Source organism: Streptomyces sp. NPDC045967, from assembly GCF_056430495.1.
The window spans coordinates 55,928-111,315 of the sequence record NZ_JBWKLE010000017.1; the positions used below are offsets into that span (position 1 = coordinate 55,928).

Here is a 55,388-nt window from a genome sequence, read left to right on the forward strand (position 1 = left end):
CGGCGGTCACGGCTGGGCCCCTGCTCCCGGGGGCGGGGCCGGGGGTCCCGGCGGGCTGCCGGGGGCGGGGCGAGCGCACCCGGCTGGGCCGCTCTCCACGGGTCGCGGCCGGGGTCCCGGCCGGGCCGCGGGAGGGCACAGTGCGCGGACCCGGCTGGACGGCGGCCGCGGGAATCGGCGGGCCGGGGCTCACGGCTGGGCCGCCGGAGGTGGGGTGGGCGGCTGTTTGGCGGGGGCGGGGGCGAGGTCGGGTTCCGCGGTTGGAGAGGGGGTGGTTGACCGCTCGGCGGCGGGTCGGGCGGGGTGGCCCGGCGGGGTGTCGCCGGGGGCGGAGGTGATGCCCGGGGCTGACGGGTGGGACGGGGTTGCGGGGCGGGATGAGGCGATTGTTGCCCACAGAATCCAGATCACGGCGAGGAGGGACCGTAGCCAGGCGGGGCTCAGCGGGGTCCACGGGATCATCAGGACGGCCTTGTCGAAGGCGTCCAGCAGGGTCAGCGCGGCGAGCAGCAGGGTCAGGCGGGCCAGCCAGGGGCGGGTCGGGCGCAGGGCCAGTCCGGCGCCCAGCCACCACAGGCCGAGGAGGAGGAGAGCCAATGCGGGGACGGGAGTGGAGACCAGCGGGGTCGTGGAGCCGGCCACGTCCAGGGCCAGGCCCGCCAGTCCCAGGAGGGAGGCCACCGTGCCCAGGTGCGAGCCGCGCAGCCGGCGCCACCACAGCACCCCGCCGACCAGGAGCAGGACGGCCGCCACGGCCAGCGCGATCTGGGTCTCGACCCGTTCCGGACCGCGTGCGCCGTACCAGTCGCAACCGGCCGGGAGTCGGCGTGCCTGGACGCTGTAATCCGCGCAGACGAGCAGCTGGACCAGCTTCACCGGTTCACCGACCAGGCGGGCCGACGCGCCGGTGACGTCGCCGCGTGCCTTCCCGCACCGGGGCACGGCACCCGGGCTGGAGCCGTCGGGCCCGTCCTGCCAGCAGTTGCCGCGGCCCTGGCCGTCCCACCAGACGTCCATGCCGTTGGGGCGGGAGGCGCCGGACTTGTCCCGGCCCAGGTGGTTGCCCGCGTACCGGTTGTGGTGGGAGGTGTCGGCCTGCTTCGACCACTGCTCCTCGCCGCGGATGAAGGCGGGGACGGCACTGAGGTAGAAGCCGGCACGCCGGTGGCCGTACACCCAGTTGTCCTCGTACAGGTTCCAGTTGCCGCCCGCGGTGATGATGCCGGTGCCCGGCGGCATGGAGATCTGCGGGCAGACGACGCCGCGCTCGTAGCCGCGCTCGGCCGGCGGCTTGGCGCAGGTGCCGTCGGCGACGTACCGGTAGTAGTCCTGGTTGTTGTCGTGGATCAGGTTGCGTTCGAACTTGGCATGGTTCTGCGGGAGTCCGGGATGCCCGGGGAAGGCGCTGTCCATCGAGGCGCCGCCCATGTTGTGGTCGAACTCGTTGTCGTGCACCCACACCGAGTCCCCCGCGGTGCCGGAGTAGCCGACCATGTTGTGGTGGCTGCGGCAGCCGGTGATCTCGATGGAGTAGCGGGGTACGTCGTAGCCCCGGCCGTCGTTGATGTCGGAGGCGCTGCCGGGGTAGATGCCGGAGTCTCCGTTGCCGTACGACTCGCAGTTCTTGTAGAGCCCGTGGTCGCTGGCGAAGGTCAGGAAGCCGTACTCGTCGTTCCACCGGGTCAGGACGTCGTCGATGACGAAGCCGTCGCCCGCCAGCACGTACAGCGAGTTGAAGGTGGTGCGCTGCGCGGTGAAGTTGCGGAAGTAGATGCCGTTGGACTTGTCGGCGCGCAGGGCGTTCAGCTTCTGGTACTTGGCGTCGATCACCACGTCGAGGCGTGAGGCCCCGGTGCCCTCGATCTGGAGGTTCGTCTTGCCGAGGATGGCGACGAGGTTCTGATTGTGGCGGCAGGCCACCTGCTGCTCGTAGCTCAGGATCTGGTAGCCGAGCGAGGAGTCGGGGGCCTTCAGGTCGGCGCACTCCCCCGTGGGCTTGCCCAGGGAGGGCTCCTCCTCGTAGAGCCCGGGGAGGATCGCGATGTTCATCCCGGGCCGGTCCACCGCGTCGACCGCCTGCTGGAGGTGGCGGTAGCCGGTCTTCTCGCAGCGCTCGTACAGGGCGAGGTTGCGCTGCTTGAGGTCCTCCGGGAAGGCGGATATCCGGCGTTCGAACTCGGGGCGGCCGGTCTTGCAGACCAGGAGGTCGGGCTCGGCGGCGCGGTATGCGGGGACGGAACCGGAGCCGTCGGGGAAGGTGACGGGGCGCTCCTCGTGCGCGCGGGCGGCGGGCGCGGCGGCGAAGAGGGTCAGGAGGGCGAGCAGGGCGGCGAGAAGCGCCGCCGGCACGGCAGGGAACCTGCGGGTCCACGACATGCGCGTGAGAGTAGAGCATTGTTCATCTTTTGTGAGCCCCCCGCGCACCGATCCGTGTCCGGGAAGGGAGCCCGGTTCCGGGGAGGGAGCCCGGTTCCGGGGACTCGGTGTCCGAGGGAGCCGGATCGGGGGGAATCGGCGTCCGGGGAATCGGTCCGCAGTCGCGCGACTCCCTGGGAGTCGGGGGTCGCGTGACCCCAGGGGGTCGGGCGGTCGCGTGACTCCCAGTCGGCCGGCGGGAAGTCGGCCGTCCGCCGCAGGGGCACCGTTGACGTGCGCGCCGCAGAATCCTACTGTCAGCCATAGGATTCCTCGACGGAGCGGGAGCAGCACATGAGCGAGCAGGCCAGGAAGACGGCGGAGGGGCTGGAGTACCTCACCGGCTTCGGCAACGAGCACAGCTCGGAGGCCGTCCCCGGCGCACTGCCCCTCGGCCGGAACTCGCCCCAGCGCGCACCCCTGGGCCTGTACGCCGAGCAGCTCAGCGGTTCCGCCTTCACCGAGCCGCGGAGCCGCAACCGCCGCTCGTGGCTCTACCGGATCCGCCCCTCGGCGGCGCACCCGGCCTTCACCCGCCTCGACAACGGAACCGTGCGTACGGGCCCCTTCACCGAGCTGCCGGCCGATCCGAACCGGCTGCGCTGGAACCCGTTGCCCGACCCGGCCCCCGGCACCGACTTCCTGGCCGGCCTGTGGACCCTCGGCGGCAACGGCGACGCCACCCAGCGCACCGGTATGGCCATCCACCTCTACGCCGCCAACGCCTCCATGACCGACCGGGTGTTCAGCAACTCCGACGGCGAGCTGCTGATCGTCCCCGAGCGCGGCGGGCTGCTGCTGCGCACCGAGTTCGGTCTGCTGGCCGCCCGGCCGGGCGAGGTCGCCCTGATCCCGCGCGGTGTCCGCTTCCGCGTGGAGCTCCTGGACGCCGACCCGGGCGCCCACACCGGCACCGCCACGGGCACGGCCCCGGCCACCGCCCGCGGGTATGTATGCGAGAACTACGGCCAGCCCTTCGAGCTGCCGGACCTCGGTCCGATCGGCGCCAACGGCCTCGCCGCGGCCCGCGACTTCCGGGCCCCGGTGGCCGCGTACGAGACCCCCGACCTGCTCGACCGCCCGACGCAGGTGGTCAACAAGTTCTGCGGCAACCTGTGGTCGGCCACCTACGACCACTCCCCGCTCGATGTCGTCGCTTGGCACGGCACCCACGTCCCGTACGTCTACGACCTGCACCGCTTCAACGTGCTGGGGTCGATCAGCTACGACCACCCCGACCCGTCCGTCTTCACGGTCCTGACCTCGCCCTCCGACACCCCGGGGCTGGCGGGCGTGGACTTCGTGGTCTTCGCGCCCCGCTGGCTGGTCGGCGAGGACACCTTCCGTCCGCCGTACTTCCACCGCAACGTGATGAGCGAGTACATGGGCCTGATCGAGGGCGCCTACGACGCCAAGGCGGAGGGCTTCGTGCCGGGCGGCGGCTCCCTGCACAACATGATGTCCGCGCACGGACCCGACCGGGAGACCTTCGACCGGGCCAGCGCCGCCGAGCTGAAGCCGCAGAAGATCGACGACGGCCTGGCCTTCATGTTCGAGACCCGCTGGCCGATCACGGCCACCGCCCAGGCGGCCGGCGCGGAGCACCTCCAGCGCGGGTACGACGACGTGTGGCAGGGGCTGCAGCGCCACTTCCGCGCCTGACCTGCCCCTGCATACCCTGCGTACGCCGCGCGCCGCGCCAGCGCGGCGCAGTGTCGCCGACCAGCCGTACGGAGAACCAGCCGTGACCGCCTTCGCCCCCGACTCCCTGGTCCTGAACCGGAAACTGCCCCTCTGGTACCAGGTGTCGCAGTCCTTGCGCGCCTCGATACTCGGGCGCACTCCGGACGCCTCGCTGCGCCTGCCCACCGAGGAGCAGCTCGCCGAGCACTACGGGGTGAGCGTGCTGACCATGCGGCAGGCGCTCAAGGAGCTGGAGGTCGAGGGCCTGATCAGCCGGCACCGGCGGCGCGGCACGTTCATCGAACCGGGCGCGCGGCGCGGCTCACCGGTGCGGCTGCTGGGCTCGGTCGACGCGATCGTGGCCCAGCAGTCGGGCGACCGTACGACGATTCTCGGCCATGCGCGCACGGCGGTGTCCGGGGAGCTGCTCGAGCACTTCCCGGACACGGCCGAGGTGGTCACCTACCGGCGGCTCCGTCGCGATCCCGAAAGCGGCGAGCCGACGAACTGGGTGGAGAACGCGGTGCTGCCGGAGTTCGCCGAGGCGGTCGAGCTCGCCGATCTGGAGCGCTGGCCGATGACCAAGGTCCTGCGGGATGTCGTGGGGGTGCGGATCAGCCGGATCACCGACACCGTGGAGGCGCGTCTCGCCGACCCGGAGACGGCCGAGCTGCTCCAGGTCCCGTTGCTCAGCCCGATCCTGCACTACACGGGCGTCACCTACGACGAGGACGGCCGTGTGGTGGACGTGGCGCGCATCCGCTACCGGGGCGACCGGTTCTCGTTCACGGTGACGGTCGACGCGCACTGACGGGACGGGATGCCGGCGCCCGAGCCGGCCCGCCCTTCACCAGTTCTCGTCGCCGCCGTCGGTTCCAGCGGCCGCCGTCGGTTCCCGTCGGTTCCCCTCGCCGTCGTCACTTCTCGTCGTCGTCGCGGCCGCGCTCGCCCTCCGCCTGCGAGGGCGTGGTCCGCATCGTCTCGGGGTGCTGCTGCCTGCGCTGGACGTCGTCCATGTCCTCGTCGAGCCGCTCGCCCTCTGCCTGCGAGGGAGTCGAGTATTCGTCGTACTGACTCATGACCGTCCTCCTCGATCGCCACGGTACGCAGATGTCCGCGTATCCGTACATATGGAGCGTAGCGCTTCGGCCTGGACAGGGCCCGGCCGCCTGAGCCGTCGCTACCATCGGCGGCGTGAGCGCTGAGACACCCATGCCGGACCCGCTGCTGGACGACCTGATGCCCTGGGCCGTGGGCGGCCTGCGCCTGGGCCGGGACTGGGTCGCCGCGCCCGACCCGGCGGTCCTGCGCACCCGGTGGGCGGCTCTGGCCGGGGCCGCAGGGGCCGAGCGGGACCGCCTGTTCCGCCCGAGCCGCAGCCGGACGCCCGCGGCGGGGGCCGCCGCGCTGCCGGGGCAGCGTGCGGCGGCGACGGCCCGCTTCGCCGATGAGCCCGGGCCGTTCCCCGACCCCCTACGGGTGCTCCGCGAGCCCTTCGACGAGCAGTGGCTGCTGCCCGACCAGCGGCTGATCGACACGGCCCGCCCGGAGCTGTGGCGGGTCCTGGACGAGCACCAGCTCTTCCTGCTGGAGACTGCGGGCCCCGGCCCGCTGGTCACCGCGCACCTCCCCGCCGGCCGGCTGGGCCGGATCCGCCCGCTGCACCGGCGCCCGGGCGGCGCCGAGCCGAACCTCGCGCCCGGCCTGCTGCCGCTGCTGGGCGAGCGGTACGGCGGCTGGGTCACCCCGGAGGACGTCCTGTGCTGGATCCTCGCGGCGGGCCGCCCCGGCCCGCGCGGGTGCGAGGTCCCGCTGGCCGCCGATCCCGCGCGCTGGCGGGCCGGACTGGAGCTGGGACACCGGCTGCTCACGGTCCAGCTGCGCGGCGCACGCGGCGGTGAGCCGCCGCGGCTGCCGGGCGGGCGCCGCCCGTACGTCCGCTCGGCCATCACGACGTGGCCGGACGAGGTCGCGTACGACGCCGAGAGCGAGACCCTGAGCCTCGGCGGCGGGACCGTCTCCCCCGTTCCACCCGGTGCGTGGGAGTACGAGGTGCAGGGCGTGCGGGTGCTGGAGGCCTGGTTCGGCGCGCGTCGCGCGCACCGCGATCCGGCCGCCGACGGGCTGGAGGCGCTCGGGCCGGCGCAGTGGCCGCAGGGCTGGACCTCGGAGCTGCTGGCCCTGGTGACCACCTTGGCGCTGCTGGCCGACCTGGCACCGCAGCGGGCGGCGTTCGACCCGGGCCCCACCCTGTCGGCGAGCGGACTGCACGCGGCCGGGGTGCTGCCGCCACCGCGCTGGAGCCGGCGCCCGGCATCGGTCCTGGACCACCAGGAGGAGGGCCCGGGCGGCCAGTTCGCCCTGCTCTGACCGGGCACCGGACCCCCGCGCCGGACCGTTCCCCGCCCTGCGCCGTGCGCCCTGCGCGTCCCGGGCCCGGAGCTCCGGGGGTGACAGGACGGGCCCGGACGGGATAGGGATCGGTGCCATGGACACCGAAAGCGCCGCGCCCGAACGCCTGCCCACGCCCGAGCACCTGCCCACGCCCGAGCACCCGGCCGCACCCGGTCCCCTGGCCGCGCCCGATCCCCTCCCCCTCGCCGGGATCACCGTCGTCGCCGTCGAGCAGGCCGTCTCGGCCCCCTTCGCCACCCGGCAGCTCGCCGACCTCGGCGCCCGGGTGATCAAGGTCGAGCGCCCCGACGGCGGTGACTTCGCGCGCGCCTACGACACCGCCGCGCACGGTCTGGCCTCGCACTTCGTATGGGCCAACCGCGGCAAGGAGTCGCTCGCGCTCGACCTGAAGGACCCGCGCGGCCGGGAGGTCCTGCACCGGCTGCTGGCCGGCGCCGACGTCTTCGTGCAGAACCTCGCGCAGGGCGCGGCGGCCCGCCTCGGGCTCGACTCGGCGGCGTTGTGCGCGCGTTATCCGCGGCTGGTCGCCGTGGACGTCTCCGGTTACGGCGCGGAGGGACCGTATGCCCACAAGCGCGCCTACGACATGCTCGTGCAGTGCGAGGCGGGCCTGGTGTCGGTGACCGGCACCCCGGAGCGGCCCGTCAAGGCGGGCATCCCGGCGGCCGACATCGCGGCGGCCATGTACGCCTTCTCGGGGGTGCTCGCGGCCCTGCTGCGCCGCGGCGTCACCGGGCGCGGAGGCCGCGTGGAGGTGTCCATGCTGGACGCGCTCGCCGAGTGGATGGGGCATCCGCTGCACCACACCATGCACGGCGGCGAGCAGCCGGTGCGGACCGGCCTCGCGCACGCGGTGATCGCGCCGTACGACGCCTACGCGACGGCCGACGGCGACCGGGTGCTGCTGTCGGTCCAGAACGACCGCGAGTGGCGGCGTCTCGTGCAGCAGGTTCTGGGGCGGCCGGAGTTGGCGCAGGACCCGCGGTACGCGACGAACGCGGCGCGCACCGCCCACCGGGAGGAGACCGACGCGGTGGTGGGGCGGGCCCTGGGCCGGCTGGACGCGGCCGAGGCGATCGGCCGGCTGGAGGCGGCGGGCATCGCGTGCGCGCGGCTGAACTCGGTGGCGCAGCTGGCCGGCCACCCGCAGCTGGCGGCGCGCGACCGATGGCGTGAGGTGGGATCACCGGTCGGCCCGCTGCGGGCCCTGCTCCCGCCGATCGGCCTGCCGGGCGGCGCGGCACCGCACATGGGTGCGGTGCCCGCCCTGGGTGAACACACCGAGACCCTGCTGGGCGCCCTGGGGATGACGGGCGCACAGATCTCGGAACTGCGCCGGGAGGGTGTCGTGGCGTAGGGCCGGGGAGCCGGAGCCGGGCCGGAGGCAGCCGCGGTGCGGGTCAGTTACGAGCGGCGGCTGCCGAAGAGCGTGCGACGCAGACGGCGCAGCGGCGCGAAGAGCGAGACGCGCGCGCTCCGGCTCCGCAGGCGGTGCGTGTGGTCGCGGGAGGTGAGCTCGCGCATCAGCAGGGTCGCCTCGGCGCTCTCCCGGTGCGGGACGGCAGGTCCGCCCAGCACGGCGAGATGACGGTCGAGGCGCAAGCTGGTCGCGCCGCTGCCGCAGTTGATGGCAGGCACGCGGGGCGGCCTGCTGCGCATTGCTATCTGTTCCATGTTCTCTCCCCACCCGTACGAGGGCACCCGGCCCGGGCAGGTTAACCCTATCGTCCCCGCGTCGCGCTCGGGTATCCCGGTGGTGTGAATTACCCCTGTGTATAAGCGGAGTTGACGGTCACTCAGCGGAGTCGGTGGTTACTCTCCGCACAGGAGCGCCGATTTCGGCGACGCCTGGTCCGGGCCATGTCTCGGCAGGGGCCGTATCGGGCACACTGCGCTCACCTGATGTGATCGCCTGGTGACCCGTGGGGGCTCGCGTGAGTCGGAATGTGGCCGGTGTGGACGGGCGGTCGAGCCCCGATCGTGTCATCGCGGGCCGGTACCGCCTGCTGGATCCGCTCGGGCGGGGCGCGATGGGCATCGTCTGGCGGGCGCGGGACGAGGTCCTGGCCCGCGAGGTCGCCGTCAAGGAGGTGCGGGCGCCCGCCGGGCTGGCGCCCGCCGAACTCCAGCGGCTGTACCGCCGCCTGGAGCGGGAGGCCTGGGCCGCGGCCCGGATCTCGCACCGCGGGGTGGTGACGGTCTACGACGTGGCCTCCGAGGACGGCCGGCCCTGGATCGTGATGGAGCTGGTGCGCGGGCTGTCGCTGGCCGACGTGCTGGAGGCCGAGGGGCGGATGACGCCGCAGCGCGCCGCACACCTCGGCGAGCAGGTGCTGGCCGCGCTGCGCTCGGCCCACGAGGCGGGGGTCCTGCACCGCGATGTGAAGCCGGCCAACGTGCTGGTCTCCAACGACGGCCGGGTGGTGCTGGGCGACTTCGGGATCGCGAGCCTGGCGGGGTCCTCGGCGATCACCATGACGGGCGAGGTGGTCGGCTCGCCCGAGTTCCTCGCCCCTGAGCGCGCGTCGGGGCGGGATCCGGGGCCCGAGTCCGATCTGTGGTCTCTCGGGATCTTGCTCTACACGGCCGTCGAAGGGGTCTCGCCGTTCCGGCGGGAGACCCCCGTGGACACCCTGCGTGCCGTCGTGGACGCACAGTTGCCGTCGCCGCGCAGGGCCGGGCAGCTGGCGCCCGTGCTGGAGGGACTGCTCCGGAAGGATCCGGCCGGGCGACTGCCCGCCGCGGAGGCGGCCCGGTTGCTGCGGGTGGTGGGCGCGGGCGGTGCCCCACGGGCCTCAGGGGGGCCGGTGTCGGGGCCGGCGCCGGACCCGGTCGCGGCGCGGCACCGGCCGCACGGGGCACGGCCCTCCCCGGACGACCGGCCGCAGAACCGGCCCCCGGACGGGCCGCACGGCCGGCCGTACGGGGCGCCCACCCTGCCCGTCGCCGCTCCCGCGCCCGGGCGGCCCCGGCGCGGCGACCGCGCCGGGGCGGCGCTCACCGCGGGGATCGTGCTGCTGCTGGTGGTGCTGGCCGTCCTGGGATGGCTGCTGTTGAAGGACCTCGGGGAAGAGGAGGGGGGTAGCGGCGGGGCCGGCCCGGCGGGTGCGGCGACCGGCGCCCGGGCCGTCCCCGCCCCGGCGACCGCCCCCTCCGCCGTCCCGTCCATCCCGTCCGCCCCCTCCGTCCCGGCTTTCGGGTCCACCGGGCCCGGGCAGCGGGTCTCGGTGTACGTGGACACCGTGCGCGCCTCGTACGGCGGAAGCTGCCCGCCGGCGGCCGGGCGGGCGCCCTCCTTCACCGCCACCGTGGAGGTGGAGCGGCTTCCGGCCCGGCTGGAGTACCGCTGGGCCACGCAAAGCGGCCGGACCTCCGGCCCGGGCTGGCAGTCCGTCACCTATGAGGAGGGCGGACCGCGGAGCCGGCGGCTGGAGCACACCGAGCTGACGCACGTGCCGGGCGCGGGGTTCGAGGACGCGGTCCGGCTGGAGGTGCGGGGACCGGCCGAGGCGGCCACCGACTGGGTCGCCACCTCCGTGACGTGCGAGGAGGAGGCCCCGGCGAGCGGGGCCCCCTCCCCTGGCGCGAGTGCGTCACCGGACCCGCGGGGCGAGCCGACCGCGGGCCCGACCGCCGAACCGGGCGGAGAGCCTGGCGCGGAGCCGTCCGGCGGTGTCCGGCCGGTCAGGCTGCGTTGGTGAAGACGGGCAGGTAGCCGCTGGACTGTCCGGCGGCGGTCGGGTGGTAGGACTCCCCGATGTTGAGCCAGTTGACGCTGTGCAGCCACGCGCTGCCGGAGCAGATCTCGTGGCCCGTGAAGGCTCCGACGACCGAGGCGAAGGCGAAACCGTGGTCGGCGGCGCGTTTGGCGATGGCGGCGTTGAGGTGGTCGGCCGCGCCGTTGATGGCGGAGCGTTCGCCCTCGGTCAGGCCGGTGGTGCAGGTGCCGTTGAGCTTGTAGAAGCGGGGGTAGCCGAGGACCACGACCCGGGCGTTCGGGGAGCGGCTCTCGATGGCGGCGTAGACCTGGTCGAGGCGGCCGGGGAGGGTCGAGGTCACGAACGCCTTGGCCTCGTTGACGCGGTTGACGCAGGTGGTCTCCGACTGGAGCACACAGGTCGTCATGACGTCGGAGAAGCCGGCGTCGTTGCCGCCGATGGTGATGCTGACCAGGTCGGTGCCGGAGTTGAGGGGGGTGAGCTGGTTGGCGAGCACATCGCCCGTGCGGGCGCCGGAGCATGCGACGAAGGAGAAGGTCTGGGGGGCGTGGGACGCGGCCCACAGGGCCGGGTAGGCGCGGGGGGTGCGCTTGCAGGCGCCGCTCCCGCTGTCGTAGGTGCCGGCGCCGACGCCGGAGGAGTACGAGTCGCCGAGGGCGACGTAGCCGAAGTCGGCCTGGGCGGCGGCCGCGGCCTGGCCCGCGCCGGACAGGGCGGCGCCGGCGGCCAGTAACAGGGTGGAGGCGAGCGCGGCGAACCGTGGCATCTTCATGCTCATGTGTGCGGCTCCTTGTGGGGGTTACTCCTGAGTCCGTGGTACAAGGAGCCGGGGCTGGCTGGAAGTGTCCATGCCAAGAATATTCGGAGCAGGTTGCTGGCCGAATCTTCACCGCCGCCGTGTTTGAAGGGGAAACCCCGCCACCCGATCCGGCGAAACACGGGTGCACGCGGGCACGGTGTGCCGGATCATGGGCGCCATGCCAGCCAACCCGCATGACGCGCTGCCGATCCGGCTCAATGTCGACGACAGCGATTCACCGTCGGACGTCGTGGATGCGCTGTTCCTCGGCCGGTTCGCGTCCGGCGAGCAGCCGTTCTCGCACAGCGTGTCGATCGACCGCGTCCGGCCGGGGGTCAGCCTGCTGCCGCCCGAGGCCACCGTGCTGCGCGCGGCGCGCGACAGCGACCGCAGCGCCACGCTCGCCGAGGGCGAGGGCTGGACCGTGCTGGTCTCCCGCTGGAGCCGGGGCGCGGACGTCACGGTGACGGCGGTCAGCGACGAACTCGCCGCAGGTGTGCTGGGGCGGGCCACCGAAGGGGCGCAGGACGAGCCCGAACCGCAGCCGGAGAACGTGACGATGGGGTTCTGGTACGTCTCCCCGCGGCGCGGCCCGTACCGGACGACCCGCCAGATCGCGGCCGGTACCTGGCCCGAGGTCCGGCCCAACTACACCGCTCCGGTCGCGGAGGCGATGGACCGGCTGATGAAGGTGACCCCGGACGACATCGCGGGCCGGCTGCTCCTGCTGCACGGCCCGCCCGGGACGGGCAAGACCTCGGCGCTGCGCACGCTGGCCCGCTCCTGGCGGGACTGGTGCCAGGTGGACTGCGTACTGGATCCGGAGCGGCTGTTCAACGACGTGGGCTACCTGATGGACATCGCGATCGGCGAGGAGGAGGGCACGGCGAAGGGTCGCTGGCGGCTGCTGCTGCTGGAGGACTGCGACGAGCTGATCCGCGGTGAGGCCCGGCACACCGCCGGCCAGGCGCTGTCGCGGCTGCTGAACCTGACGGACGGTCTGCTGGGTCAGGGCCGCAACGTCCTGGTCGGCATCACGACCAACGAGGACCTCGAACGGCTCCACCCCGCGGTGGTCCGGCCCGGGCGCTGCCTGGCCCGCATCGAGGTGGGCCGGCTGACGCACCCCGAGGCGGTGGACTGGCTGGGTACGGACGAGGGGGTGTCCCGCGAGGGCGCGAGCCTGGCCGAGCTCTTCGCCCTGCGCCGGGGCACGGGCCCGGCCGCGGTCCTCCCGCTCCAACCCCACCACTCCGAGGCGGGGCTGTACCTCTGAATCCCGGCGGCTGGTGCTGTGGCCGGAAAGGTTCACCGCGTCACGGCGCCCAGCACTAGTCGGCTGCGTACCTGGCCCGCAGGGCGGTCTCGGCGGCGGCCAGTGCCTCGGCCCGGGTCAGTCCGAGCCGCCGCGCCCGGTCGGCGTACGCCTGCGCCGCGGCCGCGGCCTCCCGCGAGGGGCCCTCGCCCGCCGCCGCGACGAACGTGCCGTTCCGGCCCCGCGTCTCGATCACCCCGTCCGCCTCCAGCGCCCGGTAGGCCTTCGCGACGGTGTTGGCCGCCAGCCCCAGGTCCTGCGCCAGCCCCCGCACCGTCGGCAGTTTGAAGCCCGCCGGGAGCCTGCCCGAGCGGGCCCGCTCGGCGATCTGCGCGCGCAGCTGTTCGTACGGCGCGGCCGAGCCGGCCGCCGCGGTGAGGGTGATCTTCAGGTTCGTCGAGGTCACGGCCCGATTGTCCCCCATCGCCGCCCGAGCGGCGGATAATTGGGAGGCGCGGGGCGCGCGCCCGCCCGTACCGTCGGGCGCATGACCGTAACGATCAGCGATCTGCGTCCGCACGACCCCGCGGACGCGGAGGCAGTCGCCGGCGTACGTCGCGCGGTCCTGCCGTTCCTCGTCACCACCGCGCGCGGCGTCTCCTTCGAGGCCGCCTCGGCCCACCCCGACGCGCACGCGCGCCTCCTGCTCGCGCGGACGGCCGAGGGGCTCGTCATCGGGACCGCGCAGGTCGGCATCGCGCACGAGAGCCCCGAGCCGGGTCAGGCGTACGTCAACGCCTACGTCGACCCGGCGCATCGCGGCCTCGGCGCCGGCAGCCTGCTGCTCCGCACGGCCGAGGAGCATCTGGCCGCCCACGGCGCGGTCGACGCCTTCGCCTGGGTCCTCGACCACCCCGACCACCGCGCCTTCGCCGAGCGGCGCGGCTACCGCCCCAGCCGGTCGGCGCACTTCCTGCGCCTGGACCTCGCGCCGGGCTCCCTGCCCCCGCTGCCGAAGACCCTCCCGGCGGGGGTCGAGCTGCGCCCCGCCTCGGCCTTCGCCGCCGACCCGCGCCCGCTGTTCGAGGCCGACGCGGAGACGACCGCCGACGAACCCGGCGACGTGGCGGCCTCGTTCGAGGACTACGAGGAGTGGGTCGCGCGCACCTGGAACAGCCCTGACCTCGACAAGGAACTGACCACCGTCGTCCTCGTCGCCGGCGAGGTGGCGGCCTTCACCGCCGCCCGGACCGACGGCGCCACCCGCTACGCCACGGCGATGACCGGCACGCGGCGCGCCTTCCGCGGCCGGGGCCTGGCCAAGCTCGCCAAGACGGACTCCCTGCGCCGGGCGCGCGCGGCCGGCTACACCGAGGCGTTCACCGGCAACGACGCGGGCAACGCCCCGATGCTCGCCGTGAACCGGTGGTTCGGCTACGAGATCTGCGCGAGCGAGACGCGCTACACGAGGAAGCTGGTGAAGGCGTGAGCGAGCTGCTGACGGTCGTCCTGACCAAGGCCGGTCGGACCAGGATCCGCTATCCGGCGGCGCGGGTCGCCGACGACGGCGACCGGATCTCGGTGCGGGCCCCGTGGGCGGCCGAGGGGGTGCGCGATTTCGGTTTCGTGCGCTTCGAGCCGGGCGACGTGTTCGTCGAGCACTTCTGGCGCACCCGCTGGTACGCGGTGAAGGAGGTGTGGACCGGCGACGGCGTCCTGAAGGGCTGGTACTGCGACGTCACCCGCCCGGCCCTGCTCCGCAGCGGGGAGATCATCGTGGAGGACCTCGACCTCGACCTGTGGGTCTCGGCGGACGGGTCCCGCGTCCTGCGGCTGGACGAGGACGAGTTCGCCGCGAGCGGTCTCGCCGTGAGCGACCCGGAGGCCGCCGCCCAGGCCGTACGCGCCCTCGACGCCCTGGACGACCAGGCCAGGACTCCGGCGGGCCTCTCCGCGCTCCTGGTCTGAAGGGTTCGGAGACCTCGCGATGCGGGGGGGAAAGCAGCTTCTTCAGGCCCCGCTTAGCGCTTCCTTAAGCGGAGCCTAAGGATCACCGCGCGGCCGCCCATCCCGGCGGAACGGCCGGTCCGGCGGGCTAGCTTGGCAGGGCCAGGACAGGAAGGGCCGTGGCGGCGCCGCCGGGGGGCGGCGCCCCCACGCCCCGTCCCCGATTCCGCCGGCGCGCCCCAGCCCCGTGCCCGAAGGAGATCCACCATGCCCGCACCCCGCCGTACCGTCACGCTCACCCGTATCGCCGCCGCCGGCCTGGCCCCACTCGCTGTGGCCGCGTACGCCGCCGCTCCCGCGGCCGCCCACGGCTCGATGACGGACCCGGTCAGCCGGGTGGCGGCGTGCTACGCGGAGGGCCCGGAGTCGCCGCGGTCCGCGGCGTGCAAGGCGGCGGTCGGCGCGAGCGGGGCGCAGGCGTTCTACGACTGGAACGCGGTGAACATCGCGAACGCGGCCGGGAACCACCGGGCGCTGATCCCGAACGGCCGGCTCTGTTCGGCCGGCAACGACAAGTACCGGGGCCTGGACCTGGCGCGCGCCGACTGGCCCGCGAGCCGCATGACCGCGGGCGCGCACACCTTCCGGTACAAGGGGACCGCCCCCCACAGGGGTTCCTTCGAGCTCTACGTGACGAAGGACGGGTACGACCCGTCGAAGCCGCTGGCGTGGTCGGATCTGGAACCCGCCCCGTTCGCCAAGGCCACCGACCCGGGGATGCAAAACGGCGACTACGTGTTCTCCGGGACGGTCCCCGCCAAGTCCGGCCGCCATCTGATCTACAGCATCTGGCAGCGCTCGGACAGCCCGGAGGCCTTCTACACCTGCTCGGACGTGGTCTTCGGGAAGGACAACGGCGGTTCGGCCGGCGGCTCCGGCAGCACGCCGATCGGGAAGCCGAGCGCCAAGCCGAGCGCCAAGCCGAGCGGGAAGCCCGCTGCCGCCACGCCCACCCGGGCAACCTCCGACGCGCCCTCCGACGCACCCTCGGACGCACCCTCCGCCCCGACGGACCAGCAGATCGCCGACGGCGCCGGCAAGTCCAGCGTGGAGCACAACGGCCACGGCGACAACGACCCGCGGACGAACGGCAACGCGGCGGCGGCCCCGATTCCCTCGGCCTCCGCGACCCCGGCTCCCCGGGGTGCCAACCTCGCGGAGACGGGCGGCAGCAGCGCCACCCCCCTGATCGCGGTCGGTGGCGCCGGCGTCCTGGCCCTCGGTGCGGCCGTGCTGTTCACGCTGGCCCGCCGTCGGGCGACGACGGGCCGGCACGGCCGCTAGGTCCTGTCGTCACAGTGGCGCCGGTCAGGCCCGCGGCGTCCGGTGCCGTGCATCGCAAGGCGGAGGGGCGCCCGTGTACTGGACGTACTCGGGCGCCCCGACAACGCGGCGAGGTGCGGTGCCGGGCGTCGCGGGCCAGGCGGGACTTCGACGACAGGGCCTAGCCCCTGATCAGTCGGACCCGGATCGCGTGGGCGTCGGTCACTCGAAGACCGACGCGCACGTGGTCCGTTCGGCGTGCGCCGGGTCGAGGGCGTTCACCGCCTCGTGCCAGGCGATCCGGTCGGTGAGCCCGATGCCGACGTGCTCGGAGAGGTCGAGGGCGCACAGGTCCTGCAGCACGACGTTGTTGACGTCCGCCCCGTCCAGGAACCCGCTCCGGTAGGGCGTGACCACCTCGTCGTACCGGGTGGCGATCACCGTGTACTTCACTCCGGGCACGGTGTCCCCGCCCGCGTTCAGCTTCTGCAGCAGGGGGGAGCCGGCGATCTGGTCGGCGAGGCCCGGAGTCGCGGTGCTGATCAGGTCCTCGGCGCCGGGGAAGTACGGGAGGAGCTTGGTGAATCCGAGCAGGGTGGTGCCGTGGTTGTCGGGGGCGAGGCCGACCAGCGCGTTGACCTTCTCGGCGCCGCCGAGGAACTTCAGGTAGTAGCGCGGCATCATGCCGCCCTGGGAGTGCCCGATGATGTCGGTCTCGGCGGACCCGGTCGCGGCGAGCACCTTGTCGACGAAGACGTCGAGCTGCTCGGCGGACTTGTCGACCGGCCCGAGCCCGTGGAAGAAGGGCACGCCGGGCAGTTGCCCGTAGTCGAGCGAGTAGACGCAGTAGCCGCGGTGCACGAGGTACGGCGCGAGGCCGAGCCAGTTGTCGACGGAGTTGCCGAAGGTGCCGTGGACGAGGACGACGGGGCGCGGGTGCGCGGCGGACGGTTTGCAGGACCAGTTGTTCCAGCCGCTGCTGGGTGCGGACGCGGCGTGCGCGGCGCCGCTGGGGGCGACGAGTGCGGCGGCGGTGAGAGCGAGGGCGGCCAGCGGGCGGAGCAGGCGTCGCCAGGGCAGCATCGTGTGATCTCCTTGCGGTCGGCTCAAGGGGATGGAGCGGGGGGGGGTTCGTCCCGTGATCCGGATCACATGGGGGGGCTGCTGCCGCCAAATTACGGGTGAGTAGCAAGACAGGGAAGTTACGCGTCGGTAAAAACTGGCGTGTCTTCCGGCGCTCGACCGCCGCTCAGGCCGCGAGCGTGCCCCGGGCGATGGCCTGCGGGCCGAACCGGGCGCGGACGTGGTCGGTGACCGCCTCCAGACGGCGGGCCTTCTCGTCCTCCGGGTCCATGCTGAGCTGCCGCGCGGCCCCTTCCGCCGGGGTCAGCCCCTCGGCGCGCAGCGACACGGCGCGGACGCGGGCCCGTTGCAGACCGAGGCTCTCGTAGAGGGCGTAGGCCGTGGCGGTCAAGGTCGCGAAGTGCGCCGTGGGTTCGGCCAGGGTGCGGGTCCGGGTCAGCGTGCTGCGGTCGGCGCAGCGGACGGTGAGCGAGAGCGTGCGGCAGACCTGGCCCCGGCCCGCTTCCCGGCCTCGGGGCGTACGGAGCTTCGTGCCGAGTTCGTCGGCCAGCGACAGCAGGGCCCGCCGGTGCCGTACGGGATCCAGCTCGTCCCGGTCGAAGGCGCGCTCGGCGGCGAGGGCGTGGGCGGCCGCGCCCGGCCGGACGGGGGTCCGGTCGATGCCGAGGGCGCGCTCCTGCACCTCACGGCCGAGCCGGGCGCCGAGGATGCGCCGCAGCGCGGCGGGCGGCGCCGCCGCGACCCGGCCGACGGAGTCGAGGCCGTAGGAACACAGGGTGCGGGCGGCCTTGGCACCGACCCCGTCGAGGGCGGTGACGGGCTTGCCGGCCAGGAACGCGCGGACCGCGGCGGGGTCACCGGGGATCTCCAGGGTCCCCCCGGGCCGGGCATCGCGGACCGCCGCCCGGGCCAGCATCGGGTTGCCGGCCACGCCGACGGTGCAGTCCACGCCGTACAGGGCGAGGGCCCGCACCCGGATCACGGCGGCCAGCCGGCCGGCGTCACAGCCGAAGTACCGCAGCGCGGCCCGGACATCGGCGAGGGCTCCGTCGGGCGGCAGCGCCTGCACGGCCGGGGTGATGCCGCCGAGCAGGGCGAGCACCCCGGTGTACTCCGCGGCCCCGAGCGGCTCCCCGTCGGCGGGGTGCATCCGCAGGCACATCACGGCGCTCATCCCGCGCTCCCCGGGCTGGAGTGCCACAGCTTGCGGCCGGTCGCGGCGCCGGGGCCCGGCGGCTGGAGGTCGGCCCAGGGATTCATCTCGTACCCGGTGGACAGCCGGATGCGGCGGCCGGAGTCCGCGGACCCGGGCGTGGCGGGCAGCGGCTCCGCCAGCCGGGCCGCGACCGCCTCCAGGCCGCCGGCCGTACGCAGTTGCGCCAGCTCCGCCAGGTTCCACGCAGCCGCCCCGACCACGCTCAGGCTCTGCGGGCCCCGCCGCTGCACGACGCCGCGCACCAGCAGCAGGAAGGAGTGGAAGACGGTGTGCGCGCACCGCTCGTGGCTGTCGTCGAAGAAGGCCAGGTCCACCAGGCCCGTCCCGTCGTCCAGGGTCGTGAAGACGACCCGCTTCCCGGAGCGGATCGGCGGGGTCTGGGTGGCCGCCTTGGCGCCGGCCACCAGGACCGTCTGCCCGTGCTCGGCCCCGCTCAGCCGCCGGGCCGTGATCACCCCCAGTTCGGCCAGGAAGGCGTGGTGGTCCGCCATCAGGTGCCGGGAGGCGTCCATGCCGAGGACGCCCAGCTCGGCGCTGAGCCGTTCCGCGTCGGTCAGGTCCGGCAGCCCGACGGGCGCCGTGGACCTGCCTCCCTCCAGGGGGAGTTGGGCGCCCCGCGCCGGACCCCGGACACCGGCCGCGCGCTGCGCGCCGTGCAGCTCGCTCACATGGAGGAGCAGGTCGCGTCGGTTGGCGCCGAAGGCGTCCAGCGCGCCCACCTGCGCCAGCCGTTCGGCCACCGGCCGGCCCGGGTGCGCCCGGTCCCAGAAGTCGCGCAGGGAGGCGTAGGGCTGTCCGGCCTCGATGCGGCCCGCCTCGGCCTCACCGATGCCGTGGACGTCGGACAGCCCGAGGCGCAGGCCCCACACCCCGGCCGCGTCCCCGGCCGCGCCGACACCCGACCCGACGCCCGCACCCGCACCCGCACCCGCACCCGCACCCGTGTCGGACACCAGTTCGATACGGTGGGCGGCCGCCGACCGGTTCACATCCAGCGGCAGCACCGGCACCCCGCGCCGCCGCGCGTCCGCCAGCAGCAGCCGCTTCGGGTACATCCCGGGATCATGGGTCAGCAGCCCCGCGTAGAAGGCCGCCGGATGGTGCGCCTTCAGCCACGCCGACTGGTAGGTGGGCACCGCGAAGGCCACCGCGTGCGCCTTGCAGAAGCCGTACGAACCGAAGGCCGCCACGATCTCCCAGGTACGGGCGACCACGTCCGCCCCGTAGCCGCGCCCGCCCGCCTCCGTCTCGAACCAGACCTTGATCCGCTCCTGCGACCGCGGGTCGGACAGCCCGCGCCGCACCCGGTCCGCCTCGTCCCGCCCGCAGCCGGTCATGACGTGCACGATCTCGATGACCTGCTCGTGGAAGACCACCACCCCGTAGGTCTCGCGCAGCGCGTCCGCCAGGTCGGGGTGCGGGAAGCGCACCGGCGCCCGCCCGTGCCGGGCCTCGATGAACGGCCGCACCATGTCCGCGGCCACCGGCCCCGGCCGGAACAGCGAGATGTCGACGACCAGGTCCTGGAAGGTCGACGGCTGGAGCCGCCCCACCAGGTCGCGCTGGCCCGGCGACTCGATCTGGAAGCAGCCCAGCGTCTCGGCCGAGCGGATCAACTCGTAGGTGGCCCGGTCTCCCGGCGGCACCTGCGCCGGGTCGTCCAGGTCGAGCTCGCGCCCCGTGCCGCGGCGGATCTCGGCGACCGCGTGCGCCATCGCGGACTGCATCCGCACGCCGAGCACGTCGAGCTTGAGCAGGCCGAGGTCCTCCACGTCGTCCTTGTCGAACTGGGACATCGGGAACCCCTCGCCGCTGGTGGGCACCACCGGCGTACGGGCGAGCAGGGAGGCATCGGAGAGCAGCACCCCGCACGGGTGCATGGCGACCCCGCGGGGCAGCGCGTCGAGCGATTCGACGAGCTCCCACAGCCGCCCGTACGACTCCCCGCGGACGTCGCGCAGTTCCGGCAGCTCCCGCAGCGCGGCGCGGGCGTCGCGGGCCCGGATGTGCGGGAACGCCTTGGCCAGCCGGTCGGTGACGGCCGGGTCCATGGACAGGGCCGCGCCGACGTCGCGGATGGCGTGCCGGACCCGGTAGGTCTCGGGCATGGAGACGGTCGCGACGCGCTCGGAGCCGAACCGGCCGATGATCCGCCGGTAGACCTCCGGCCGGCGGGCGGACTCCACGTCGATGTCGATGTCGGGCAGGACGTGCCGGCGCTTGGACAGGAAGCGCTCCATCAGCAGGCCCTGCGCGACGGGGTCGGCGTGCGCGATGCCGAGCAGGTGGTTGACGAGGGAGCCGGCGCCGGACCCGCGGGCGGCCACGCGGACGCCCATCTCCCGTACGTCGTCGACGACCTGGGCGACCGTCAGGAAGTACGAGGCGTAGCCGTGGTGGGCGATGATGTCGAGCTCGTGGTGCATCCGCCGCCAGTACGCGGGGTCGTCCGCGTAGCCGCGCAGCACCATGCCCGCCGAGGCGCGCGAGGTGAGGACGCGCTGGGCGCTGCGGTGGGCGGCGCCGACGAGCCGGGCCTCGGGGAAGTGCACGGATCCCATGCCGAGGTCGCTCTCCGGGTCCACCGCGCAGGCTTCGGCGGTGCGCCGGGTCTCGGCGAGGAGGCGCCGCGCGTCGGCGGGGCGCAGGCCGGCGGCCCGGGTGATCCGGTCGGCGGCCTCGGCCATGGCGGCCGGGTCCTTGAGCCAGCGTTCGCCGCTGTCGAGGGGGCCGCGCGGGTCGACGGGCACCAGGCGGCGGGCCGCGTCGAGGATGTCGGCGACCGGGCCCTGGCCGGGGTCGGCGTAGCGGACGGCGTTGGTCAGCACCGCCGGGACGCCCTGGTCGGCGGCGAAGCCGACGGTACGGGCGGCCAGCCGGAGCGAGCCGGGGCCGGTGCCGGTGCGGCCGTGGTGGACGGCCTCCAGGCGCACGGCGTCGCCGAAGACCTCCCGCCAGGGTGCGAGCAGCCGGGCGGCCCGGTCGGGACGGCCCGCGGCGAGCGCCCGCCCCACCTCGGAGCCGGGGCCGAGCAGCACGAAGACGCCCTCGCCGCGCAGGGCGTGCCAGGGCAGCAGCGGCCGGCGGCCGGTCTCGTCGCCGGTGTGCGCGGCGGCGTGCGCGGTGGTGATCATCCGGCACAGTTCGGCCCAGCCGGTGGCGCCGTCGCGGGCCAGGAAGACGGCACGCGGGGCGGACTCGTCGACGAAGGCGCCGCCCTTGACGGGGTTGCGCCGGTGGTACGACGCCTCACGGGGGCCGGCCGGGCCCCCCGACCCGGCCGTTCCCGCAGGCCCTGCCGTTCCCCCGGGCCCGGCCGGGGGCGACACGGCGAGGTCCACCCCGAACAGCGGGCGGATCCCGCTCTTCGCGCAGGCCTTCGCGAACCGCACCGCACCCGCCAGGGTGTCGCGGTCGGTCAGGGCCAGCGCGTCCATGCCCCGCTCGGCGGCACGTTCCGCCAGCCGTTCCGGGTGGGAACCTCCGTAGCGCACGGAGAACCCCGAAACGGTGTGCAGATGCGTGAAACCTGGCACCCGCCGCCTCCTGCTCCGCTCGTTGCCCCCGTACTCCTTCGACCTCCCCCCGCTCTCCACCATAGAGCAATTCGAATGTCCGTGCGAAACACATGTTCGATCAGCCGAGCGGGGGTGCCGGCGCGGCGGAGGGGTCACCCGTTGGGCCCACCCCTGCTGCGTCCGGTCCCCCCTACGCCGAGCGTGGGGGCATGACCCAGCCCACCGAGAGCACCGACGCAAGCCCCTCCGGCGGCTTCCTCGCCGAGATCAAGGACGCCGTGACCACCCGGGCGGCGCTGCTGGTCCTGGGGGTGCTGGTCCTCCAGCTCGCCTTCATCACCTCGTACATCGGCGCCTTCCACCACCCGAAGCCCAGGGACATCCGGATCGCCGTGGCCGCCCCCGCGGCAGCGGCCGCCGAGCAGTCCGTACAGCGGCTCGCCGCCCTGCCCGGCACGCCGCTCGACCCCCGTACGGCGAAGGACGAGGCCGCCGCGCTGCGCATGATCCAGAACCGGGAGGTGGAGGGCGCGCTGATCGTCGACCCGGCCGGACGGACCGACCGGCTCCTGGTCGCCTCCGGCGCGGGGGCCTCCCTCTCACAGGCCCTGGAGGAGGTCATCGGTGCGGTGGAGCGGTCCCAGGGGCGGACCGTGCGGATCACGGACGCGGCCCCGGCCGCCCGGGGCGACAGCCGCGGCCTGAGCGCCTTCTACCTGGTCGTCGGCTGGTGCGTGGGCGGCTACCTGTGCGCCGCGATCCTCGCCATCAGTGCCGGCGCCCGGCCCGCGAACTCCGCCCGCGCCGTCATCCGGCTCGGCGCGCTGCTCGTGTACGCGATCGCCGCCGGGCTGCTCGGCACGGTCATCGCCGGCCCGGTCCTGGACGCGCTCCCCGGCTCCCTCTTGGCCCTGTGGGGGCTGGGCACCCTCGTGGTCTTCGCGGTGGGTGCGCTCACCCTGGCCCTCCAGGGGCTGGCGGGCGTGGTCGGCATCGGCCTCGCGATCCTGCTGGTCGTGGTGCTCGGCAACCCGAGCGCGGGCGGCGCCTACCCCTACCCGCTGCTGCCGCCGTTCTGGCAGGCGATCGGCCCGGCCCTGCCACCCGGTGCCGGTACGTACGCCGCGCGCTCCATCGCCTACTTCAGGGGCAACGGTGCGGGCGGGCCGATGCTGGTGCTGGCCGCCTGGGCGGTGGTCGGGTCGGCCGTCACGATCGCCTGCGCGCTCTCCCGCCGGGGCAGGCCGGGAGCCGCCGTGGGCAGCGGGCTCGCCGACGACGCGCCGTCGGTCCCGCGGTTCGCGGGCGGGGGCACCGAGGCCCGCTGAACACCGGTGGGGACCGCCGTCGACGGGCGGCGGGACGCCCGGCCGCCGCCCGCCGGCTCCCGTACGCCCGGGACCGGGGGGCGGGGCCTGGCCGGGGGCGGGGCCAGGGCCGGGCGGGGCGGGGCCAGGGCCGGCGATCAGGCGGCCCGGTGGGCCACCTCGCCCGCCACCACCACCGTTTCCGCGACCGTGCCCGGGATCTGCTCCGCCGGAACGCGCAGGATGTCGCGGGACAGGACCACGAAGTCCGCCGCCTTGCCCACCGTGAGCGAACCCCGCTCGTGCTCCAGGAAGTTGGCGTGGGCCGAGCCCATCGTGTAGCCGTGCACCGCGGTCTCGACGTCCACCGTCTCGGCCGGCTGCCACGGCTCGCCGCCGGCCAGCGGGCGGCGGGTCACCGCCGTGTAGATGCCGATCATCGGATCCATCTCCGCCACGTTCCAGTCGCTGGAGAACGCCAGGACCGCCCCCGCCTCGTGCAGGCTCCGCATCGGCCACGCCTTGTGCCAGCGGTCCGGGCCCACGTTCTCGGCCCAGTCCTTACCCGGGCCCGCGATCTCCGGCGCGCAGTGCCGCGGCTGCATGCAGGCCACCACGCCCAGCTCCGCGAAACGCGCCACGTCCGCCGGGTCCAGGCACTCGACGTGCACGACCTGGTGGCGGGCGTCGCGCGGGCCGTTCACCGAGCGGGCGTGCTCCACCGCGTCCAGGACGGTCCGGATGCCGCGGTCGCCCGTGGCGTGCACGAAGCACTGGAACCCGCGCGCGTCCAGCCCGGCGAGGAGCTCCGCGAACTCCTCGGCCGGGTAGAAGGTCTCGCCCCGGTGGTGCCCGCAACCGGTGTACGGCTCCAGCAGTGCGGCCGTACGCGGCTCCACCACGTCGTCGATGTACAGCTTGAGCGGCCCCACTCGCAGCCGGTCCCCGGCGAACCGGCGGGCCGCCTCCTCGAAGTCCGCCAGGTCGGCCGGACCCGTGCCGCGCGGGTGGAACAGCGCTGCCACGATCCGCGAGCGCAGCCTCCCCTCCGCCCGGGCGCGCTCGTAGAGCTCCAGGTCGTCGAGGGAGTTCTGCGGCTCCACCACCGTGGTGATGCCGAAACCGATCGCGTCGTCGAGGCTCTTGGCCAGCCGCCCGTACTGCCGGTCCGGCGACGCCCACGGCACGCCGAGGTCCCGCAGCGCCCGGTGGCCGTCCCGGGAGAGCCCCTTCACGGCGAAGTCGGTGAGGAAGCCGGTGGGTTCACCGGTCCGCGGGTCCACCGCCGCCGTCCCGAAGGGCAGGCCCGTGCGGTCCCGGGTGATGCCCAGGCGCCGCATGGCCGCCGTGTTCAGCCAGGCCGTGTGCACGTCGTAGGAGAGCACCAGCGCCGGGACGTCCCCGGTGACCGGGTCCAGGTCGGCGGCCGTCGGCATCCGCCCGCCGGGGACGGCGGAGTAGTCGAAGGCCTCGGCCTCGATCCACTCGGCGTCCGGGTCGGCCCGCCGCCGGGCCAGGATCCGTTCGTGGATGCCCTCGAGCGTCCGCACCCCGGCGAGCTGCACGCAGGCGTCGTCCGAGCCGAGCCGGACGTGGTTGTGGGCGTCGATGAAGCCGGGCAGGACCAGCTTGCCGCCCGCGTCGATGCGCTCGGTGTCCGGTCCGGCCCAGGCGGCGGCCGCGGAGTCCGGGCCGAGCCAGACGATCCGGCCGTCGTGCACGGCCAGGGCCTCGGCCTCGGGCAGCGCCGGGTCCACGGTGTGGATGCGGGCTCCGGTGAGCAGGAGGTCGGCGGGGAAGGGACGGCGGGCCATGGACGGGTGCTCCGTTGCGATGGGGGATGGGAGTTACGGAAGTGACGGGGAGTTACGTGCGGCCCGGCTGCGGGCCGGTCAGGCCACCGGGGCGGCGGGAGCGGCGGCCGGTGCGGGCGCCGGGATCCGACGGGTCAGCGCCCAGTAGGTGAGCCCGGAGACGGCCGAGCCGAGGAGGGTGAGGTCGGCGCCGCCGAGCGGGGCCACCAGCGGCCCGGTCCACAGTTCGGAATCGCAGGTCAGGGCGGCGAAGGCGGTGCCGGCGAGCAGGGCGGCCATCCCGGCCGGGTGCTAGCCGGCGCGGTACCAGTAGGCGCCCGCGCGGCCGGCGTGCAGCGCGTCGGAGTCGTAGCGGCAGCGGCGCAGCAGCATGTCGGCGAGGAAGACCCCGCCCCAGGGGGCGAAGACGATGATCAGGAGGGAGAGGAAGGAGAGCAGGGAGGTGGTGAAGTCGGTGAGGAAGAGCGCGGCGAGCGAGCCGAGGGCGGTGACGGCGGCGCTGATCACGATGGCCCGGGCGCGGCTCCACGGGATGCCGAGCACCTGGAGGTTCAGGCTGGAGGAGTAGAGCGTGATGATCGAGTTGGTGACCGAGCCGCCGAGGACGAGGGCCAGGAACAGCGGCTGGAACCAGCCGGGCAGCAGGCTCTCGGCGCCCGCGACCGCGTCGGTCATGTCGGTCTGGGTGGCGGCGGCGGCTCCCGCGACACCGAGGGCCACGGAGGAGACCAGGCCGCCGAGGGCTCCGCTCCAGGTGACCGACTTCAGAGAGGTGGTGCGGGGCAGGTAGCGGGTGTAGTCGGCGGGCATGGGCAGGTAGGAGAACGGTCCGGCGAGCATCACCACGAAGGCCAGGCTCCAACCGGACAGCCCCGGGGCGCCGGCGGGGGCGGAGGTCTCGGCGCCGGGCAGGACGAAGACCAGCAGCGCGCCGAAGCCGGCGGCGAGGAGGTAGGCCATCCAGCGCTCGGCGAACTGCACCGTGGCGTGGCCCCACAACGCGACGGCGAAGGTGAGCGCGAGGGTGGTGCCGAGCGCGAGGGCCCGCGCCGAGTCGCCCCCGCCCAGCCCGACTTCGCTGAGGAAGACCTCCAGCGCGAGCGTCCCGACGACGGTGTTGACGATGGTGTAGCCGATGCTGACCACCCAGTTGAGGACCCCGGTGGGGAAGTTGCCGCGGACCCCGAAGGCCGCGCGGGAGACGACCAGGGTGGCGGTGCCGGTACGGATGCCGCTGAGCCCGGCGGCGCTGATGGCGAAGAACGACAGGCCGCTGATCACGACGACGGCGACGGCCTGCCAGAAGGAGAGCCCGAAGGCCACGGCCAAGGCGCCGTTGATCACGTAGGTGAAGGTCAGGTTGGAGCCGAACCAGAGCCAGAAGAGGTCCTTGGCGCTGCCGTGGCGTTCCGCGTCGGGGATGGGTTCGATCCCGTGGGTCTCGACCCGGAAGACCTCGTCCACGCCGGTTGTCTCCTGCTGCCCCATGACGGACCCCTGACCTCGAGCGATCTTGAATGGCGTTCTAATTTCTTGAATGGCATTCAAGATGAGGGCTGCACCAGGACCCCGTCAAGACCCTGTCCGGGATAAGGTCTGAGCAGAGGATCCGGAGGGCGGGAGCGGTGGCGGGAGCAGCACGGCGGCGGGACGGGCAGGTCGCCCAGGAGCGCATGCTGGAAGAGGCCATGGCGGCCATCGCCGAGGACGGACTGGCCGCGCTCACCATGTCCGCGCTGGCGGAGCGCCTCGGGACCAGCGGCGGCCACATCCTGTACTACTTCGGCAGCAAGGACCGGCTCCTGCTGGAAGCCCTGCGCTGGAGCGAGGACCTGCTCACCGGGGAGCGCCGGGCCCTGCTCGGCCGCCGGGTGACCGCCGTCCGCAAACTCGACCGGTTCCTGGAGCTCTACCTCCCCCAGGGCCCGCGCGACCCGCGCTGGACGCTGTGGATCGAGCTGTGGGCCCGTACGGCTTCCAACGAACCGCTGCGGGCGGCCCAGGAGGAGATCGACGACAGCTGGCAGCGGGACCTGCGGACGTTGCTGGCCAAGGGCGTGGACCAGGGCCGCTTCGCCGCCGTGGACGTCCCCGCCCGGGCCTCGGAACTGCTCGCCCTGCTGGACGGGCTGAGCATCCGGGTGGTGCTGGGCCAGCGCGGCGCGGACCGCGCCCGAGCCCTTGACCAGGCCCGCTCGGCGGCGGCCCGGCTCATCCCGCGCACCTGAGGTCCGTACGGGGACCCCGTCCGCAGGCCGTACCCCGGACGAAGCACGTGGCACGAAGGACAAAGGACGAAAGGGCAAAGGCGAACCCCCGCCCGGCGGTCCGGGCGGGGGTTCACGGTGATGCCGCGTGCCGGGGGCGGGGCCGATGCCCGCCGGCCGGGTCAGTACACGCTGACGCCGTAGGCGTTGAGGGCCTCGACCACGGGCTGGAAGAAGGTCGTTCCGCCCGAGGAGCAGTTGCCGCTGCCGCCGGAGGTGAGACCGACCGCGCGGGTGCCGGAGTAGAGCGGGCCGCCGCTGTCACCGGGCTCGGCGCAGACGTTGGTCCGGATCATGCCGTAGACGATGTCGCCGCCGCCGTAGTTGACGGTGGCGTTGAGGCCGGTCACCTGGCCGCTGTGGGTGCCGGTGGTCGAGCCGCGCCGGGTCACCGACATGTTGACCGTGGCGTTGACGGCACTGGTGATGTCCTGGCCGCCGACGGTGCCCGGCGGGACCGGCGAGTTGCTGGCGTACTTGATCAGGCCGTAGTCGTTGGTCGGGAAGCTGGATCCGGTGGTGGAGCCGAGCACGGTGGTCCGGGCGGAGTTGGTCCACCAGGTGCCCGCACCGTCGGTGCAGTGGCCGGCGGTCAGTGCGTAGTAGTTGCTCCCGCTGCGCACGTTGAAGCCGAGGGAGCAGCGCCAGCTCGACGCGTAGATGGCGTCGCCGCCGGAGGCCAGCTTGGTCAGCTTGCCGGGGGTGCGCTCGATGCGCAGGGCGCCGGCGTCGGCTCCGGCCTCGCGCTTGATTCTCGCGAGGTCGGCGGCGGAGACGGTGGAGTCGGCGGTGACCACCAGGGTTCCGGTGGCGGGGTCGGTGTGCCAGGCGGTGCCCGCGACGTCGGCGCGCAGGACGGACGCGTTGGCCGAGGCCAGCCGCGCGGCGCTGAAGCCGCCGTCCTGTGGGTCCGCGCTGGCCACGGTGGGGGCGGCGAGTGCTGCGACGGCGGCCAGGCCGGTGGCCGCCGCGAGCAGCCTGGTACGGGTGATGCTCTTGATCCTCACTTCTCGTCCTCCGAGAGGGTCGGGGGCTCGGCTGTCGTGGGGGTGCCGGAGCCCGTGAGGCGCAGTCAGGACACGGGAAGCGCAAGCTTTTGTGCCGTGCCCCTGACAAGCACTGTCGGGAGTGTCATGGCGTCGGTTACCGGTCGGCAAGGGCGCCTTTCAGCCGCCGCTCCCCCACGGCCGTTGCGCGGGGCAGCGTGGTGCCGGGCGGCGGGAAGAGGCAGGTGAACTGGTCGGCGAAGACGGCAGGGGACGGTCGGCTCCGGTTGAAATCGACCGTTATCGCGCCCCTTCCGGACTCCGCCCCGATCGAACCCCGGCCGGGGTACCGGGCAGGGGGAAACGGAAGCGAGGGCGGGACGGCCGCCGTGGGCGCCGCCGGCGGCGGCCCGGAGACCGCCGCCCCCGGCGTCGACGGCGGTGAGGAGCACGCCGCGTGCCGCGCGCCGCACCTCCGAGAGGGAAGGCGCGGTGCTCCGCCGAGGCCGCTCCGGTGCGTCCGTCCGTCGGCACCGCCCACCTGGGCGGTCCGGCCCCGGCCGTACGGACGGAACCGTCCGGGCAGGCCGAAGGCCGGATCGTACGGGGAGCCCTCCCGGCCGGCGCGGCCCCGGCGGGCCGCCGTCCGGGGGGACGGCACCGGTCGCTCCCGGCCCCGCCCACCGCTGCGCCGCGGGCCGCCGCCCCCCGGTGAAGGACCGGGACGGCGCGGGCGGGGCCTCGTCCGCAGCGGGTACCGCCTCGCCGGCGGAGGGTTCGCCGGCGAGGTGAACGGAGTCTTCCGGAACCCCGGCCGGCGCCACGGGGGCGTCCGCGGGGCACCGGCATCCGGGAACGGCCGGAATTCGACCTTCCGGGTCGTCGGCGAACCTGGGGGTCCCGGGATCGGCGCCGGTCAGCGCGCGCGGCCCGTACGGGGCGGACACGGAGTCCGCCCGTCGCTCGTGCCGGTTCCGCCGGTCGGCGGGCGGGTCGTCTGCGTCATCGCTCATCCCGCACAGCCCTTCCACGCAGGTCCGGCCGGGAACCATGGGGTACCCCGTCCGGACGCGCACACGGTGAAAGAGCGTCAGCTCCGGGAGGACTCAGCAGCCGTCGCAGGGACAGCAGCAGCAGTCACCGCAGCCGCAGTCACAGTTGCAGTTGCCGCAGTCGCAGTTGTCGCACCAGGGCTGCTTCTTCTCCCGGGACCACGGCCCCTCGTGCTCGGTGCAGCACAGCTGGCAGGTGCAGAACAGCCCGAGGGCCACCGCGCACCCGGCGAGCAGCCCGCGTCGCGGCTTCTGCGGAGGCCGGCCGCCGCCCCCACCGCCACCGCCGGGTCCCATGGGCGGCGGGGGCATCCCCGGCCCGCCCGGCGCGGGGGGAGCGCCCGGGGCGTACGGATGGCCGCCGTAGGGGTTGCCGTTCCCGTAGGGGCTGCTGCCGTACGGGGTGCTCGCCTGCGGGCTGCTCCCGTACGGCGAGCTCGCGTGCGGGCCGCTCCCGTACGGTCCGGCCCCGTACGGCGTGCCGCCCTGCCCGGCGGACGCGGCGGCCGTGTGCCCGCAGCCGGCGGTGCCGAAGGCGCGGTCGACCGAGGTGCGCAGTTCGTGCACCAGCAGCCGGTGGGCGAGCCCGGCGTCCGCGAACTCGACCTCCCGCAGCGCGAGCCTGATGCCGTGCAGGGCGTCGTCGCACAGCCGCCGGGCCTCGGCCAGGGACGTCCCGGTGGCGGTCAGCGGGTTCCAGGCGCCGGCCGAGGCGTCCGCCGCCTGGTCCTCCACGGCGTCCAGCAGGTGCGCGAGCCGCCCGAAGTAACGGCCGGCCTCGGCGAGCGCGGGGGCGTTGCCCGGCCGCCCGGCGAGCCGCGCGGTATGCGCGAAGGCGGCGGCCGTCGCGGTCTCCGTCGGCTCGGTCACCACCAGCACCGGCGTGCCGGGCCCGGCCAGGGTCTCGATGCCGGGCTGCCGGTCCACGGCGTCGACGAGCACGGCCGTGTCGAAGCCGAGCGAGGCGCCGGTGCGGGCTCCGGCCCGGTCCCAGCCGCGGGCCACCCTGCGGGCGGCCGCGGCGATCGGGGCCCGCGCCAACAGGCCGTCCCGGTCGGCGACGTGGTCCCGCACCTTCGCGGAGGCCAGGACGAGCGAGACGGCGGCGGCGAGCCGCGCGCCCTCGCCGTTGGCCACCGGGGCCGTGCGCATCCCGCGCAGGGGGCAGGGCCCGGCCGTGCGCCGGGCACCGGGCGCGGGACCGGACTGAGCCTCCGTCAGAACGGAGACGAGCAGGCCGTCGTAGTTGGTGACGATCCTGGCGAACTGGCCGTGGTCCCCCCGAAGTGCCAGGCAGAGCCCGCACAGATGAGCCATCCACTCCGCTTTGAACCGCTCGCCCAGCCTGTGCGTGCAAGGTCTGACGATGCCGAACAACTGCTTCCCCCGTGTGTCGTACGCGTGCCTGCCGGGCATCGTATCGACCCGCCTCGCTCACCCGGACGTCCGCACCTGCCACCCGTACGGCAGCACCGGTCGTATTTTCACTCAGTCAGCAGCGGTAGCTGCCGGGAACCTTGACCGTGCAACGGATGTTCTGCACCAGTACCGTCACGAAAACCCTGCGCGGCGGCTATCCACTTGGCGCGTTGTCAGCATCATGGACGACCATAGGGGCAGCGGAGAGAAGACAGACTGACCACGGTGAAAGGAGGCGTCCATGGGTTCGGTGCGCAAGGCGAGTGCCTGGCTGGGTCTCGTGGAGGACAGCGACGACGAGCGTTACTACGACGACGACTACGCGGAGGCGGCCCAGGGTTCGGTGGCCGGTCCCGGCGAGCAGTGGGTCACCGACCCCCGCGTCCGAGTGGCCTCCGTGTCCGCCGTGGAGCAGGGCCGCCGCATCGCGACGGTCACCCCCGACGGGTTCCGTGACGCGCGGGGCATCGGCGAGCTGTTCCGCGAGGGCGTTCCCGTGATCGTCAACCTGTCGTCGATGGACCCGTCCGACGCGAAGCGCGTGGTGGACTTCGCCGCCGGCCTGACCTTCGGGCTGCGCGGATCGATCGAGCGGGTGGCGACCAGGGTCTTCCTGCTGACCCCGGCCGACACCCAGATCGTGAGCGGTGAGCCCGGCGGCCGCTCGCGCGACTTCTTCAACCAGAGCTAGGCGGTGGGGGCACCTCCCAGGGGTGGCTGGGGGACTCTCACCGGAAGGCGTCGAGCCCGGTGAGCGCCTTGCCCAGTACCAGTTGGTGCATCTCGACGGTGCCCTCGTAGGTGAGGACCGATTCGAGGTTGGTGGCGTGCCGCATGACGGGGTATTCGAGCGAGATCCCGTTGGCACCCAGGATGGTCCGCGCGGTGCGACAGATCTCGATGGCCTCGCGGACGTTGTTGAGTTTGCCGAAGCTGATCTGCTCCGGCCGCAGGGTGCCCGCGTCCATCCGCCGGCCCAGGTGGTGGGCGAGCAGGATGCCCTTGTGGAGTTCGAGGGCCATGTCCGCGAGTTTGGCCTGGGTGAGCTGGAAGCCGCCGATCGGCTTCCCGAACTGCTCCCGCGTCCTCGCGTAGTCGAGCGCCGCTTCGAAGCTGGCGCGGGCCGCGCCCATCGAGCCCCAGACGATCCCGTACCGCGCGTGGCTGAGGCAGCCGAGCGGCCCCTTCAGACCGGTGACGCCCGGCAGGACCGCGTCCTCGGGCAGCCGCACCTCGTCCATCACCAGCTCGCTGGTCACCGAAGCCCGCAGCGACCACTTGTGCTTGATCTCGGGAGCGGAGAACCCGGGCGTGTCCGTGGGGACGGCGAACCCCCTGATCCCCTCGTCCGTCTGCGCCCACACCACGGCGACCGAGGCGACGGAACCGTTGGTGATCCACATCTTGCGGCCGCTCAGCACCCAGTCGCCGCCGTCGCGCTTGGCGTGCGTCCGCATCGCGGCGGGGTCCGATCCGACGTCGGGCTCGGTCAGCCCGAAGCAGCCGATCAGCTCACCGGCCGCCATCCCGGGCAGCCAGCGCTGCTTCTGCTCCTCGGAGCCGTACTTCCAGATCGCGTACATGGCGAGCGAGCCCTGTACGGAGACCAGCGAGCGGATGCCGGAGTCGGCAGCCTCCAGCTCCAGGCAGGCCAGCCCGTACTGCACGGCGCTGGCACCCGCGCAGCCGTACCCCTCCAGGGACATGCCGAGCGCGCCGATCGACCCCAGCTCCCGGGCCAGCTCACGGATCCCGGGGAGTTCACCGCTCTCGTACCAGCCGGCGATGTGGGGCAGCACCCGGTCGGCGGCCCAGTCACGGACGGTGTCCCGGACGGCGAGGTCGTCGGGCCCGAGGAGCTCGTCGATCCCGAGCGGATCAAGGGGCAGGAACGCGGACACAGGGCCTCCCGGCGGCCGGAGAACAGAACCTAGCAGCGCAAGTTTTACGCCGCCCCGAAGCTAAACGCCGAACTCCCCCACCGTCCAGCCCCACTTCCCACCCCCCCGGCACCCCCAGCCCCGCCGACGCTTGAGCGCGGGCCCATCGGCCCGGGGGCGGAGCCCCGAACTTCAGCCCCGCCGGCGCTTGAGGCCCGGGAGCCCGGGGGCAGAGCCCCGATGTTCCAGCCCCGCCGGCGTTTGAGGCGCGGGGGTCCGGGGGCGGAGCCCCCGCAACGGCGCCGCGCCCGCGCAACCCGCGTCAGCCCGTACGCCCCGACACCCGCCCGACGGCCGGACCCGCCTCCGCACGGACCTGCGCCGGCAACCGCACCCCGTCACCCTCGCCGACCCCGTCGGCCCCGGCCCCGGCCCCGGCCCCGGCTTCGCACTCCATCCCCCGCGGCAGCTTCAGCGCCATCACCGCCCCCGCGACCAGCAACCCGGCACTGACCAGCAACGTCACGTGCAGCCCGTGCACGAACGAGTTCCGCGCCGCCGCGTGCAGCGCCTCCCCCGCCGGACCGCCCAGCCGCGCGGCGATCTGGTAGGCCTCGCCCAGCGAGTGCGCCGCGCCCGCCGAGTCCGCCGCGGACACCCCCGGCACCCCCGCCAGCCCCGGCGCGTACGCGGCGTTCATCACGCTGCCCAGCAGCGCGATCCCCATGCCCGCGCCCAGCTGGTACGAGGTCTCGCCGATGGAGGCCGCGCCTCCCGCGGTGGCCGCGGGAGCCTCGTTCAGCATCGACTCGTACGCCGCGAACAACGTGGTCTGGAGCCCGAACCCGAGCAGGATGAAGCCGACCGTCAGCAGTGCGGGCCGGTCGTGGTGGCCCATCAGCGTGAGCAGCAGCACGGCGGACGCGGTGAGCAGGAAGCCCAGCGAGACCATGGTGCGCGGGCCGATCCGGGCCAGGGTGTAGGAGCCAGTGGCCCCGGCCGCCATCGCGGCGAAGGTCAGCGGCAGCAGCCGCAAGCCGGTCTCCAGCGGGCCGAGGTGCAGCACCAGCTGGAGGTACTGGACGGCTATCAGCTCCAGGCCGACCAGGGCCAGCATGGCCAGCACGATGCAGCCGACGGAGGTCGAGAAGGCGGCACGGGAGAACATCCGGATGTCGATCAGCGGGTACGGCCGCCGCTTCTGCCGCCGTACGAACAGGACCAGCAGCGCCACCCCCAGCAGCAGCGGCGCCAGCGCCTGCGGGTCGAGCAGATGCCGCTCCGCGCCCAGCCGCTTGACCCCGAGCACGGAGCCGAGCACGCCGGCGGCGGCCATCAGCGCACCGGCCACGTCCCACGGCCCGTCCGAGGAGCCCTTCGACTCGGGGAGCAGCCAGCGGCCCAGCGGCAGGATCAGCGCCATCAGCGGGATGTTGATGAGGAAGACGGAGCCCCACCAGAAGTGCTCGACGAGGAAGCCGCCGAGCACGGGTCCGCTCGCGGCGCCGATCGCGGCGACCGCGGTCCAGATCCCGATGGCGAGGGCCCGTTCGCGCCGGTCGGGGAAGACCTGGCGCAGGATCGACAGCGTGGCGGGCATGATCATCGCCCCGCCGGTGCCGAGCAGCGCGCGGGCGGCGATCAGGACCTGGGCGTTGTCGGCGAGGGCCGCCATGGCGGAGGCCGCGCCGAAGAGCCCGTAGCCGAGCAGGAGGACGCGGCGGCGGCCGATCCGGTCGCCGAGGGTGCCGAAGAGGATCAGCAGCGCGGCGCAGACCAGCGGGTAGGCGTCGACGATCCACAGGAGCTCGATGGATCCGGGGCGCAGGTCCTCGGTGAGGGAGGGGACGGCGACGTGCAGGATGGTCGCGTCGAGGGCGACGAGGACCAGGCTGACGCAGAGCACCGCCAGGACGGCCCAGCGATTGCCCCCGTCGGAGACCTCGCGCAGCCGCTGCCAGGGCGCAGTGGTCCGGACTCCGGCCGCGTTCGTCCCCGACATGCATGTACCTCCCAGGTGATCCCTCGCGCTCGGCGGTCCAGCGTTTTGCGGAGCCGCGGGGTGTGGTGCGCTGTGCGGCGTCCAACGGGGTCCGGCATCGACACGCGGGTGGACGGTCAGCGTACGCGAGTTCGCCTGTGCCACACGTGGTCAAGCTCTCATCGCGGCGGAGGCCGCCCTGTGGTGTGCGCCACTCCCCCGGACCCTTCCTCGCCACGCGTACCCGCCCGCTCACGGCGTGTGGCTCCCGGTGGGGGCCGGGCGTCCGCCACCGATAATCATGCCCGTGGAAGATCTTGGATCGCGTCGGGCCGCACCCGCGCTCACGGCCGCCCGGCTCGCGCTCGACGCGATCCGCCCCGCGCTCACCGCCGCCGCGCCCGCGCTCGCCGTGTTCGCGGCGGTGCGCGTGCTCGGGCTGGTGGTGCTCGGCGCCTGGGGCGTGGCGGCGGGCAGCAGCCCGCACACCCTGCTGTCGGCGCGCTGGGACTCGCTCTGGTACGCCCGGATCGCCGCGGAGGGGTACGGGTACGAGGTGGTCCTGCCGAACGGGGACGTCCACTCGAACCTGGCGTTCTTCCCGCTGCTGCCCGGGCTGGAGCGGCTGGTGTCGGCGGCGACGGGACTCTCCCACGGCTCGGCGGGCCTGGTGGTCTCGGCGCTGGCGGGGCTCGCCGCGGCCTGGGGGATCTTCGCGGTGGCGGACCTGCTGTACGGCCGCCGGGCCGGGGTGTGCGCGGTCGCCGTCTGGGCCGCCCTGCCCGTCGGGATCGTGCAGTCCATGGCGTACAGCGAGTCGCTGTTCACGGCGCTCGCCGCCTGGGCGCTGTACGGGAGCCTGCGCGGCCGGTGGCTGACGGCCGGTCTGCTCGCCGCCGGGGCGGGGCTGACCCGCCCGGTCGGCGCGGCGGTGGTCGCCGCCGTGTGGGTGGCCGCCGCAGCGGCCCGGCGCGGCGGCGAGCGGTCCTGGCGGATGGCGGCCGGTGCGCTGCTGGCGCCGCTGGGGGCGGCCGCGTACGTGCTGTGGGTCGGCGCGCACACCGGCGGCGGACCGCTGGGGTACCTGGACGTCCAGGACGGCTGGGGCAACGGCTTCGACGGGGGCTGGGCGTTCGCCCGGTTCATCGGGGCGAAGCTCGCCGCGTCCGCCTCCGCGTTCGCGGCCGGTATCGGGCTGGTCGCGGGGGTCGCGCTGGTGCTCTGGCTGTACGGGCGGTGCGTCCGGCAGCGCCAGCCGCTGCCCCTGCTGGTGTACGGCGGGATCGTGGTGGCGCTGGCGCTGTGCGCGTCCGGGTACTTCGGATCCAAGCCCCGGCTCCTGCTGCCGGCGTTCCCGCTGGTGTTGCCGGTGGCGGTGGCGCTGGCCCGGTGGCGGACGCGGCGGGCGGCCGCGGTGCTGGGCGCGGCGGCCCTGCTCTCGGCGGCCTACGGGGCGTTCTGGCTGAACGGCTCGGGCCCGCCGTAACGGAATGAATCATTCCCATCGTCGCCGGGCAAGGGAATTCCAAGGTTCGGCGATAAACCACGAATAAGCGTGTGCGCTCATTTCCGTTGCGTGGATCGAGAACACCTCAACCATTGCCGGAATGCCGGGAATTACCTCTCGCGTGAGACCAACTCCACATCACATGGTCATCACAAAGCCCGCGATTCGCGCGGCCCGACCATCGCCGCGCGGTAACGTCGATTGAGTGCGTACCGATCAAATCCTGACCCGTCTGGAGCGGGTGTTCGCCCGCCTGGACCGGGAACCAGAGCGACCGGCTCATCTGCAAACCCCGCAGATGAGCCGGCACCGCGTCGTGCTCTTCGGATCGACCCTCGCCTTCTACCTGGCGATCGTGGTGGCCGTACTCACCACGTCCTGGCTCGTCCGGCTGGACTGGCAGATCATGTTCTTCCGGCCCTACGAGCAATGGCCCCAGCTGCACGCCTTCCTCGACTACCTCGTCGTCCTGGGCCAGCGCGGACCCACCGCGGTCATGGTCGCCGCCTGGCTCGGCTGGCGCTCCTGGCGCCAGCACACCCTCCGCCCGCTGATCACGCTGGGCGTGGCGCTGCTCCTCCTGAACGTCACCGTCGGGTCCGTGAAGCTCGGGCTCGGGCGGCTCGGCCCGCACTATGCAACCGAGATCGGTTCGGCCGAACTCTTCGCGGGCGGCGATATATTTCCTTCCGGCCACACCGCCAACGCCGTCGTGACCTGGGGGATCCTCGCCTATCTGGCGTCCACCGTGGTCACCCGGCGGGTGCTGTCCGTGGTGTCCGCGGTCGTCTCGCTGAGCGTCGGCGCCACCACCGTCTACCTCGGCACGCACTGGGTCAGCGACGTCCTGCTCGGCTGGTCCGCCGGACTGCTGATCCTCCTGGCGCTGCCCTGGTTCGAGCCGCTCATCGCCCGGGCCGAGGCGTACGTCTTCGACCTGCGCGAGCTGCTGCGCCGCCGCGCCGAGACCGGCCGGATGCCCGCGCCGGTCGTGTCCGCGCTCACGCCGCTGCTCTCCGCGGGCGGCAAGTGGCGGCTCCAGCCGGCCGCCGCGGTCGCCGCCGAGCCGGCCCCCGCGGCTCCGGTTGCGGCGCACACCCCGGCGCCCCGGCCCGCGGCCCTCGTCACGGGCCGGCCGCACGTGATCCGCTCCGAGCGGACCCCGGTCACCCCGGTCGGCAGCCGCCGCCCTGCCCACGGTGAGCGGGCGGCCACCCGGGGCGCCGCCCGCCCGGTCACCGGCGGCTGAACCACCGCGCGGGGACGGTACGCACACCACCCCGCGCGACGGAGGGGGCCGGGTCGACGACCCGGCCCCCTCCGTCGTCGGTGCCGACGGCCTCCTGCCGCAGCGCCGCGCCCGCTGCCCGGCCCCGCCGTCCGTCAGCGCCACGCCGGGACGTTCGTCCATCCCGGGTCACGCTTGTGTCACAGAATATCGACAACGCCCCATTGTTTTCCGGCCCGCGACACGCCCGTCGTTCACGCCCGCGGGAATTCCCTCCGAGAGCCGCCGGCGAACCCCTGGAATTCCGGTGGGAGTTTGTCACGGCGGCGCCGGACCAGACCGGGTGAATCCCCCTCAGGTCCGCCACATTTCCTTCACCTCGCCGGCTCCACGGCCCGCCCCAGCAGATCCCGCGCCGCCCTGATCCGGTCCGTCAGCTCCGGGGGCTCGACCACTTCGAACTCACAACCGAGCATCATGATGTGAATCACCAGGACGTCCAGGCTGACGGCCCCGGTGCGCAGCAGGCAGCTCTGAGCGTCGACCGGTTCCAGGACCCCGTCGCTCGGCCCCACGGTCCGGGCCGCCTCCTGCGCCGACACCTTCAGCCGTACGACCGCCCGGGCCGCGTAGGCCCGCTGCGACACCCCCTGGGAGACGTATGCGGCCAGGTCGGGGGCGGGCGGCTCGCGCGGAGTGAACCGCGGTCCGTGCGGCGCTCTGGGTTCGATCCGGTCCGCCCGGAAGGTCCGCCAGTCCTCCCGCTCCAGGTCCCAGGCGACCAGGTACCAGCGCCGCTCGGTGCACACCAGCCGGTGCGGCTCGACGGTGCGGCGGGTGGCGCTCCCCTCGTGGTCGCGGTAGTCGAAGCGCAGCCGCTCGGCGTCGCGGCACACGGCGGCCAGCTCGGTGAGCACCGACGGGTCGACGGTGGAGCGCTCGGCGCCGCGCAGCATCGGCACGGTGAACTCGTTGAGCGCGGACACCCGGCGCCGCAGCCTCGACGGCAGCACCTGCTCCAGCTTGGACAGGGCCCGTACGGAGGCCTCGCCGATCCCCTCGACCCCGTTCCCGGCGGCCGTCCGCAGCCCGACCGCGACGGCCACGGCCTCGTCGTCGTCCAGCAGGAGGGGTGGGAGCTCGGCCCCGGCCCCCAACTGGTAGCCGCCCCCGGTGCCGGGGCTGGCGTTGACCGGGTACCCCAGCTCCCGCAGCCGGTCCACGTCGCGGCGCACGGTCCGGGGCGTGACCCCGAGCCGGTCGGCGAGGTCCGCCCCCGTCCATTCGCGGTGGGCCTGCAGCAGGGACAGCAGACGGAGCAGTCGCGCGGAGGTCTCGAGCATGGCCGAAGTCTGCCAGCGTGCCCGCGAGCGGCGCAGGAGCGGCGCAGGTCAGCAGATCGGCACCGCGTTGCCGCTGAGCTCGATCAGTGCGCACAGGGTCTTGGTCGAGACCTTCCAGACCCCGTCCTCCAGGACCGCGGTCCCCTCGCTCCCGGACAGGACCGGGAACCCGCCGACCAGCAGGTCGTAGGTGACCCGCGCAGCGGTGGGCGAGGTGAAGACGATGTCCGAGACCTCGGCCGAGGACACGGCCGTGTCGGTGTCGCGCGCGAAGCCGCCGAGCAGCGGCACGAGGAACTCACCGTGCTGCAGCAGCTCGGCCTTCTTGGCGACGGCGACCTTGGAGTCGAAGAACGCGGTCCAGTTCTTCTCGATCTGGGCCTTCGCCGCCGCCGGATCCGCCGGCCCGTCGACGGCCGGGAGCGCCGTGACGGCCGTGGCGGCGACGGGGGCGGCCCCCGCGGACGAGCCGGCCACGACGACGGGAAGCACCGCCAGTGCGGCAGCCGCCGCCATCACTCCGATGCGAGGGTGGTGCCTGCCCAGGTGCATCTGGCTCACCGCCGGTGTCCGAGCGAGCCGTGCGGCTCACTGGTTCCAGGTTGGGCGCCCTCGGCGCGGAGTGCAATCGCTACGCCGCGAGGCTGCCGGAGCGGCGCCGTACATCGGCCCGTTCCGCGTTCACACCGCGGGGAGGGGCGAGGGAGCGTGCCGAGGACCGATCGAGGGACCGGGAGCCGCACCGGCCGGCGCCGACGACACCGCCGGGGCCGCCGGGGCCGATGGGGCCGCCGGGGCCGGCGGGTTCGGCGTGGGTGGCGGCAGCGCCGGGGTCAGCAGCGGTGGCGGCGCCGCCGGGCTCGGCGTGGGGGCCGGGGCAGTCGGGCGCGGCGGGCGGGCCGGCCCGCGCTCCGGGAGGGTCAGCAGGGTGCCCACGACCAGCCCCTCCGGCCGATCCCCGAGCACCGGCCGGTTCGCCTCGTACAAGGCCCGCCAGCCGCCCGGCACCCGGCGCTTCCGCGCGATCGACACCAGGGTGTCCCCGCTCCGCACCACGTGCATCCGCCCGGCCAGCCCGTACCGCTTCGAGCACGTCGGCCAGGCCGCCCAGCCCTGCACGCCCAGCACCTCCTCCGCCACGGTGATCTGCTGGAGGCGGTCGGCCAGGTCGGCGCGCGGCGCGAACACCAGCCCCCCGTACGCCTCCCACGTCCGCTGCCGGAACTGGAGCCCGCCGTAGAAGCCGTTGCCGGTGTCGGCGGCCCACCGTCCACCGCTCTCGCAGTCGGCGACGCAGTCCCAGGGCCACTCCCCGCCCGGCCCGCAGTCTCCCGGCCCGGTACCGATCACCCCCGGCGCGCCGGGCTGCGCCGCCCCGGCCGGCCCGGCCGCGGGCGGCGGCGGGGCCTGGGCCGCCGCCGCGTCGGCGGGGAGTACGAACGCCAGCGCGGCGGCGACGGCTGCGGCGGCCGGGCGGGCCGCGGTCCGCCGGCGGCCGATCCGTGGGTGGGGCATCGCGCCACGCTACGCAGCGCCCCCGGCCCTCCCCGGCCCGGCGCGCCGCACGCGCCGCCGCCCCACCCGGTCGGCCGACCGGCCCCCTCTCCAAACGGCCAATCCCGACCACCAACTGCGCACCATCCGCCAACAGTTGGCACGAAGCGAAGGGCCGGCCGGACGCTTCACTCGTACGGGGGCCCGGTTCGATTCCGTTCCCTCCGATGGCGTGACCCCGGCCGCCGCTCCCCCGTTGAGCCCGGCGAGCCGGGAACCACCCGGCCCCCGAGCCGGGAACCACCCGGCCCCCGCACCTATGCCGAGGAGCCACCCCGTGCCGCGCATGCTCGACGTCAGTGATGAGGTACGTGCCGAGATCGGTGACGAAGAAGCCGACAGGCTGCTCGTCGGCGAGGACGCGCCGCGCAGTTACGACTGCACCTCCTGCCGCACCCCGGGCGACCCCGAGAACGACCGCACCAGCACGGTGCTGTTCGTCGGCGAGGAGACCGCCGTCCTCGCCTTCGCCCACGCCACCTGCATCCCCTCCCAGGTGGTGAAGGTGTCCGAGGAGCAGCTCCAGGGCGCCGTCGCCAGCATCACCGGTGACAGCCCGGCGGCGCCCGCCGGCGACGCCCCGCAGAACGTGCCCGGCGGCCAGGCCGTCCTCGGCATCACCAGCGGGCTGGTCCTGATCGGCGGGGAGCTCCACCCCGCCCTGGTCGTCGAGCCGACCGCGCCGATCGCCCGCCCCGGCAGCGAGGGCCCGGGCGACGACTTCCTCCCGCTCCTCATCGAGCAGGGCTTCATCCCGGTCACGGACACCGCCCAGCTCCCCACCGCCCTGAGCGGCTGGTCGGTCCTGCTCGCCGCCGGGCAGCTGCACGCCGTCCTGCAGCCGGGCCCCGACGGCGGCCGCCCGGTCGCCTGGTGGCAGGCGCACCAGGCGCTGTCGGTCACCGACGGCTGGCGCAACGCCGTCAACAAGACCCAGCGCGTGCTCATCTACGCCGCCCCGGTCGGTTCCATCGGCCAGCAGCCCCGCGAGGACCTGCTGCGCGACGCCCTGGACAAGGCCGCCGCCTCCGGCAAGCTCGTGGCCGCCTCCATGCCCCTGGCCGGTACGCCGGGCGCCTGACCGACGCACCACGGATCGCCGCCGGGAGGACCCGGCGGCGATCTGCGTTTTCCGCCCGCCACCCCGCATCCGCGGGGCGCCCGTTTCGTTGGCTGATACGTGCATCCATACGACTCCTCCCGCGCCCCGTCCCGTACGAGCCCCGTCTCGCACACCCCGATCTACGACGCCCTGTACTCGGAGTACCTGCGCGCCTTCCGGGCGCTGCCGGGCGACCGTACGGGCGAGGAGGACCTCGGATTCACGGCCTTCTCGTACGGGGCCGGGTACGCCGGCGCGAGCTCCTCGTACGACAGCGACTGGAGCGGTTCGGCCTGGCAGCGGGTCGAGGGCTGGGAGCCCACCTACGTGGCGCAGCCGCAGCCCGCGTACTCGTACGCCGGCGGCTCCGGATACGCCGACGGGCGGCAGCGCCACACCGGGATGACGCCCATCCCGGCGGCCCTGCCGCCCGCTCCGCGCCGGGGCTACTGACCCCGGGACGCCGTACCGCCGCCCGCGCTACTTCTTCTTCTTGTACTGGGCGCCGCGCTTCTCGCGCACCCGCACCGAGATGTGGATCGGGGTGCCCTCGAAGCCGAACTCCTCGCGCAGCCGGCGCTCGATGAAGCGCCGGTAGCCGTGCTCGAGGAAGCCGGAGGCGAAGAGGACGAACCGCGGCGGCTTGCTGCCCGCCTGGGTGCCGAACAGGATGCGGGGCTGCTTGCCGCCGCGGACGGGGTGCGGGTGGGCCGCGACGACCTCGCCGAGGAAGGCGTTCAGCCGGCCGGTGGGGACGCGCGTCTCCCAGCCCGCGAGGGCCGTCTCGATCGCCGGGACCAGCTTCTCCATGTGGCGGCCGGTGAGCGCCGAGACGTTCACCCGCGGCGCCCAGGAGACCTGCTGCATCTCGGTCTCGATCTCGCGCTCGAGGTAGTAGCGGCGCTCCTCGTCGAGCTCGTCCCACTTGTTGTAGGCGATCACGATGGCGCGGCCCGCCTCGACGGCCATGGTGATGATGCGCTGGTCCTGGACGCTGATCGACTCGGTGGTGTCGATCAGGATGACCGCCACCTCCGCCTTCTCGACGGCGGCGGCCGTGCGCAGGGAGGCGTAGTAGTCGGCGCCCTGCTGGAGGTGGACCTTCTTGCGGATGCCGGCGGTGTCGACGAACTTCCAGGTGACGCCGCCGAGCTCGATCAGCTCGTCGACCGGGTCGCGGGTGGTGCCGGCCAGCTCGTTGACGACGACACGGTCCTCCTTCGCGACCTTGTTGAGCAGCGAGGACTTGCCCACGTTGGGGCGGCCGATCAGGGCGATGCGGCGCGGGCCGCCGGGGGCGGCGCCGCCGAAGGTCTGCTCGGGGGCTTCCGGCAGGGCTTCGAGCACCGCGTCGAGCATGTCGCCGGTGCCGCGCCCGTGCAGCGAGGAGACCGGGTGCGGCATGCCGAGGCCCAGGGACCACAGGGAGGCCGCGTCGGACTCGCCGCTCTGGCCGTCGACCTTGTTGGCGCACAGCACGACGGGCTTCTTGGCCTTGCGCAGCAGGCGCACCACGGCCTCGTCGGTGTCGGTGGCGCCGACCTTGGCGTCGACGACGAAGACGACCGCGTCGGCGGCCTCGATGGCGTACTCGGCCTGGGCGGCGACGGAGGCGTCGATGCCGAGGACGTCCTGCTCCCAGCCGCCGGTGTCGACGACCTTGAAGCGGCGGCCGGCCCACTCGGCCTCGTAGGTGACGCGGTCGCGGGTGACGCCGGGCTTGTCCTCGACGACGGCCTCGCGGCGGCCGATGATGCGGTTCACCAGGGTCGACTTGCCGACGTTCGGCCGGCCGACGACGGCGAGGACCGGGAGGGGGCCGGCACTGGCCTCCTCGAGGGCACCCTCGACGTCCTCGATGTCGAAGCCCTCTTCCGCGGCGAGCTCCATGAACTCCGCGTACTCGGCATCGCCAAGCGCTCCGTGGTCGTGCTGGTCGTTCATGAAGTCCGTTCCTCGTCGTTCGTGGTGATCGGTGGTCCCCGCGCAGCGCGGTTCCACTACTAGGTCAAGTCTCGCTCAGCGCCCGGTGAGGCGCTTGGCGTCGGCCAGGTGGGCGGTCAGCCGGTCCTGGATGCGTGCGGTGGCCTCGTCCAGCGCGGTGCGGGTACGGCGGCCACTGCCGTCCCCGGCGTCGAAGGCAGAGCCGAAGACGACGTCGACCCGGCTCTTGAGGGCGGGCAGGCCCTTGACGAGCCGGCCCCTGGTGTCGCCGCTGCCGAGCACGGCCACGGGCACGACGGGCGCGCCGCTGCGGACCGCGAAGTAGGCGAGTCCGGCGCGCAGCGAGGCGAAGTCGCCCTGGCCCCGCGTGCCCTCGGGGAAGATGCCGAGGGCGCCGCCCTGGTCGAGCACGCCGAGGGCGCGGCTGATCGCCGTCCGGTCGGTGCCGGAGCGGTCGACCTTGACCTGCCCGATCCCTTCGAGGAAGGGGCCGAGCGGGCCGACGTACGCTTCCTTCTTGATCAGGAAGTGCAGGGGTCGGGGCGCGGTGCCCATGACCATCGGGCCGTCTATGTTGTGCGAGTGGTTCACGGCGAGGATGACGGGGCCGGAGGCGGGCACCTTCCAGGCGCCGAGCACGCGGGGCTTCCAGAGCCCGTACATGAGCCCGATGCCGATGCGCCTGCCGACCGCCGCACCCCGCAGGGAGGGTGCTCGACTCACTTGCGGCCCGCCCGCTTCTCCTCGACCAGGGTCACGACGCACTCGATGACCTGATCGAGCGTGAGCTCGGTGGTGTCCACCTCGACGGCGTCGTCCGCCTTGGCCAGGGGGGAGGTCTTGCGGCCGGAGTCCGCGGCGTCGCGCTTGATCAGCGCCGCCTTGGTGGCCGCGAGGTCGGCGGCCTCCCGGCCGCGGAGCTCACCGCTGCGGCGGGCCGCGCGGGCCTCGGGGGAGGCGGTCAGGAAGATCTTGAGGTCGGCGTCGGGCAGCACCGTGGTGCCGATGTCGCGGCCCTCGACGACGATGCCCTCGGCCTCCGCGGCCGCCTGCGCCGCGATGGAGCGCTGCAGCTCGGTGATCAGGGCGCGCACCTCGGGGACGGCGCTGACGGCGCTGACCTTGGAGGTGACCTCCTGGGTGCGGATGGGCCCGGCGGCGTCCAGTCCGTCCACGGTGATGGTGGGCGCGGCCGGGTCGGTGCCGGAGAGCAGCGAGGGCTTGCCCGCCGCGACGGCGACGGCGTGCGGGTCGTCGGTGTCGACGCCGTTGGTGATCATCCACCAGGTGATGGCCCGGTACTGGGCACCGGTGTCGAGGTAGCGCAGCCCCAGCTTGGCGGCCACGGCCTTGGAGGTGCTGGACTTGCCCGTGCCGGAGGGACCGTCGATGGCGACGATCACGGCTGCCGGAGCTGCGGTTTCCACGGTGCGGGCACCTTCCTGGTTGCGCGTACGTGTCCGGGCGCACGAAAACGCCCCTCCTCCAGGTTACCGGGCCCCGGGAGCCCCCGGCCCCGCCCGTCCGGAGCGGGGCCGGGGGCGGGGGCGGGGGCGGGGCGGCGGGGGCTACTGCTGGCGCAGGGCCCAGCCGCGCTCGCGCAGTTCGGCGGTCAGGCCGGCCGCGGCCCGCGGCTCCACCATCAGCTGCACCAGGCCGGCCTGCTGACCCGTCGCGTGCTCGATCCGCACGTCCTCGATGTTGACCCCGGCCCGCCCCGCGTCCGCGAAGATCCGCGCCAGCTCCCCCGGCTGGTCGGAGATGAGCACCGCGACCGTCTCGTACGGCGTCGGCGCCGCGCCGTGCTTGCCGGGCACCCGCACCCGTCCGGCGTTCCCGCGCCGCAGCACGTCCTCGATCCCGGCGGCGCCGCCCCGGCGCTTCTCCGCGTCCGCCGACTGCAGCCCGCGCAGTGCCTCGACGGTCTCCTCGAGGTCGGCCGCGATCCCGGTCAGGACGTCGGCGACGGGGCCCGGGTTGGCCGACAGGATCTCCACCCACATCCGCGGGTCGGAGGCCGCGATCCTGGTGACGTCCCGTATGCCCTGCCCGCACAGCCGGACGGCCGTCTCGTCGGCCTCCTCCAGCCGCGCGGCGACCATGCTCGACACCAGCTGCGGGGTGTGGGAGACGAGTGCGACGGCCCGGTCGTGGGCGTCCGCGTCCATGACCACGGGCACGGCCCGGCACAGGGACACCAGCTCCAGGGCGAGGTTCAGCACCTCGTGGTCCGTGTCCCGGGTGGGGGTCAGGACCCAGGGGCGGCCCTCGAAGAGGTCCGCGGTGGCGGCGAGCGGACCGGACCGCTCCTTGCCGGCCATCGGGTGCGTGCCGATGTAGTCGGTGACGTCCACCCCGAGCGCCTCCAGCTCCCGGCGCGGTCCGCCCTTGACGCTGGCCACGTCCACGTACGCGCGGGCGGCCCCCCGGCCGATCGCGTCGGCGAGGGTCGCCGCCACGTGGGCCGGGGGCACGGCGACGATCGCGAGGTCGACCCTACCCTCCGGGGGTTCGTCCGTACCCGCCCCGAGGGCTGCCGCGGTGTGCGCCTGCGCCGGGTCGTGGTCGGCGAGGTGGACGGTGATGCCGCGGGCGGTCAGCGCGAGCGCCGCGGAGGTGCCGATCAGTCCGGTTCCGATGACGACGGCGGTTCTCACGGGGCACTCCAGGGTTGCGTTCGGCGGGGTGACGGGCTGTCGACCCAGGGTAGCCAGCCCGGACGCCGCGGGGCCCCGGCGCCCGCCCAGTGGGACGGGGGCCGGGCCCCGCCGGGCCGCCGGGTCAGAGCCGCTGCGCCTTGATGATGTCCTCGAGCGAACCGGACGGGACCACTCCGTCCGGCGTGAGCCGGTCGACCGCCGTCGGCAGCGTCTGCGCGAGCTCGGCCGCGGCCGCGTCGGGGGTGACGCCCGCCTGCTCGGCGACGTGCCGCAGCGTTCCGTCCGGCAGCGCCTCCTTGACCTGGTCGGCGCTGACCGGCTGGTTCGCGCCGGTGCCGACCCAGGACTGCGCCTGGTCGACCAGGCCGGACTTGGTGAGCATCTCCAGCAGGCTGCCGAGCGGGTTGTTCACGACGCCGCCGGCCGCCTGCGCACCACCCGCGCCGCCGCCCGTGAGGGCCCCGAGCAGCGAGCCGAGGACGTTGCCGCCGGCGCCACCGCCGCCGCCCCGTCCGCCGGCCTGCCCGCCGCCGAGGAGGCCGCCGAGAAGGGAACCGAGGTCGTTACCCGCCATGGTCCTGCCTTTCGCAGAGGGGCCGGGCCGCACGCACGCGGCGGACCCGGCTTCGGGACAGGGCCAATGTCACCCGGGCGGGGCGTGCCCGCCACTTGGCGCACGCACCCGCGGCGGGCTGCGGTAGAACGATCGGCATGATCTTCCACCTCGTTCCGCTCGCCGACTGGACCGCCGCACCCGACCGGCCCTACGCACCGCCCTCCCTGCACTCGGAGGGCTTCGTCCACTGTTCGGCGGACGTGCCCACGGCGCTGGAGGTCGCCGACGCGCGCTACCAGTCGGTACGGGGGACTCTGCTCGCGGTGGAGCTCGACGAAGGCGCCCTGACCGCCGAGGTCCGCCGAGAGGGTGCATCCGGCGGCCGCTACCCGCACGTCCACGGCCCGTTGAACCGGGAAGCCGTGACCCGCGTGTGGGAAGTACGACGCACACCCGGCGCTCCGGCCTCACTGGCCCCTTGGGAGCCGGGCCCCTGAAACGGCGCGGCGGGCTTCTCCCGAGGTCCGCCGCAGGCCAGGATGCACTCGCCGATCCGGCCACGAAGCGAGGAGAAACCATGAGCGACCCCACGCGCACCGCCCGGCGTACGGTACTGACGGCCGGTGCGGCCGCCTTGGCAGGAGGCGCGCTCGCCGCGTGCGGCGGGGAGCAGACGCCCGCGAGCGGGTCGGCCTCCGCGCCGGCCGCGTCCCAGCCGGTCTCGTCCCCGCAGCCGGCGGGGGCCGCCAAGGTCATCGCCAAGACGTCCGAGGTACCGGTGGGCGGCGGCAAGATCCTCAAGGAGGAGAAGCTGGTGATCACCCAGCCCACCGCCGGGACCTTCCGCTGCTTCTCGGCGGTCTGCCCCCATCAGGGCTGCCTGGTGAACAAGGTGGCGGACAACACCATCGTCTGCCCCTGCCACATGAGCACCTTCGAGGCCGCGGACGGAGCGGTGACCAAGGGTCCGGCCACCCGCCCGCTTCCGGAGACGAAGATCACGGTGGCGGCGGACGGCGGCATCTCGCTCGCCTAGCGGCCGGGCCGGTGTCTAGGCTCACCGGATGGACGAACTGACGCTGGTACGGGACCACACGGTGTACCAGTGCGTGATGGGCTCCCGGGCCTTCGGGCTGGCGACCGAGGCGAGCGACACCGACCGGCGCGGTGTCTACCTCGCCCCGGCGCCGCTGTTCTGGCGGTTCGACAAGCCCCCCACGCACGTGGAGGGCCCGCGGGAGGAGGAGTTCTCCTGGGAGCTGGAGCGCTTCTGCGAGCTGGCCCTGCGCGCCAACCCGAACATCCTGGAGTGCCTCCACTCCCCCCTGGTCGAGCGGATCACCCCGGTCGGCGAGGAACTCCTCTCCCTGCGCGAGGCGTTCCTCTCCCGCCGGGCCCACACCAGCTTCAGCCGGTATGCGGCCTCCCAGCACGGCAAGCTCCTCGCGGACGTCCGCATCCACGGAGCCCCGCGCTGGAAGCACGCCATGCACCTGCTGCGCCTGCTCCTGTCCTGCCGCGACCTCCTGCGCACGGGCCGCCTGACGCTCGACGCGGGGCCCCACCGCGACCGCCTCCTGGCGGTCCGCCGCGGCGAGCTCACGTGGGCGGAGGTCGACGCGTGGATGTCCCGCCTCACCTGCGAGACGGACGCGGCCCTGAGCGCGACCCGCCTCCCCGAGCACCCCGACCGCGCCCGCGTCGAGGACTTCCTCCTGCGCACCCGCCGCGCGTCGGTGGGCTGACCCCGCGACCGGCCGCGGGGTCGGCCGCGGGTCAGGCGTCCCAGAGCGCGCCGAACGCCCGCAGCTCGTCGCGGTGCTCGATGCGGTCCTCCCAGTCGCGGGGCCAGGCGTCCGCCCCGAGGTGGGCGCCCGCGAAGGCGCCGGCCAGGCACGCCAGGGAGTCGGAGTCGCCCTGGGTGCAGGCGGCGCGGCGCAGGGCCAGGAGGGGTTCGTCGGGGAAGAGGAGGAAGCACTGCAGGGCGGTGGCGAGGGCCTCCTCCGCGATCCAGCCCTCGCCCGTGGTCAGGCAGGGATCGGTCTCCGGGGACGGGGAGCGCAGGGCGGCCGCGAGCCGGTCGAGCACCTCCAGGCACTCGTCCCAGCCGCGCGCGATGAAGGACTCCGCCGTGGGGTCGGAGGCGGTCCGCTTCCAGAGGTCGCCGAGCCAGCGCTCGTGGTAGCGGGTGCGGTTCTCCAGGGCGTACGAGCGCAACCGCCCGACCAGGCCGGTCACCTCGGTGCCGGAGGCCAGCAGGTGCACCGCCCGCGCGGTCAGGTCGGACGCGGCGAGCGCCGTCGGGTGGCCGTGGGTGAGGGCGGACTGGAGCTGGGCCGCGCCGGCCCGCTCCTCCTCGGTCCAGCCCGGCACCAGCCCGACGGGGACCACCCGCATGTTCGCCCCGCAGCCCTTGGAGCCGGTCTGGCTGGCGTCGCGCCAGTCGCGGTCGGGGTGGTCCAACAGGTCACAGGCCGTCAGGCAGGTGTTGCCCGGGGCGCGGTTGTTGTCCGGGGAGTGGTACCAGGCGACGTATTCCTCCCGGACCGGCCCCACGAGCGCCTGCGGGTCGAGCGGCCCCCGCTCCCCGGCCGTCCGGATGCCCCGCGCCAGCGCCAGCGTCATCTGGGTGTCGTCCGTGATGAGCGCCGGCCGGGGCAGTTCCATCCGGCGCCACGGGCCGCTCTTGGCGAGGATCGCCGGCACGTCGTTGAACTCGGTGGGGAAGCCCAGGGCGTCCCCCAGGGCGAGGCCGATCATCGCGCCGGTCGCGGCTCGCTTCGTCATCGGGTGGGTCCTTCCGGTCGGAGCAGAGGGGGATGCAGGGCGGTCGCCGGGCCGGCCCGGTAGAGGGCGGCAGGTTTGCCGCGGCCTCCGGTCAGCCGGGCGGCTCCCGGCACGGCTTCGACGAAACCGGGTGTCGCCAGGACCTTGCGGCGGAAGTTGGGGCGGTCCAGCGAGGTGTCCCAGACCGTCTCGTAGACGGCCTGGAGCTCGCCGAGGGTGAACTCGGGCGGGCAGAAGGCGGTGGCCAGGCAGGTGTACTCGAGCTTCGAGCCGACCCGCTCCCGCGCGTCCGCGAGGATCACGGCGTGGTCGAAGGCGAGCGGTGAGGCCCGGGCCTCTTCGCCGCCTCCGGCCGGGAGCAGGCCGACCTCGGCCACGGGCACCCAGCGCGCGTGCGCCGCGTCCCCGCCGCCCTCCGCCGCCGGTTCCGGCAGGTCGGCGACCAGCGCCGTGAAGGCCACCGACACCACCCGCATCCGGGGGTCCCGGTCCGGTTCGCTGTAGGTGCGCAGCTGCTCGAGGTGCAGGGCCGCCACCACGTCGTCCGCCAGGCCGGTCTCCTCGGCCAGCTCGCGCCGGGCGGCCGTCTCGGCGGACTCCCGGGGGGTGACGAAACCGCCGGGGAGTGCCCAGTGCCCTTCGTACGGCTCCTGCCCGCGTCGGATGAGCAGGACGTGCAGCAGCCCGGTGCGCACGGTGAAGACGGCGAGGTCGACGGTCACCGCGAACGGCACGAAGGCGGAGGGGTCGTAGCCGGCGGGCGGGGCCGCGCTCATCGGGTCTCCGGCAGCGGGTCGGCGAAGTGCCAGCCCTCGGCGAGCAGTTCGTCCACCGCCGCCACCGCGGCCGCCAGCCGTTCCTCGCGGTCGCCCCGTACGACGAGGAAGCGCCTGCCGGTGCGTCGCAGTTCCTCGCGGAACCGCCCGGTCATCCAGGGCCGCAGGTGCGGGCCGTCGCGCAGTCCGTCGTCCTCGAAGGGGACGTCCGCGTCGTCCGTCAGCAGGTACAGGTCGCGGCGGGTGAGGGAGGCGGTCTTCTCGACCTCCTCGTTGCGCCCGCCGATGTACCGCTCGTGCCAGATGCCGGTCGCGAAGGAGTCGGTGTCGCAGAAGAGGACCGGTGAACCCAGCCGGGCCGCCGCCTCCTCCCGCGCGTCCTGTCGCCGCGCGATGACCGGGAACTCCTCCGTGGTGAAGGTGATGTCCGCCCAGGTGGCCGCCGGGTCGGCGGCGCGCGCCGCCGCGAGCTTCTCCTCGCTGTAGCGGCGCCCGTACTCCTCGACCCAGCCCGTTGCGGCCCAGACCCCGCCGCGGCGGCGGTAGTGCTCGGCCAGCGCCCGCGAGAGGGTCGTCGTGCCGGTGGACTCGGCGCCGAGCACGACGACCCGGCGGGTCAGGGCGGCCCGCACGGCGGGGCCGAGGTGCTCCCAGGCGCCCACCGGGTCGGCCCGCACCGCAGTCCCGGAGACCGGGAACAGCGTCCGTGCCGGATCCACGCAGACCTCCTCGGCGCCGAACCGCCGCGCGAGTTCGGTGCCGTACGCCTCCGAGGTGAAGACGGCGTCGACGGGAGCGGCGACCGCCTCCCGGAAGAGCGCCATGTGGGCCTCCCAGACCGCGGGGTCCGTCAGGTCGACCGGGATGTCGTCGACGGCGCCGACCACGTCCGCCCCGGGGTGCTCCTCGCGCATCCAGGCGACCCGGTCGGCGAGCGGCACCGACTCCACGGAGGACGCGCAGACCAGGACGGTCAGCCGGTCGCAGCGGTCCTGCGCCGTGCGCACCAGGTGGTGGTGCCCGGCGTGCGGGGGATAGAACTTGCCCAGCACCAGCCCGTGTCCGTAGCGCCTCATGCCGTCGCCCCCAGGGTGCGAGGGGTGCCCGCGGCGGGGAGCGTGCGGCGCCAGCCGACCAGTCCGGCCACGCAGAGCGCGAGGAAGCCGACGTAGAGGGCGGCGGTCAGGTAGAGGCCCTTGGAGGCGTAGAGCGGGATGTACACCAGATCGGCGGCGATCCACAGCCACCAGGACTCGATCAGTTTGCGGCACTGGCCGTAGGTGGCGGCGAGCGAGAGCCCGGTCGTCAGCGCGTCCCAGAACGGGACGGTGGAGTCGGTGGCGCGGCTCAGCAGCAGGGTGAGGGCCAGCACCCCCACCGCCCCCGCCGCGGCCAGCCAGACCCATTCGGTGCGCGTGGTGCGGCGCACCGGCAGGGCCTCGGCGGTTCCAGGTCCACCCCCGTGGGTCCAGGACCACCAGCCGTACGCGGCGAGGGCGATGAAGACGATCTGCAGTCCGGCGTCGGCGTACAGGCCGGCCTGGGTGAAGAGCACGATGAAGAAGACGTTGTTGGCGATGCCGATCGGCCAGTTGGCGATGTGCTGGCGGGCCACGAGCCACACGCACAGGGCACCAGTGGCGAATCCGAGTACCTCGGTCCAGCTCATGACGAGCCCCCCACTCCCTTTAATAGTCATGTTGACTATAAACAGTCGGGGGGTGTCGGGGCAAGCGAAAAGCCCGCGGCGCCGGAAGGCACCGCGGGCTCTCGAGCCCGTGTCGGGCTGCTACAGACCGACCTCGCGCATCAGCATGCCGACCTCGGTGTTGGTCAGGCGGCGCAGCCACCCGGACTTCTGGTCGCCGAGCTCGATCGGCCCGAAGGACGTCCGGACGAGCTTCTCGACCGGGAAACCGGCCTCGGCCATCATGCGGCGGACGATGTGCTTGCGGCCCTCGTGGAGGGTCACCTCGACCAGGTAGTTCTTGCCGACCTGGTCGACGACGCGGAAGTGGTCGGCGCGGGCGTACCCGTCCTCCAGCTCGATGCCGTCCTTGAGCCGCTTGCCGATCTCGCGCGGGAGCGGACCGGTGATCGCGGCGACGTACGTCTTCTTCACGCCGTACTTCGGGTGCGTGAGGCGGTGGGCCAGCTCGCCGTGGTTGGTGAGCAGGATGATGCCCTCGGTCTCGGTGTCGAGCCGGCCGACGTGGAAGAGGCGCGTCTCCCGGTTGGTGACGTAGTCGCCCAGGCACTGGCGGCCGTCCGGGTCCTCCATGGTGGAGACGACGCCGGCGGGCTTGTTCAGCGCGAAGAACAGGTACGACTGGGTGGCGACCGTCAGGCCGTCCACCTTGATCTCGTCCTTCGGCAGGACGCGCTTGCCCTGCTCGAGCACGATCTCGCCGTTGACCTCGACACGGGCCTGCTCGATGAGCTCCTCGCAGGCGCGGCGCGAACCCATGCCGGCGCGGGCGAGCACCTTCTGCAGACGCTCACCCTCCTCCTCGGCCCCCGGGAAGGTCTTGGGGGTCTTGATCACGGGCTTGTCGGCGTACCGGTCGCGCACGCGCTCCTCGATCCGCGCGTCCAGCTCGCGCGGCCGGGACTGGCCGCTGCGGCTGCCGGGGCCGCGGCGCGGGCCGCCGGCCCCGCCGATGCCGGGGGTCCTGGCGGTCTTGGGGCCGCCCTTGGCCCCACCACGCGCGGCGGCGCCACGGGCACCCGAGCCGCCCCGGGCGCCGTCGGCCGCGCCGCGGGCACCGCCACCGCCGGCCTTGGCTCCACCGCGGCCGTTGCGCTCGCCCTCGGGGCCCACGTCGTAGCGGCGCTCCTCGGGGCGGGGGTTGCGGGGGCGCTGGGGGGCCTGGTCGCGGTCGCGGTCGCGGGGGCCGGAACCGCCGCCCTGGTAGCCACCGCCGGAGGAGCTGCCGCCGCGGTAGCCACCGCCGCCGGAGGAACCGCCCTGGTAGCCGCCGCCGGAAGAGCCGCCGCGGGAGCCGCCTCCACCGGAGGAGCTGCCGCCGCGGTAGCCACCGCCGCTGGAAGAGCCGCCTCCGCGGGAGCCGCCTCCACCGGAGGAACCGCCCTGGTAGCCGCCGCCGGAAGAGCCGCCGCGGGAGCCGCCTCCACCGGAGGAGCTGCCGCCGCGGTAGCCACCGCCGCCGGAGGAGCTGCCGCCGCGGGAGCCACCGCGTCCGCCACCACCGCCGCCGCCGCTGTTCCTGTTGCCGCCGCCGTTGCCGTTGCTTCGCATCAAATGTCCGTCGTCTTGTCGTCGTCTACATCGGTGTCCGGTGCGTCCGGATCGAACGACGGCACACCTTCTTGCGTCTCGGCTTCGATCGCGTCCGCCTCGGGGAGGAAGGGCGCGAGCTCCGGGAGCTCGTCCAGGCCGCGCAGGCCCATCCGCTCCAAAAAGTGGTTCGTCGTCCTGTACAGGATCGCACCTGTTTCGGGTTCCGTCCCCGCCTCCTCCACCAGACCCCGCTGCAGGAGGGTCCGCATGACCCCGTCGCAGTTGACTCCGCGCACCGCCGACACCCGGGAACGGCTGACCGGCTGGCGGTAGGCGACGACCGCCAGCGTCTCCAGCGCCGCCTGGGTGAGGCGGGCCTGCTGGCCGTCCAGGACGAAGCCCTCGACGGCCGGGGCGAACTCCGCCCTGGTGTAGAACCGCCACCCGCCCGCCACCGGGCGCAGCTCGAAGCCGCGCCCCTGGCGGGCGTACTCGTCGGCGAGCTCGCGCAGCGCCTGGGCGACCTCCCGCGGGGTGCGCTCCAGCACCTTGGCGAGGTGCGCCTCCGTCGCGGGCTCGTCCACGACCATGAGTACGGCCTCCAGCGCCGGCCTCAGCGCCAGCGCGGCCACGTCACTGCTCATTCCCCGGCCTCCACGATCTGGTCGAACTCGTCGGTCACGGTCGGCATGCCGTCGCCGTCCCCGCCGCTCCACCGCACGGTCAGGGCCTTAAGGGCCTCCTCCTGGTCCAGGACCACCGCCTTCTCGCGGTAGAGCTCCAGGAGGGCCAGGAACCGGGCGACGACGGTGAGGGTGTCCCCGGCGTCCTCGGTGAGCTCCTGGAAGGTGGCCTCGCCGCGCGCCTTCAGCATCCGCACGACCAGGGCCGCCTGCTCCCGCACGCTGACCAGCGGGGCGTGGATGTGGTCCACGTACACCTGGGGCTTGGCCTTGGGCTGCATGGCCTTCGCGGCGAGGCGGGCGAAGCCCTCGGGGCCGATGGTGATGACGACCTCGGGCAGCAGGTCGGCGTGGTGCGGCTCCAGGCCGACGGTGCGGGGGTAGCGGCGGCCCTCCGCCTCCGCGCGGTCCTCGAAGATCGTGGCGATCCGTTTGTACGCCCGGTACTGCAGGAGGCGGGCGAACAGCAGGTCCCGCGCCTCCAGCAGGGCGAGGTCGGCCTCGTCCTCGATCTCGGCGGCGGGCAGCAGCCGGGCCGCCTTCAGGTCCAGCAGGGTGGCGGCGACGACGAGGAACTCGGTGGTCTGGTCGAGGTCCCCCTCGGGGCCCATGGCCCGGATGTGGGCCATGAACTCGTCGGTGACCTTGGACAGCGCGACCTCGGTCACGTCGAGCTTGTGCCGCGAGATCAGCTGGAGCAGCAGGTCGAAGGGGCCCTCGAAGTTGGCGAGCCGCAGCGTGAACCGCCCGTCGCCGCCGGCGGGGCCGCCGCTTCCGGACCCGCCCCCGGCCGCCCTGCCTTCGGTGGCGCCGCCGTGCCCGCCGCCCGCGGCCGGCACGGCGCCGACGGTTACGGGAGCGCCTTCCGGCGCGGCGAGGGTGTCTTCGCGGCCCTGGGCGGGGGTGTCAGCGGACGCGAGGGGGCCCGGGGCGGCTTCGCCGGGTCCGGGTGGCCCGGGGCGCTCAGCGGGCGCCTGGGGGGCCTGCGCCGGCGTGCCGGGGCCTCGTCCCAGCTGGCGGCGGGCGGGTCGGCCGGGTTCGGCGGCAAGGGGCATCGCGGTCCATGGTCGTGCGGAGGGGGCGGCCCGGCCATCGGCACCGGGGCTGCCCCCACCCTAGGCCCTGGCGTCGAAGTCCCGCCTGGGCCGCGACGCGCGGGACCGGCCCGCCGCGCCCGAAGCCGCGTCACGGGGCCGTCGGGCGGCACGGCCGGGAGTCAGCGGCCGCGGAGGCGGCGGACCAGGATGCTCGCGTCCCCGCGGGACTCCAGGTCGGCGAGGACGACCGCCACCGCTTCGCGGACGATGCGCCCGCGGTCGACCGCGAGGCCGTGCTCCCCGCGCAGCACCAGCCGCGCGTGTTCCAGGTCCATGAGCTCCTCGGCGGAGACGTAGACCGTGATCTTCTCGTCGTGCCGCTCGCGCCCGCTCGGCCGCCGGTTGGCGCCCCGGCCCTGCCCCTTGCCCCGGCGGACCGGCTGGGCCGTCCCGCCGACGGGGCTGACAGAACCTTCCTGCGGCCGCCGGGGTGCTCCCACGGAGTCCGCGCCGGCCCCGGCCTCCCGGCTCCGGCCCTCCCCCGGCGCGCCCTCGGCCGAGGAGGCCGTGTGCTCGGCGGCGGGCGCCTCGTCGGCACCCCGCCTCGGCGAGGAGGACTGCAGGGCCATCCCGCCGGTCGTACGGAACAGTTCGTCGGCTCCGGGCAGACTCACTCGGCGTGACACCGGGCGAGCACCTCCCTGGCGAGCTGGCGATACGCGGCGGCGCCGACGGAGTTCGAGGCGTACGTCGTGATCGGCTCGCCGGCGACCGTGGTCTCCGGGAAGCGCACCGTGCGGCCGATGACCGTGTGGTAGACGTGGTCGTCGAAGGCCTCGACGACGCGCGCCAGGACCTCGCGGCTGTGCACCGTACGGGAGTCGTACATCG

52 protein-coding genes (1 of these 52 cut by a window edge) are annotated in these 55,388 nt (G+C 74.2%); 19 read left to right on the forward strand and 33 right to left on the reverse strand.

Annotation, left to right across the window (positions count from 1 at the left end; all coding sequences use genetic code 11):
- Positions 1-189 precede the first annotated feature (189 nt).
- Complete coding sequence (locus AC07FY_RS26095) at positions 190-2,376, reverse strand: right-handed parallel beta-helix repeat-containing protein (RefSeq protein WP_479010532.1); 2,187 nt, start codon at positions 2,374-2,376, stop codon at positions 190-192.
- A 333-nt stretch (positions 2,377-2,709) separates the two neighbouring features.
- On the opposite strand from AC07FY_RS26095, the gene hmgA reads away from it, so the two are divergent.
- A complete protein-coding gene (hmgA, locus tag AC07FY_RS26100; RefSeq protein ID WP_479010535.1) occupies positions 2,710-4,077 on the forward strand; it encodes a homogentisate 1,2-dioxygenase in 1,368 nt (455 codons plus the stop codon).
- An 82-nt stretch (positions 4,078-4,159) separates the two neighbouring features.
- Positions 4,160-4,909, forward strand: a complete 750-nt coding sequence (locus AC07FY_RS26105) for a GntR family transcriptional regulator (protein WP_479010538.1) — start codon at positions 4,160-4,162, stop codon at positions 4,907-4,909.
- Between the two features lie 106 nt (positions 4,910-5,015).
- On the opposite strand, the gene AC07FY_RS26110 is transcribed toward AC07FY_RS26105, so the two are convergent.
- Positions 5,016-5,177, reverse strand: a complete 162-nt coding sequence (locus AC07FY_RS26110; protein WP_479010540.1) for a hypothetical protein — start codon at positions 5,175-5,177, stop codon at positions 5,016-5,018.
- A gap of 133 nt (positions 5,178-5,310) precedes the next feature.
- Here AC07FY_RS26110 and AC07FY_RS26115 point away from each other — a divergent pair, with 133 nt between their 5' ends.
- Both AC07FY_RS26115 and AC07FY_RS26120 read left to right on the forward strand, forming a co-directional pair.
- On the forward strand, positions 5,311-6,468 hold the full coding sequence (locus AC07FY_RS26115) for a type ISP restriction/modification enzyme (protein ID WP_479010704.1): 1,158 nt from the start codon (positions 5,311-5,313) through the stop codon (positions 6,466-6,468).
- Positions 6,469-6,586: 118 nt separating this feature from the next.
- Positions 6,587-7,870, forward strand: a complete 1,284-nt coding sequence (locus AC07FY_RS26120; protein WP_479010543.1) for a CaiB/BaiF CoA transferase family protein — start codon at positions 6,587-6,589, stop codon at positions 7,868-7,870.
- A gap of 47 nt (positions 7,871-7,917) precedes the next feature.
- Here AC07FY_RS26120 and AC07FY_RS26125 read toward each other — a convergent pair whose 3' ends face one another.
- Entirely contained in the window at positions 7,918-8,187 is a 270-nt protein-coding gene (locus tag AC07FY_RS26125; RefSeq protein WP_479010545.1) for a hypothetical protein, read from the reverse strand.
- Between the two features lie 281 nt (positions 8,188-8,468).
- Between AC07FY_RS26125 and AC07FY_RS26130 the strand changes: the two genes are divergently transcribed.
- Positions 8,469-10,214 carry a serine/threonine-protein kinase gene (locus AC07FY_RS26130; protein ID WP_479010706.1) on the forward strand — a complete coding sequence of 582 codons (1,746 nt, stop codon included), beginning with the start codon at positions 8,469-8,471 and terminating at the stop codon, positions 10,212-10,214.
- Here AC07FY_RS26130 and AC07FY_RS26135 read toward each other — a convergent pair.
- Entirely contained in the window at positions 10,198-11,004 is an 807-nt protein-coding gene (locus AC07FY_RS26135) for an SGNH/GDSL hydrolase family protein (protein WP_479010707.1), read from the reverse strand. The two genes, AC07FY_RS26130 and AC07FY_RS26135, sit on opposite strands and share 17 nt — an antisense overlap.
- Positions 11,005-11,173: 169 nt before the next feature.
- Here AC07FY_RS26135 and AC07FY_RS26140 point away from each other — a divergent pair, with 169 nt between their 5' ends.
- Positions 11,174-12,307: a DUF5925 domain-containing protein gene (locus AC07FY_RS26140; RefSeq protein WP_479010548.1), complete on the forward strand. Its 1,134-nt coding sequence runs from the start codon at positions 11,174-11,176 to the stop codon at positions 12,305-12,307.
- A 55-nt stretch (positions 12,308-12,362) separates the two neighbouring features.
- Here the strand turns inward: AC07FY_RS26140 and AC07FY_RS26145 are convergent, their stop codons facing one another.
- Positions 12,363-12,770, reverse strand: coding sequence for a GntR family transcriptional regulator (locus tag AC07FY_RS26145; protein ID WP_479010551.1), 408 nt, complete (start codon positions 12,768-12,770; stop codon positions 12,363-12,365).
- Positions 12,771-12,833: 63 nt separating this feature from the next.
- Here AC07FY_RS26145 and AC07FY_RS26150 point away from each other — a divergent pair, with 63 nt between their 5' ends.
- The 3 genes from AC07FY_RS26150 to AC07FY_RS26160 all read left to right on the forward strand — a co-directional run bounded on the left by AC07FY_RS26150 (position 12,834) and on the right by AC07FY_RS26160 (position 15,577).
- On the forward strand, positions 12,834-13,775 hold the full coding sequence (locus AC07FY_RS26150; protein ID WP_479010554.1) for an N-acetyltransferase family protein: 942 nt from the start codon (positions 12,834-12,836) through the stop codon (positions 13,773-13,775).
- Positions 13,772-14,254, forward strand: coding sequence for a ribonuclease FAU-1 family protein (locus AC07FY_RS26155; protein WP_479010557.1), 483 nt, complete (start codon positions 13,772-13,774; stop codon positions 14,252-14,254). Before AC07FY_RS26150 ends, AC07FY_RS26155 begins: the two co-directional genes overlap by 4 nt.
- 246 nt (positions 14,255-14,500) lie before the next feature.
- The gene (locus tag AC07FY_RS26160; RefSeq protein WP_479010560.1) at positions 14,501-15,577 is read left to right on the forward strand and encodes a lytic polysaccharide monooxygenase; all 1,077 of its coding nucleotides are present in this window, start codon (positions 14,501-14,503) and stop codon (positions 15,575-15,577) included.
- A 201-nt stretch (positions 15,578-15,778) separates the two neighbouring features.
- On the opposite strand, the gene AC07FY_RS26165 is transcribed toward AC07FY_RS26160, so the two are convergent.
- From AC07FY_RS26165 to AC07FY_RS26175, 3 genes are all read right to left on the reverse strand, one after another.
- Positions 15,779-16,639, reverse strand: a complete 861-nt coding sequence (locus AC07FY_RS26165) for an esterase/lipase family protein (RefSeq protein ID WP_479010562.1) — start codon at positions 16,637-16,639, stop codon at positions 15,779-15,781.
- Positions 16,640-16,805: 166 nt separating this feature from the next.
- A complete protein-coding gene (locus tag AC07FY_RS26170; RefSeq protein WP_479010564.1) occupies positions 16,806-17,813 on the reverse strand; it encodes a DNA polymerase Y family protein in 1,008 nt (335 codons plus the stop codon).
- The gene (locus tag AC07FY_RS26175; protein ID WP_479010567.1) at positions 17,810-21,391 is read right to left on the reverse strand and encodes a DNA polymerase III subunit alpha; all 3,582 of its coding nucleotides are present in this window, start codon (positions 21,389-21,391) and stop codon (positions 17,810-17,812) included. The genes AC07FY_RS26170 and AC07FY_RS26175 overlap by 4 nt, the downstream gene beginning before the upstream one ends.
- 191 nt (positions 21,392-21,582) lie before the next feature.
- Between AC07FY_RS26175 and AC07FY_RS26180 the strand changes: the two genes are divergently transcribed.
- Positions 21,583-22,701, forward strand: coding sequence for a DUF3533 domain-containing protein (locus AC07FY_RS26180; protein ID WP_479010570.1), 1,119 nt, complete (start codon positions 21,583-21,585; stop codon positions 22,699-22,701).
- 137 nt (positions 22,702-22,838) lie between these two features.
- Here the strand turns inward: AC07FY_RS26180 and AC07FY_RS26185 are convergent, their stop codons facing one another.
- The 3 genes from AC07FY_RS26185 to AC07FY_RS26195 form a co-directional block, all read right to left on the reverse strand.
- A complete protein-coding gene (locus AC07FY_RS26185) occupies positions 22,839-24,494 on the reverse strand; it encodes an amidohydrolase (protein ID WP_479010572.1) in 1,656 nt (551 codons plus the stop codon).
- Positions 24,495-24,572: 78 nt separating this feature from the next.
- Positions 24,573-24,773, reverse strand: a complete 201-nt coding sequence (locus AC07FY_RS26190; protein ID WP_479010574.1) for a hypothetical protein — start codon at positions 24,771-24,773, stop codon at positions 24,573-24,575.
- A 12-nt stretch (positions 24,774-24,785) separates the two neighbouring features.
- Positions 24,786-25,982 (reverse strand): purine-cytosine permease family protein, encoded by a 1,197-nt coding sequence (locus tag AC07FY_RS26195; protein WP_479010577.1) that lies wholly within the window; start codon positions 25,980-25,982, stop codon positions 24,786-24,788.
- Positions 25,983-26,119: 137 nt separating this feature from the next.
- Between AC07FY_RS26195 and AC07FY_RS26200 the strand changes: the two genes are divergently transcribed.
- Complete coding sequence (locus AC07FY_RS26200) at positions 26,120-26,722, forward strand: TetR/AcrR family transcriptional regulator (protein WP_479010580.1); 603 nt, start codon at positions 26,120-26,122, stop codon at positions 26,720-26,722.
- A gap of 161 nt (positions 26,723-26,883) precedes the next feature.
- Here the strand turns inward: AC07FY_RS26200 and AC07FY_RS26205 are convergent, their stop codons facing one another.
- The 3 genes from AC07FY_RS26205 to AC07FY_RS26215 form a co-directional block, all read right to left on the reverse strand.
- The gene (locus tag AC07FY_RS26205; protein ID WP_479010583.1) at positions 26,884-27,768 is read right to left on the reverse strand and encodes a S1 family peptidase; all 885 of its coding nucleotides are present in this window, start codon (positions 27,766-27,768) and stop codon (positions 26,884-26,886) included.
- Between the two features lie 136 nt (positions 27,769-27,904).
- Entirely contained in the window at positions 27,905-28,408 is a 504-nt protein-coding gene (locus tag AC07FY_RS26210) for a DUF1684 domain-containing protein (RefSeq protein ID WP_479010585.1), read from the reverse strand.
- A 445-nt stretch (positions 28,409-28,853) separates the two neighbouring features.
- Positions 28,854-30,176, reverse strand: a complete 1,323-nt coding sequence (locus AC07FY_RS26215) for a DUF5685 family protein (protein ID WP_479010710.1) — start codon at positions 30,174-30,176, stop codon at positions 28,854-28,856.
- 283 nt (positions 30,177-30,459) lie between these two features.
- On the opposite strand from AC07FY_RS26215, the gene AC07FY_RS26220 reads away from it, so the two are divergent.
- On the forward strand, positions 30,460-30,909 hold the full coding sequence (locus AC07FY_RS26220; protein WP_479010588.1) for a cell division protein SepF: 450 nt from the start codon (positions 30,460-30,462) through the stop codon (positions 30,907-30,909).
- Positions 30,910-30,946: 37 nt separating this feature from the next.
- Here AC07FY_RS26220 and AC07FY_RS26225 read toward each other — a convergent pair whose 3' ends face one another.
- Together AC07FY_RS26225 and AC07FY_RS26230 are read right to left on the reverse strand one after the other, a co-directional pair.
- Positions 30,947-32,119, reverse strand: a complete 1,173-nt coding sequence (locus AC07FY_RS26225; protein ID WP_479010591.1) for an acyl-CoA dehydrogenase family protein — start codon at positions 32,117-32,119, stop codon at positions 30,947-30,949.
- Positions 32,120-32,420: 301 nt separating this feature from the next.
- The gene (locus AC07FY_RS26230) at positions 32,421-34,100 is read right to left on the reverse strand and encodes an MFS transporter (protein ID WP_479010594.1); all 1,680 of its coding nucleotides are present in this window, start codon (positions 34,098-34,100) and stop codon (positions 32,421-32,423) included.
- Between the two features lie 280 nt (positions 34,101-34,380).
- Here AC07FY_RS26230 and AC07FY_RS26235 point away from each other — a divergent pair, with 280 nt between their 5' ends.
- Positions 34,381-35,565, forward strand: coding sequence for a hypothetical protein (locus AC07FY_RS26235; RefSeq protein ID WP_479010597.1), 1,185 nt, complete (start codon positions 34,381-34,383; stop codon positions 35,563-35,565).
- A 226-nt stretch (positions 35,566-35,791) separates the two neighbouring features.
- On the forward strand, positions 35,792-36,835 hold the full coding sequence (locus tag AC07FY_RS26240) for a phosphatase PAP2 family protein (RefSeq protein WP_479010599.1): 1,044 nt from the start codon (positions 35,792-35,794) through the stop codon (positions 36,833-36,835).
- 353 nt (positions 36,836-37,188) lie between these two features.
- Here AC07FY_RS26240 and AC07FY_RS26245 read toward each other — a convergent pair whose 3' ends face one another.
- The 3 genes from AC07FY_RS26245 to AC07FY_RS26255 all read right to left on the reverse strand — a co-directional run bounded on the left by AC07FY_RS26245 (position 37,189) and on the right by AC07FY_RS26255 (position 39,672).
- A complete protein-coding gene (locus AC07FY_RS26245; protein WP_479010601.1) occupies positions 37,189-38,157 on the reverse strand; it encodes a helix-turn-helix transcriptional regulator in 969 nt (322 codons plus the stop codon).
- 48 nt (positions 38,158-38,205) lie between these two features.
- Complete coding sequence (locus AC07FY_RS26250) at positions 38,206-38,709, reverse strand: MTB12 C-terminal domain-containing protein (RefSeq protein ID WP_479010713.1); 504 nt, start codon at positions 38,707-38,709, stop codon at positions 38,206-38,208.
- Between the two features lie 129 nt (positions 38,710-38,838).
- Positions 38,839-39,672, reverse strand: a complete 834-nt coding sequence (locus AC07FY_RS26255) for a transglycosylase family protein (RefSeq protein ID WP_479010604.1) — start codon at positions 39,670-39,672, stop codon at positions 38,839-38,841.
- A gap of 316 nt (positions 39,673-39,988) precedes the next feature.
- Here AC07FY_RS26255 and AC07FY_RS26260 point away from each other — a divergent pair, with 316 nt between their 5' ends.
- A complete protein-coding gene (locus tag AC07FY_RS26260; protein ID WP_479010607.1) occupies positions 39,989-40,792 on the forward strand; it encodes a hypothetical protein in 804 nt (267 codons plus the stop codon).
- Between the two features lie 99 nt (positions 40,793-40,891).
- On the forward strand, positions 40,892-41,266 hold the full coding sequence (locus tag AC07FY_RS26265; protein ID WP_479010610.1) for a hypothetical protein: 375 nt from the start codon (positions 40,892-40,894) through the stop codon (positions 41,264-41,266).
- 27 nt (positions 41,267-41,293) lie between these two features.
- On the opposite strand, the gene der is transcribed toward AC07FY_RS26265, so the two are convergent.
- The 5 genes from der to AC07FY_RS26290 all read right to left on the reverse strand — a co-directional run bounded on the left by der (position 41,294) and on the right by AC07FY_RS26290 (position 45,991).
- Positions 41,294-42,757 (reverse strand): ribosome biogenesis GTPase Der, encoded by a 1,464-nt coding sequence (gene der, locus AC07FY_RS26270; RefSeq protein ID WP_479010613.1) that lies wholly within the window; start codon positions 42,755-42,757, stop codon positions 41,294-41,296.
- A gap of 75 nt (positions 42,758-42,832) precedes the next feature.
- The gene (locus tag AC07FY_RS26275) at positions 42,833-43,522 is read right to left on the reverse strand and encodes a lysophospholipid acyltransferase family protein (protein ID WP_479010616.1); all 690 of its coding nucleotides are present in this window, start codon (positions 43,520-43,522) and stop codon (positions 42,833-42,835) included.
- On the reverse strand, positions 43,477-44,184 hold the full coding sequence (gene cmk, locus AC07FY_RS26280; protein WP_479010619.1) for a (d)CMP kinase: 708 nt from the start codon (positions 44,182-44,184) through the stop codon (positions 43,477-43,479). Before cmk ends, AC07FY_RS26275 begins: the two co-directional genes overlap by 46 nt.
- Before the next feature lie 141 nt (positions 44,185-44,325).
- Positions 44,326-45,414, reverse strand: a complete 1,089-nt coding sequence (locus tag AC07FY_RS26285) for a prephenate dehydrogenase (RefSeq protein ID WP_479010622.1) — start codon at positions 45,412-45,414, stop codon at positions 44,326-44,328.
- A gap of 124 nt (positions 45,415-45,538) precedes the next feature.
- A complete protein-coding gene (locus tag AC07FY_RS26290) occupies positions 45,539-45,991 on the reverse strand; it encodes a YidB family protein (protein WP_479010624.1) in 453 nt (150 codons plus the stop codon).
- 137 nt (positions 45,992-46,128) lie between these two features.
- Here AC07FY_RS26290 and AC07FY_RS26295 point away from each other — a divergent pair, with 137 nt between their 5' ends.
- The 3 genes from AC07FY_RS26295 (at position 46,129) to AC07FY_RS26305 (ending at position 47,718) form a co-directional block, all read left to right on the forward strand.
- Positions 46,129-46,470: a DUF952 domain-containing protein gene (locus tag AC07FY_RS26295; RefSeq protein ID WP_479010627.1), complete on the forward strand. Its 342-nt coding sequence runs from the start codon at positions 46,129-46,131 to the stop codon at positions 46,468-46,470.
- A gap of 80 nt (positions 46,471-46,550) precedes the next feature.
- Complete coding sequence (locus AC07FY_RS26300; RefSeq protein WP_479010630.1) at positions 46,551-47,009, forward strand: Rieske (2Fe-2S) protein; 459 nt, start codon at positions 46,551-46,553, stop codon at positions 47,007-47,009.
- Positions 47,010-47,037: 28 nt separating this feature from the next.
- Positions 47,038-47,718: a nucleotidyltransferase domain-containing protein gene (locus AC07FY_RS26305; RefSeq protein WP_479010632.1), complete on the forward strand. Its 681-nt coding sequence runs from the start codon at positions 47,038-47,040 to the stop codon at positions 47,716-47,718.
- A 31-nt stretch (positions 47,719-47,749) separates the two neighbouring features.
- Here AC07FY_RS26305 and AC07FY_RS26310 read toward each other — a convergent pair whose 3' ends face one another.
- The 9 genes from AC07FY_RS26310 to AC07FY_RS26350 all read right to left on the reverse strand — a co-directional run.
- Complete coding sequence (locus AC07FY_RS26310; protein WP_479010635.1) at positions 47,750-48,760, reverse strand: ADP-ribosylglycohydrolase family protein; 1,011 nt, start codon at positions 48,758-48,760, stop codon at positions 47,750-47,752.
- Complete coding sequence (locus AC07FY_RS26315; protein ID WP_479010638.1) at positions 48,757-49,536, reverse strand: NUDIX hydrolase; 780 nt, start codon at positions 49,534-49,536, stop codon at positions 48,757-48,759. The genes AC07FY_RS26310 and AC07FY_RS26315 overlap by 4 nt, the downstream gene beginning before the upstream one ends.
- Positions 49,533-50,612 carry an AAA family ATPase gene (locus AC07FY_RS26320; RefSeq protein ID WP_479010640.1) on the reverse strand — a complete coding sequence of 360 codons (1,080 nt, stop codon included), beginning with the start codon at positions 50,610-50,612 and terminating at the stop codon, positions 49,533-49,535. The genes AC07FY_RS26315 and AC07FY_RS26320 overlap by 4 nt, the downstream gene beginning before the upstream one ends.
- Positions 50,609-51,235 (reverse strand): nicotinamide riboside transporter PnuC, encoded by a 627-nt coding sequence (gene pnuC, locus AC07FY_RS26325; protein ID WP_479010643.1) that lies wholly within the window; start codon positions 51,233-51,235, stop codon positions 50,609-50,611. Before pnuC ends, AC07FY_RS26320 begins: the two co-directional genes overlap by 4 nt.
- Positions 51,236-51,325: 90 nt before the next feature.
- Positions 51,326-52,795 carry a pseudouridine synthase gene (locus AC07FY_RS26330; protein ID WP_479010645.1) on the reverse strand — a complete coding sequence of 490 codons (1,470 nt, stop codon included), beginning with the start codon at positions 52,793-52,795 and terminating at the stop codon, positions 51,326-51,328.
- Positions 52,795-53,421, reverse strand: coding sequence for an SMC-Scp complex subunit ScpB (scpB, locus tag AC07FY_RS26335; RefSeq protein ID WP_479010648.1), 627 nt, complete (start codon positions 53,419-53,421; stop codon positions 52,795-52,797). The genes AC07FY_RS26330 and scpB overlap by 1 nt, the downstream gene beginning before the upstream one ends.
- A complete protein-coding gene (locus tag AC07FY_RS26340) occupies positions 53,418-54,515 on the reverse strand; it encodes a segregation and condensation protein A (protein WP_479010650.1) in 1,098 nt (365 codons plus the stop codon). Before AC07FY_RS26340 ends, scpB begins: the two co-directional genes overlap by 4 nt.
- A gap of 161 nt (positions 54,516-54,676) precedes the next feature.
- The gene (locus tag AC07FY_RS26345; protein ID WP_479010653.1) at positions 54,677-55,183 is read right to left on the reverse strand and encodes a hypothetical protein; all 507 of its coding nucleotides are present in this window, start codon (positions 55,181-55,183) and stop codon (positions 54,677-54,679) included.
- A protein-coding gene (locus AC07FY_RS26350; protein ID WP_362398297.1) for a ParA family protein crosses the window boundary here: on the reverse strand, positions 55,168-55,388 show its 3' end. Its footprint extends 817 nt past the window's final position; the window shows 221 of its 1,038 coding nt (coding positions 818-1,038); the start codon falls outside the window, past its right edge; it ends in the stop codon at positions 55,168-55,170. Before AC07FY_RS26350 ends, AC07FY_RS26345 begins: the two co-directional genes overlap by 16 nt.

What these genes read in the sequence shown, in the direction of transcription:
- AC07FY_RS26330 (WP_479010645.1), bottom strand. Translation starts at nt 52,795, where the DNA reads ATGCGAAGCAACGGCAACGGCGGCGGCAACAGGAACAGCGGCGGCGGC.
- hmgA (WP_479010535.1), top strand. Translation starts at nt 2,710, where the DNA reads ATGAGCGAGCAGGCCAGGAAGACGGCGGAGGGGCTGGAGTACCTCACC.
- AC07FY_RS26150 (WP_479010554.1), top strand. Translation starts at nt 12,834, where the DNA reads ATGACCGTAACGATCAGCGATCTGCGTCCGCACGACCCCGCGGACGCG.
- AC07FY_RS26235 (WP_479010597.1), top strand. Translation starts at nt 34,381, where the DNA reads ATGCCCGTGGAAGATCTTGGATCGCGTCGGGCCGCACCCGCGCTCACG.
- AC07FY_RS26250 (WP_479010713.1), bottom strand. Translation starts at nt 38,709, where the DNA reads ATGCACCTGGGCAGGCACCACCCTCGCATCGGAGTGATGGCGGCGGCT.
- AC07FY_RS26315 (WP_479010638.1), bottom strand. Translation starts at nt 49,536, where the DNA reads ATGAGCGCGGCCCCGCCCGCCGGCTACGACCCCTCCGCCTTCGTGCCG.
- AC07FY_RS26190 (WP_479010574.1), bottom strand. Translation starts at nt 24,773, where the DNA reads ATGGCCGCCCTGCTCGCCGGCACCGCCTTCGCCGCCCTGACCTGCGAT.
- AC07FY_RS26165 (WP_479010562.1), bottom strand. Translation starts at nt 16,639, where the DNA reads ATGCTGCCCTGGCGACGCCTGCTCCGCCCGCTGGCCGCCCTCGCTCTC.
- AC07FY_RS26305 (WP_479010632.1), top strand. Translation starts at nt 47,038, where the DNA reads ATGGACGAACTGACGCTGGTACGGGACCACACGGTGTACCAGTGCGTG.
- der (WP_479010613.1), bottom strand. Translation starts at nt 42,757, where the DNA reads ATGAACGACCAGCACGACCACGGAGCGCTTGGCGATGCCGAGTACGCG.
- AC07FY_RS26160 (WP_479010560.1), top strand. Translation starts at nt 14,501, where the DNA reads ATGCCCGCACCCCGCCGTACCGTCACGCTCACCCGTATCGCCGCCGCC.
- AC07FY_RS26180 (WP_479010570.1), top strand. Translation starts at nt 21,583, where the DNA reads ATGACCCAGCCCACCGAGAGCACCGACGCAAGCCCCTCCGGCGGCTTC.
- pnuC (WP_479010643.1), bottom strand. Translation starts at nt 51,235, where the DNA reads ATGACTATTAAAGGGAGTGGGGGGCTCGTCATGAGCTGGACCGAGGTA.
- AC07FY_RS26295 (WP_479010627.1), top strand. Translation starts at nt 46,129, where the DNA reads ATGATCTTCCACCTCGTTCCGCTCGCCGACTGGACCGCCGCACCCGAC.
- AC07FY_RS26310 (WP_479010635.1), bottom strand. Translation starts at nt 48,760, where the DNA reads ATGACGAAGCGAGCCGCGACCGGCGCGATGATCGGCCTCGCCCTGGGG.
- AC07FY_RS26320 (WP_479010640.1), bottom strand. Translation starts at nt 50,612, where the DNA reads ATGAGGCGCTACGGACACGGGCTGGTGCTGGGCAAGTTCTATCCCCCG.
- AC07FY_RS26095 (WP_479010532.1), bottom strand. Translation starts at nt 2,376, where the DNA reads ATGTCGTGGACCCGCAGGTTCCCTGCCGTGCCGGCGGCGCTTCTCGCC.
- AC07FY_RS26340 (WP_479010650.1), bottom strand. Translation starts at nt 54,515, where the DNA reads ATGCCCCTTGCCGCCGAACCCGGCCGACCCGCCCGCCGCCAGCTGGGA.
- AC07FY_RS26195 (WP_479010577.1), bottom strand. Translation starts at nt 25,982, where the DNA reads ATGGGGCAGCAGGAGACAACCGGCGTGGACGAGGTCTTCCGGGTCGAG.
- scpB (WP_479010648.1), bottom strand. Translation starts at nt 53,421, where the DNA reads ATGAGCAGTGACGTGGCCGCGCTGGCGCTGAGGCCGGCGCTGGAGGCC.
- AC07FY_RS26230 (WP_479010594.1), bottom strand. Translation starts at nt 34,100, where the DNA reads ATGTCGGGGACGAACGCGGCCGGAGTCCGGACCACTGCGCCCTGGCAG.
- AC07FY_RS26255 (WP_479010604.1), bottom strand. Translation starts at nt 39,672, where the DNA reads ATGCCCCACCCACGGATCGGCCGCCGGCGGACCGCGGCCCGCCCGGCC.
- AC07FY_RS26120 (WP_479010543.1), top strand. Translation starts at nt 6,587, where the DNA reads ATGGACACCGAAAGCGCCGCGCCCGAACGCCTGCCCACGCCCGAGCAC.
- AC07FY_RS26290 (WP_479010624.1), bottom strand. Translation starts at nt 45,991, where the DNA reads ATGGCGGGTAACGACCTCGGTTCCCTTCTCGGCGGCCTCCTCGGCGGC.
- AC07FY_RS26245 (WP_479010601.1), bottom strand. Translation starts at nt 38,157, where the DNA reads ATGCTCGAGACCTCCGCGCGACTGCTCCGTCTGCTGTCCCTGCTGCAG.
- AC07FY_RS26115 (WP_479010704.1), top strand. Translation starts at nt 5,311, where the DNA reads ATGCCGGACCCGCTGCTGGACGACCTGATGCCCTGGGCCGTGGGCGGC.
- AC07FY_RS26170 (WP_479010564.1), bottom strand. Translation starts at nt 17,813, where the DNA reads ATGAGCGCCGTGATGTGCCTGCGGATGCACCCCGCCGACGGGGAGCCG.
- AC07FY_RS26110 (WP_479010540.1), bottom strand. Translation starts at nt 5,177, where the DNA reads ATGAGTCAGTACGACGAATACTCGACTCCCTCGCAGGCAGAGGGCGAG.
- AC07FY_RS26145 (WP_479010551.1), bottom strand. Translation starts at nt 12,770, where the DNA reads ATGGGGGACAATCGGGCCGTGACCTCGACGAACCTGAAGATCACCCTC.
- AC07FY_RS26185 (WP_479010572.1), bottom strand. Translation starts at nt 24,494, where the DNA reads ATGGCCCGCCGTCCCTTCCCCGCCGACCTCCTGCTCACCGGAGCCCGC.
- AC07FY_RS26135 (WP_479010707.1), bottom strand. Translation starts at nt 11,004, where the DNA reads ATGAAGATGCCACGGTTCGCCGCGCTCGCCTCCACCCTGTTACTGGCC.
- AC07FY_RS26300 (WP_479010630.1), top strand. Translation starts at nt 46,551, where the DNA reads ATGAGCGACCCCACGCGCACCGCCCGGCGTACGGTACTGACGGCCGGT.
- AC07FY_RS26220 (WP_479010588.1), top strand. Translation starts at nt 30,460, where the DNA reads ATGGGTTCGGTGCGCAAGGCGAGTGCCTGGCTGGGTCTCGTGGAGGAC.
- AC07FY_RS26125 (WP_479010545.1), bottom strand. Translation starts at nt 8,187, where the DNA reads ATGGAACAGATAGCAATGCGCAGCAGGCCGCCCCGCGTGCCTGCCATC.